This is a genomic window from Cedecea sp. Ae19-4, assembly GCF_059801165.1.
Map to the genome: position 1 here is coordinate 2,285,341 of NZ_JBCHWG010000001.1, position 57,671 is coordinate 2,343,011.

General features: G+C 55.7%; 52 protein-coding genes and 1 riboswitch (2 of these 53 only partly in view). Of the genes, 24 read left to right on the forward strand and 28 right to left on the reverse strand.

Annotated elements, in window-relative coordinates; all coding sequences use genetic code 11:
- Positions 1–65: the 5' portion of a beta-aspartyl-peptidase gene (gene iaaA / locus AAIE02_RS10845; RefSeq protein WP_166991090.1), read on the reverse strand. Its footprint begins 889 nt before the window's first position; only the first 65 of its 954 coding nucleotides appear in the window; its start codon is at positions 63–65; its stop codon lies beyond the left edge, outside the window.
- A 214-nt stretch (positions 66–279) separates the two neighbouring features.
- Positions 280–2,223: an autotransporter outer membrane beta-barrel domain-containing protein gene (locus tag AAIE02_RS10850; protein ID WP_498532689.1), complete on the reverse strand. Its 1,944-nt coding sequence runs from the start codon at positions 2,221–2,223 to the stop codon at positions 280–282.
- Between the two features lie 243 nt (positions 2,224–2,466).
- On the opposite strand from AAIE02_RS10850, the gene moeA reads away from it, so the two are divergent.
- Both moeA and moeB read left to right on the forward strand, forming a co-directional pair.
- Positions 2,467–3,699 carry a molybdopterin molybdotransferase MoeA gene (moeA, locus tag AAIE02_RS10855; protein WP_498532521.1) on the forward strand — a complete coding sequence of 411 codons (1,233 nt, stop codon included), beginning with the start codon at positions 2,467–2,469 and terminating at the stop codon, positions 3,697–3,699.
- A gap of 1 nt (position 3,700) precedes the next feature.
- The gene (moeB, locus tag AAIE02_RS10860) at positions 3,701–4,447 is read left to right on the forward strand and encodes a molybdopterin-synthase adenylyltransferase MoeB (RefSeq protein ID WP_336981633.1); all 747 of its coding nucleotides are present in this window, start codon (positions 3,701–3,703) and stop codon (positions 4,445–4,447) included.
- 35 nt (positions 4,448–4,482) lie between these two features.
- Here moeB and AAIE02_RS10865 read toward each other — a convergent pair whose 3' ends face one another.
- Both AAIE02_RS10865 and AAIE02_RS10870 read right to left on the reverse strand, forming a co-directional pair.
- The gene (locus AAIE02_RS10865; protein WP_205246625.1) at positions 4,483–5,529 is read right to left on the reverse strand and encodes a magnesium transporter; all 1,047 of its coding nucleotides are present in this window, start codon (positions 5,527–5,529) and stop codon (positions 4,483–4,485) included.
- A 72-nt stretch (positions 5,530–5,601) separates the two neighbouring features.
- Positions 5,602–5,774, reverse strand: a riboswitch (M-box (ykoK) riboswitch).
- Between the two features lie 91 nt (positions 5,775–5,865).
- Positions 5,866–6,936: a substrate-binding domain-containing protein gene (locus AAIE02_RS10870; protein WP_166991081.1), complete on the reverse strand. Its 1,071-nt coding sequence runs from the start codon at positions 6,934–6,936 to the stop codon at positions 5,866–5,868.
- Between the two features lie 295 nt (positions 6,937–7,231).
- Here AAIE02_RS10870 and AAIE02_RS10875 point away from each other — a divergent pair, with 295 nt between their 5' ends.
- Together AAIE02_RS10875 and AAIE02_RS10880 are read left to right on the forward strand one after the other, a co-directional pair.
- Positions 7,232–8,533: an MFS transporter gene (locus AAIE02_RS10875; protein ID WP_008455232.1), complete on the forward strand. Its 1,302-nt coding sequence runs from the start codon at positions 7,232–7,234 to the stop codon at positions 8,531–8,533.
- Positions 8,534–8,547: 14 nt separating this feature from the next.
- Complete coding sequence (locus AAIE02_RS10880; protein ID WP_498532522.1) at positions 8,548–10,911, forward strand: glycoside hydrolase family 31 protein; 2,364 nt, start codon at positions 8,548–8,550, stop codon at positions 10,909–10,911.
- Between the two features lie 114 nt (positions 10,912–11,025).
- Here the strand turns inward: AAIE02_RS10880 and AAIE02_RS10885 are convergent, their stop codons facing one another.
- Positions 11,026–12,621 carry an ABC-F family ATPase gene (locus AAIE02_RS10885; RefSeq protein WP_498532523.1) on the reverse strand — a complete coding sequence of 532 codons (1,596 nt, stop codon included), beginning with the start codon at positions 12,619–12,621 and terminating at the stop codon, positions 11,026–11,028.
- Positions 12,622–12,859: 238 nt separating this feature from the next.
- Here AAIE02_RS10885 and ldtB point away from each other — a divergent pair, with 238 nt between their 5' ends.
- From ldtB to AAIE02_RS10915, 6 genes are all read left to right on the forward strand, one after another.
- Positions 12,860–13,774, forward strand: a complete 915-nt coding sequence (ldtB, locus tag AAIE02_RS10890) for a L,D-transpeptidase (RefSeq protein WP_008455237.1) — start codon at positions 12,860–12,862, stop codon at positions 13,772–13,774.
- A 170-nt stretch (positions 13,775–13,944) separates the two neighbouring features.
- The gene (locus AAIE02_RS10895) at positions 13,945–14,346 is read left to right on the forward strand and encodes a CidA/LrgA family protein (RefSeq protein ID WP_039295384.1); all 402 of its coding nucleotides are present in this window, start codon (positions 13,945–13,947) and stop codon (positions 14,344–14,346) included.
- Positions 14,343–15,038 (forward strand): CidB/LrgB family autolysis modulator, encoded by a 696-nt coding sequence (locus AAIE02_RS10900; protein WP_008455241.1) that lies wholly within the window; start codon positions 14,343–14,345, stop codon positions 15,036–15,038. Before AAIE02_RS10895 ends, AAIE02_RS10900 begins: the two co-directional genes overlap by 4 nt.
- A gap of 128 nt (positions 15,039–15,166) precedes the next feature.
- The gene (gene cdd, locus AAIE02_RS10905; protein ID WP_498532524.1) at positions 15,167–16,054 is read left to right on the forward strand and encodes a cytidine deaminase; all 888 of its coding nucleotides are present in this window, start codon (positions 15,167–15,169) and stop codon (positions 16,052–16,054) included.
- Positions 16,055–16,185: 131 nt separating this feature from the next.
- Positions 16,186–16,905 (forward strand): outer membrane permeability protein SanA, encoded by a 720-nt coding sequence (sanA, locus tag AAIE02_RS10910; protein WP_008455244.1) that lies wholly within the window; start codon positions 16,186–16,188, stop codon positions 16,903–16,905.
- A gap of 282 nt (positions 16,906–17,187) precedes the next feature.
- On the forward strand, positions 17,188–17,811 hold the full coding sequence (locus AAIE02_RS10915; protein WP_034807793.1) for a hypothetical protein: 624 nt from the start codon (positions 17,188–17,190) through the stop codon (positions 17,809–17,811).
- 144 nt (positions 17,812–17,955) lie between these two features.
- Here AAIE02_RS10915 and mglC read toward each other — a convergent pair whose 3' ends face one another.
- The 6 genes from mglC to folE form a co-directional block, all read right to left on the reverse strand.
- Positions 17,956–18,966 (reverse strand): galactose/methyl galactoside ABC transporter permease MglC, encoded by a 1,011-nt coding sequence (mglC, locus tag AAIE02_RS10920; protein ID WP_039295392.1) that lies wholly within the window; start codon positions 18,964–18,966, stop codon positions 17,956–17,958.
- Positions 18,967–18,986: 20 nt separating this feature from the next.
- Positions 18,987–20,507: a galactose/methyl galactoside ABC transporter ATP-binding protein MglA gene (mglA, locus tag AAIE02_RS10925; RefSeq protein ID WP_498532525.1), complete on the reverse strand. Its 1,521-nt coding sequence runs from the start codon at positions 20,505–20,507 to the stop codon at positions 18,987–18,989.
- Between the two features lie 201 nt (positions 20,508–20,708).
- Positions 20,709–21,704 (reverse strand): galactose/glucose ABC transporter substrate-binding protein MglB, encoded by a 996-nt coding sequence (gene mglB / locus AAIE02_RS10930; protein WP_008455250.1) that lies wholly within the window; start codon positions 21,702–21,704, stop codon positions 20,709–20,711.
- A gap of 283 nt (positions 21,705–21,987) precedes the next feature.
- Entirely contained in the window at positions 21,988–23,043 is a 1,056-nt protein-coding gene (galS, locus tag AAIE02_RS10935; protein WP_008455251.1) for an HTH-type transcriptional regulator GalS, read from the reverse strand.
- 122 nt (positions 23,044–23,165) lie between these two features.
- Positions 23,166–24,323, reverse strand: coding sequence for a DUF418 domain-containing protein YeiB (yeiB, locus tag AAIE02_RS10940; RefSeq protein WP_166991072.1), 1,158 nt, complete (start codon positions 24,321–24,323; stop codon positions 23,166–23,168).
- 20 nt (positions 24,324–24,343) lie between these two features.
- The gene (gene folE, locus AAIE02_RS10945; RefSeq protein WP_008455254.1) at positions 24,344–25,009 is read right to left on the reverse strand and encodes a GTP cyclohydrolase I FolE; all 666 of its coding nucleotides are present in this window, start codon (positions 25,007–25,009) and stop codon (positions 24,344–24,346) included.
- Positions 25,010–25,247: 238 nt separating this feature from the next.
- Between folE and fghA the strand changes: the two genes are divergently transcribed.
- Positions 25,248–26,084, forward strand: coding sequence for an S-formylglutathione hydrolase (gene fghA, locus AAIE02_RS10950; RefSeq protein ID WP_008455256.1), 837 nt, complete (start codon positions 25,248–25,250; stop codon positions 26,082–26,084).
- A gap of 757 nt (positions 26,085–26,841) precedes the next feature.
- On the opposite strand, the gene cirA is transcribed toward fghA, so the two are convergent.
- The 10 genes from cirA to yieE all read right to left on the reverse strand — a co-directional run bounded on the left by cirA (position 26,842) and on the right by yieE (position 37,657).
- Positions 26,842–28,812, reverse strand: coding sequence for a catecholate siderophore receptor CirA (cirA, locus tag AAIE02_RS10955; protein WP_498532526.1), 1,971 nt, complete (start codon positions 28,810–28,812; stop codon positions 26,842–26,844).
- Between the two features lie 126 nt (positions 28,813–28,938).
- A complete protein-coding gene (locus AAIE02_RS10960; protein ID WP_085938913.1) occupies positions 28,939–29,727 on the reverse strand; it encodes an ABC transporter ATP-binding protein in 789 nt (262 codons plus the stop codon).
- Complete coding sequence (locus AAIE02_RS10965; RefSeq protein ID WP_008459946.1) at positions 29,724–30,800, reverse strand: FecCD family ABC transporter permease; 1,077 nt, start codon at positions 30,798–30,800, stop codon at positions 29,724–29,726. Before AAIE02_RS10965 ends, AAIE02_RS10960 begins: the two co-directional genes overlap by 4 nt.
- 15 nt (positions 30,801–30,815) lie before the next feature.
- A complete protein-coding gene (locus tag AAIE02_RS10970; RefSeq protein ID WP_336981729.1) occupies positions 30,816–31,931 on the reverse strand; it encodes an ABC transporter substrate-binding protein in 1,116 nt (371 codons plus the stop codon).
- Positions 31,932–32,111: 180 nt separating this feature from the next.
- Positions 32,112–33,581, reverse strand: a complete 1,470-nt coding sequence (locus AAIE02_RS10975; protein ID WP_008459942.1) for an amino acid permease — start codon at positions 33,579–33,581, stop codon at positions 32,112–32,114.
- Positions 33,582–33,770: 189 nt separating this feature from the next.
- On the reverse strand, positions 33,771–34,508 hold the full coding sequence (locus AAIE02_RS10980) for an amino acid ABC transporter ATP-binding protein (RefSeq protein WP_039295413.1): 738 nt from the start codon (positions 34,506–34,508) through the stop codon (positions 33,771–33,773).
- Positions 34,489–35,145 carry an amino acid ABC transporter permease gene (locus AAIE02_RS10985; RefSeq protein WP_039304915.1) on the reverse strand — a complete coding sequence of 219 codons (657 nt, stop codon included), beginning with the start codon at positions 35,143–35,145 and terminating at the stop codon, positions 34,489–34,491. Before AAIE02_RS10985 ends, AAIE02_RS10980 begins: the two co-directional genes overlap by 20 nt.
- On the reverse strand, positions 35,142–35,810 hold the full coding sequence (locus tag AAIE02_RS10990; RefSeq protein WP_008459934.1) for an amino acid ABC transporter permease: 669 nt from the start codon (positions 35,808–35,810) through the stop codon (positions 35,142–35,144). The genes AAIE02_RS10985 and AAIE02_RS10990 overlap by 4 nt, the downstream gene beginning before the upstream one ends.
- A 10-nt stretch (positions 35,811–35,820) precedes the next feature.
- Entirely contained in the window at positions 35,821–36,606 is a 786-nt protein-coding gene (locus tag AAIE02_RS10995) for a transporter substrate-binding domain-containing protein (protein WP_498532690.1), read from the reverse strand.
- Between the two features lie 184 nt (positions 36,607–36,790).
- A complete protein-coding gene (yieE, locus tag AAIE02_RS11000) occupies positions 36,791–37,657 on the reverse strand; it encodes a DNA-binding transcriptional regulator YeiE (protein ID WP_008459931.1) in 867 nt (288 codons plus the stop codon).
- A gap of 124 nt (positions 37,658–37,781) precedes the next feature.
- Here yieE and AAIE02_RS11005 point away from each other — a divergent pair, with 124 nt between their 5' ends.
- Complete coding sequence (locus AAIE02_RS11005; RefSeq protein WP_008459930.1) at positions 37,782–38,831, forward strand: YeiH family protein; 1,050 nt, start codon at positions 37,782–37,784, stop codon at positions 38,829–38,831.
- Positions 38,832–38,917: 86 nt separating this feature from the next.
- Positions 38,918–39,775, forward strand: a complete 858-nt coding sequence (gene nfo, locus AAIE02_RS11010) for a deoxyribonuclease IV (RefSeq protein WP_213712702.1) — start codon at positions 38,918–38,920, stop codon at positions 39,773–39,775.
- 41 nt (positions 39,776–39,816) lie between these two features.
- Here nfo and nadS read toward each other — a convergent pair whose 3' ends face one another.
- The 5 genes from nadS to fruB all read right to left on the reverse strand — a co-directional run bounded on the left by nadS (position 39,817) and on the right by fruB (position 44,497).
- Positions 39,817–40,101, reverse strand: a complete 285-nt coding sequence (gene nadS / locus AAIE02_RS11015) for a NadS family protein (protein ID WP_008459926.1) — start codon at positions 40,099–40,101, stop codon at positions 39,817–39,819.
- A complete protein-coding gene (locus AAIE02_RS11020) occupies positions 40,088–40,435 on the reverse strand; it encodes a type II toxin-antitoxin system RelE/ParE family toxin (RefSeq protein ID WP_336981656.1) in 348 nt (115 codons plus the stop codon). The genes nadS and AAIE02_RS11020 overlap by 14 nt, the downstream gene beginning before the upstream one ends.
- 288 nt (positions 40,436–40,723) lie before the next feature.
- Positions 40,724–42,412: a PTS fructose transporter subunit IIBC gene (fruA, locus tag AAIE02_RS11025; protein WP_498532527.1), complete on the reverse strand. Its 1,689-nt coding sequence runs from the start codon at positions 42,410–42,412 to the stop codon at positions 40,724–40,726.
- A gap of 16 nt (positions 42,413–42,428) precedes the next feature.
- Positions 42,429–43,367 carry a 1-phosphofructokinase gene (fruK, locus tag AAIE02_RS11030; RefSeq protein ID WP_008459923.1) on the reverse strand — a complete coding sequence of 313 codons (939 nt, stop codon included), beginning with the start codon at positions 43,365–43,367 and terminating at the stop codon, positions 42,429–42,431.
- Positions 43,367–44,497 (reverse strand): fused PTS fructose transporter subunit IIA/HPr protein, encoded by a 1,131-nt coding sequence (gene fruB / locus AAIE02_RS11035; RefSeq protein WP_008459922.1) that lies wholly within the window; start codon positions 44,495–44,497, stop codon positions 43,367–43,369. The genes fruK and fruB overlap by 1 nt, the downstream gene beginning before the upstream one ends.
- Before the next feature lie 386 nt (positions 44,498–44,883).
- Here fruB and setB point away from each other — a divergent pair, with 386 nt between their 5' ends.
- Positions 44,884–46,068, forward strand: coding sequence for a sugar efflux transporter SetB (setB, locus tag AAIE02_RS11040; protein ID WP_498532528.1), 1,185 nt, complete (start codon positions 44,884–44,886; stop codon positions 46,066–46,068).
- Here setB and AAIE02_RS11045 read toward each other — a convergent pair.
- Together AAIE02_RS11045 and AAIE02_RS11050 are read right to left on the reverse strand one after the other, a co-directional pair.
- The gene (locus AAIE02_RS11045; protein WP_008459920.1) at positions 46,065–46,319 is read right to left on the reverse strand and encodes a zinc/iron-chelating domain-containing protein; all 255 of its coding nucleotides are present in this window, start codon (positions 46,317–46,319) and stop codon (positions 46,065–46,067) included. The genes setB and AAIE02_RS11045 overlap by 4 nt on opposite strands.
- A gap of 153 nt (positions 46,320–46,472) precedes the next feature.
- Positions 46,473–46,607 carry a hypothetical protein gene (locus tag AAIE02_RS11050; RefSeq protein WP_286130864.1) on the reverse strand — a complete coding sequence of 45 codons (135 nt, stop codon included), beginning with the start codon at positions 46,605–46,607 and terminating at the stop codon, positions 46,473–46,475.
- Here AAIE02_RS11050 and AAIE02_RS11055 point away from each other — a divergent pair.
- From AAIE02_RS11055 to AAIE02_RS11100, 10 genes are all read left to right on the forward strand, one after another.
- Entirely contained in the window at positions 46,546–46,893 is a 348-nt protein-coding gene (locus tag AAIE02_RS11055) for a DUF2946 domain-containing protein (RefSeq protein ID WP_498532691.1), read from the forward strand. The two genes, AAIE02_RS11050 and AAIE02_RS11055, sit on opposite strands and share 62 nt — an antisense overlap.
- A 109-nt stretch (positions 46,894–47,002) precedes the next feature.
- On the forward strand, positions 47,003–49,069 hold the full coding sequence (locus AAIE02_RS11060; RefSeq protein WP_498532692.1) for a TonB-dependent copper receptor: 2,067 nt from the start codon (positions 47,003–47,005) through the stop codon (positions 49,067–49,069).
- A gap of 60 nt (positions 49,070–49,129) precedes the next feature.
- The gene (locus AAIE02_RS11065) at positions 49,130–49,390 is read left to right on the forward strand and encodes a DUF2534 family protein (protein WP_008459914.1); all 261 of its coding nucleotides are present in this window, start codon (positions 49,130–49,132) and stop codon (positions 49,388–49,390) included.
- Between the two features lie 164 nt (positions 49,391–49,554).
- Positions 49,555–50,127 carry an elongation factor P-like protein YeiP gene (gene yeiP, locus AAIE02_RS11070; protein WP_008459912.1) on the forward strand — a complete coding sequence of 191 codons (573 nt, stop codon included), beginning with the start codon at positions 49,555–49,557 and terminating at the stop codon, positions 50,125–50,127.
- A gap of 192 nt (positions 50,128–50,319) precedes the next feature.
- Positions 50,320–51,786 carry a mannitol dehydrogenase family protein gene (locus AAIE02_RS11075; protein WP_498532529.1) on the forward strand — a complete coding sequence of 489 codons (1,467 nt, stop codon included), beginning with the start codon at positions 50,320–50,322 and terminating at the stop codon, positions 51,784–51,786.
- A 150-nt stretch (positions 51,787–51,936) separates the two neighbouring features.
- A complete protein-coding gene (locus AAIE02_RS11080) occupies positions 51,937–52,914 on the forward strand; it encodes a CobW family GTP-binding protein (RefSeq protein ID WP_336706960.1) in 978 nt (325 codons plus the stop codon).
- 45 nt (positions 52,915–52,959) lie between these two features.
- Entirely contained in the window at positions 52,960–53,664 is a 705-nt protein-coding gene (locus AAIE02_RS11085; protein WP_498532530.1) for a hypothetical protein, read from the forward strand.
- Between the two features lie 420 nt (positions 53,665–54,084).
- Positions 54,085–54,651 (forward strand): bifunctional murein DD-endopeptidase/murein LD-carboxypeptidase, encoded by a 567-nt coding sequence (mepS, locus tag AAIE02_RS11090; RefSeq protein ID WP_039295455.1) that lies wholly within the window; start codon positions 54,085–54,087, stop codon positions 54,649–54,651.
- A 251-nt stretch (positions 54,652–54,902) separates the two neighbouring features.
- The gene (pdeN, locus tag AAIE02_RS11095; RefSeq protein ID WP_336819224.1) at positions 54,903–56,483 is read left to right on the forward strand and encodes a cyclic di-3',5'-guanosine monophosphate phosphodiesterase PdeN; all 1,581 of its coding nucleotides are present in this window, start codon (positions 54,903–54,905) and stop codon (positions 56,481–56,483) included.
- Positions 56,484–56,615: 132 nt separating this feature from the next.
- A protein-coding gene (locus AAIE02_RS11100; protein ID WP_498532693.1) for an extracellular solute-binding protein crosses the window boundary here: on the forward strand, positions 56,616–57,671 show its 5' portion. It continues 744 nt past the right edge of the window; the window shows 1,056 of its 1,800 coding nt (coding positions 1–1,056); it begins with the start codon at positions 56,616–56,618; the stop codon falls past the right edge of the window.

Below are 57,671 nucleotides of genomic sequence, written 5' to 3' on the forward strand. Positions count from 1 at the left end.
GGCGTCAGGTGGGCGCGGGTCAGGGCTCCGGCCCCGCCATGAATAGCGATAACGGCTTTGGTCATTCGGCATTGCCTGTAGAAAGTGATATCCGGCAGCGTTTTTTCTATAAATATCAGAATCGTTGCCAAACATTGATACGATTTTTGAATATAGAAAGACGTAAAAGTGTTGTAAAGAAAATTGACTTTACTCTATGAGCCTTTTGCCGCCCTGGCGGGAAGGAGAAATAGCGGCCAATTAAACCAAAGCCGCTATTTCTGTGGTAATAACAAAATCTTAGAACTTCGCGCTGATCCCCACGTTGTAGCTGGTCTGGTTCCCGTCGCTTAAGCCTGCCGTTTGTGCCACCGCCGCGAATGCGGACACGGTATTCGAAAGCGGCATATCTGCCCCGACGGCGATATCGGCCCAGTTTTTATCCAGCTGTTCACCGCTGCGGCTGAAGGTCAGCGCCGTGGATTTTAGGCCGCCGTTCGCCCGATAACTGTCATCGCCGAACTGATGGCGATAGCTTGCCTGCGCCCAGGGATTGATGACGCCCAGCTTCGTGTCCACGCGCCAGCCCGCGCTGCCGATTTGCGAATGGCCGTTCTGGTCGCCAAAGCGCATAGCCGTGCTGCTGCTGCCGTTTTCGCTGTAGCCGTTTACGTGGCTGTAATCCCAGGCGTACTGCAGCACCGGCCCGGTGGTTAGCCAGGCCGTGACGGGGATATCGTAGCCAGCCGTCAATCGCGCGCCATACAGCCTGCCGTCGGTGTCGCCTTTTTCCGTGCGGGTAAGCTGCCCCAGGGTGATATCGCGCTGAATATTGGTGAAGTCGGCAGAGAGATAATGCACGTCCCCGTTCAGCCAGGCCTGGCCCGCGCGAAGCTGGCCAAAGAGCGCCGCCTGAAAACCTCGGGTATCGTAGCGGTAGCCGTCGTCCGGGCGCTGATTGTCCAGCGAACCGGCGATCAGCCCGCCCAGCAGCACGTTTTCGTTCAGCTGATAGTCGAGACCGACCGTCAGGTTATTGGTGTTACCTTTGCCGTCGCCGGTTTCGCTATTGCCGCTGTACCGCTGATACCCGCCGCTGTAGCCGCCAAACACGCCCAGTGAACCTGCGGCGTTATCGCCCTGCCGCAACTGCTGATAGCGGCTGTCGAGCGTTGCCCGGCTGCCGCGCACCATCGCCTGCGTGCCCTGGTTCAGGCGAGTGACCTGGACGGGCGCGACGATAATCGACTCAATGTACTGGGCAATGATGCTGTGAACCTGCGGGCTCGGGTGGAAATGATCGGCAAACAGATAATCCTGCGCGGCGTTAAATCCCGGCGTGGAGCTGGTGCAGTCGGTCGCCGCCACGCCCGGCGGGCAGGCCATCCCGGCGCTGTTTGTCAGACCGAAGGCCTCAGGATTAGCCAGAATCTCCTGGAAGACACCGTTGATATCCGCCCGGGCGATATTCCCCCCATGCTGCAGCAGGGCCTGATCTTCGGCGCTGTTGTAGAACGTGGTAAGCAAAGCGGCCTGCTGCACGGCCCGATCGTAGGCGGCTATCAGCTGCGCGGCTACCCCTTGCTGAACGAGCGGATTGGCACTGACAACGGAAGCCGCCGCCTGCAGTGCCTGATGAATCGCCTGCTGACGACTCGCCAGGTCAGGCGTTTGTGCCGCATCCAAAGACGCATAGGCAGCCTGAATCGCAGGCGTGGCCGCCGCCCCAAGCCCGGCGCTGAGTACCAGTTCCATTAGCGTTGGCGTGGCGCCGATATTCGGAACGTTCGGCACCACCACCAGCCCGGCGCCCGCATCAAGCAAAGCCCCCACCTGAGCGGCGGCGTTGGCCGCGCTATTGGCCGCTATCCCCTGCGCCAGCGCAGGCTGAGTGGCGGCCGCGGCAAGATCGTTGCCACCGATCCAGTGAATATATAAGCCGTTGCCATCCGCCCGCCCACCGGTCTGGCTCAGGTAGCGCTGAACCTGGCTTTGCGTATTATCGGCCGGATTAAGCGCGGGCACAGCGGTGCCCCCGCCTGCGGCATAGTTGCTCCCACCTTCGCGGGAAGGCGTCAGCGTCAGGCCATAATGTGCGGCGAGCTGCTCGTCATAGAGCTTGTTCTGGCTGCTGTTCCAGGTCCAGCGCCCGTTGTTGCCGGTATCGCTGAGGCTGTCGCCAAAAACGGTGAGGGAATCAAAGGCAAATGCAGATGAGGTGAAGCCCACAGCGGCGGCCAGCATACTGAATTTGAATGCTTTTTGTTTGCTTATCATCAGTTCTTCCTTGCAAGGTTTTTTATTAGCCACAATGACTATAGCCAATGGCGATTGACACGCAGGCCGAGCGTAAAGAAGAAACGTGACAACGTGATGTAACGCATGTCCGACCACTGACGAAAGGTTTTTGCTGATCCCAGACATGCCGTCAGGCGGCGTTTTCTGCCATACTAAGGCCTTATTTTGCCCCTGCCCCAGGAGTCATGAATGGAATTTACCGCCGGGCTGATCCCGCTTGAAACCGCACTTGAACAGATGCTGTCCCGTATTCATCCGTTGTCTGAAACAGAAACCCTGCCGCTGCTGCTGGCCACGGGCCGCGTCACGGCGTCCCCGGTGGTCTCGCCGCTGGATGTCCCCGGTTTCGATAACTCAGCGATGGACGGCTACGCGGTGCGGCTGGCGGATATCAAAGCCGGGGGCGCACTGCCCGTCGCCGGGAAAGCCTTCGCCGGACAACCGTTTAGCGGTGAATGGCCTGCAGGCACCTGCGTGCGCATCATGACCGGCGCGCCGATCCCTGTCGGAGCTGAAGCCGTTGTGATGCAGGAAGAGACGGAAGTCACCGAAAGCGGCGTGCGTTTTAACGCTCCGGTGAAGAACGGCCAGAATATTCGCCGTCGCGGTGAGGATATCCATCAGGGCGCCAGCGTGCTGGCCGCAGGCGTGAAATTAACCGCCGCCGAACTGCCGCTGATTGCCTCGCTGGGCATCCCGGAAGTGAAGGTCTTTCGCAAAGTGCGTGCGGCGGTGTTCTCCACCGGCGATGAACTCCAACTTCCGGGCCAGCCGCTGGCCGAAGGCCAAATCTACGATACCAACCGCCTGGCGGTGCACGTCATGCTGGAGCAGCTGGGCTGTGAAGTGATCGACCTCGGCATCGTTCGGGATGACCAGGCGGCCCTTCGCGCGGTGTTTAACGAAGCGGACAGCCGGGCAGATGTGGTCATCAGCAGCGGCGGTGTTTCCGTGGGCGAAGCCGATTACACCAAACAAATCCTCGAAGAACTGGGCGAAGTCGGCTTCTGGAAGCTGGCGATTAAACCGGGCAAACCGTTTGCCTTTGGACGCCTGAAAAACAGCTGGTTCTGCGGTCTGCCGGGCAACCCGGTTTCCGCCGCTCTGACGTTCTACCAGCTAGTGCAGCCGCTGCTGGCGAAGCTGAGCGGGCAAATCGCCAGCCCTCTGCCGCCGCGCATGCGCGTTCGCACCGTCGGCAAGCTGAAGAAATCCCCTGGCCGCCTCGACTTCCAGCGCGGCATTCTTCGCCGCAATGAGCAAGGCGACCTGGAAGTGTTAAGCACCGGGCATCAGGGATCGCATATTTTCAGCTCCTTCAGCCAGGCCAACTGTTTTGTGGTGCTGGAGCGCGAACGCGGCAACGTAGAGGCCGGGGAATGGGTTGAGGTCGAACCGTTTAATCCGCTGTTCGGAGGCTGAAATGGTCGAGCTTAGCGATGAGGAGATGCTGCGCTACAACCGCCAGATTGTGCTGCGCGGCTTTGACTTTGACGGCCAGGAAAAGCTTAAGGCTTCGCGAGTGCTCATCGTCGGGCTGGGCGGGCTGGGCTGCGCGGCGGCACAGTATCTGGCGGCCGCGGGCGTGGGCCAGCTCACGCTGCTCGATTTCGACACCGTTTCGCTCTCAAACCTCCAGCGGCAAACGCTGCACAGCGATGCCACAATTGGCAAACCGAAGGTGGATTCCGCGCGGGATTCACTGGCGGCGATTAATCCGCATATCCAACTCGACACCGTCAATGCGATGCTCGAATACCCTCAGCTTTCCGGGTTAATCGCCCGCCACGATGTGGTGCTGGACTGCACGGATAACGTGGCTATACGCAACCAGCTCAATCGCGGCTGCCATCAGCATAAGATCCCGCTGGTGTCCGGGGCGGCCATTCGCATGGAGGGCCAGATTAGCGTCTTCACGTATCAGGATAACGAGCCCTGCTACCGCTGCCTGAGCCGTCTGTTTGGCGAAAGTACGCTGAGCTGCGTTGAGGCTGGCGTTATGGCCCCGCTGGTCGGGATTATCGGCTCGCTGGAAGCCATGGAGGCCATCAAGCTGCTGGCAAACTACGGCACCCCAGCGCGCGGGAAAATCGTGCTTTACGATGCGATGACCTGTCAGTTCAGAGAGATGAAGCTGACACGTAACCCGCAGTGTGAAGTGTGCGGGTAGAAACGAAAACGGGGATATCATTATCCCCGTTATTTTTAGACCGCCAGATCGGTGAGCATCACCTTGGCAATTTCGAAGTAAATCAGCAGCCCGGTTCCGTCGATTAAGGTGGTGATAAACGGCGCCGACACCACGGCCGGATCGATATTCACCTTACGAAGCAGCATCGGAATAATCGAAGAAACAATCGCGCTCCAGACGGTGATGGCGATGAGCGTCAGGCTGACCACCATCATCACTTCCATACCCACGCCCAGCATCCAGGCCCGAATAAACCCGGCGGTGCCAATGGTTAAGGCAATGAGCACCGAGGCCGAGATCTCCTTGCGCAAAATAGCGCCCAAATCCTTTAGCCCCACTTCGCCGAGCGCCATCGCCCTGACCAGCGTCGAGGTAATTTGTGTGCCGGTATTGCCGCCGGTGCCAATCAGCAACGGGATAAAGAACGCCAGCGCAATCGCCGCCTCAAGCTGATCTTCAAACGATTTAATCACCGAGCTGGTGTAAGCCTCGGCCACAAACAGCAGCAGCAGCCAGACCGATCTTTTGCGCCACAGCGTAAAGACGCTGCTTTGCAGATAGGGCGTTTCCAGCGGCGACGACGCGCCCTGCAGCTGGCTGTCCAGCGTGTTTTCGTCCTCAAGCAGCTGAGCGATTTCCTGCGGGCCCAGCACGCCTTTCAGCTTGCCGTAGCTCAAAACAGGGATGTAGTTAGCGCCCGCCTTTTTAATATCCACGCAGGCTTCATGCCGCGTTTTTTCCGGCGTTAATGAGAACGCCACGGGCCGCATCAGATCACTGAGTAGCGCCTCTTTGTCGGCCTGCAGCAGTGATTTTACCGGCACGAGGCCAAACAGATGAGCATCGTCGTCCACCACAAATATCTGCGACGGGATCTGCTCATTTTTAATGCCCGAACAGAACAACGCCTGCGCATCCTGCACCGAAGTGCCCGGCGGTAAAGCGATGTAATCCTGGCTCAGGTAAGCCAGCACGGTGTTTTGTGAGTCTGAGGATGGCAGCTTGACGGACACGGCCAGAGAAGCGCGGGAGTGCGCTGAGGTATTAGTTGAAAAGGTCATGATTTTTCCCCGGTTACTGTTTTAAAAATAAACAGTCCTCATCCTGGGGCGAAGCAAGATATGAGAGTGCTGACGCTATCTCCATGTCTCGGTTTTAGCACTGCACAACGTATCCCCTAAAGCGGGGGAAGTTACCTGGGGTTATACCTTCGCTCGATATAACCTGTCCTAATCTTGGGCGTCTCTCGACGTCGTCAGATCAGCAACCTATGTTTGTACAGGAGCCTCGCCTAACGAGATACTGCAAGTCTTCCGCGGCCTATAGTAGGGATTTAAACTTCGGGCGCAAGGCAAAGAACCTGCGCTGTTTAGGGTTTATTTATGCTTTTTTTCTGCTCAGTCGTAGAGTTTATCGCTGGTCACCGCCGGTCGACCCTTCCCCGCTCCCACGCGCCGCACTGAAGCCTGCACCTTTAGCGTACCGCCCAACAGAATATTCACCACCGGCGCTTCCGGGCGCATCAGGCGCTGCTGCAGCAGTTGAACCGCCTCCTCACCCAGCTCGTCCCTGGGAACATGAACCGAGGTTAAAGGCACGTCATGGATTTCGGCCAGGTTAAAGCCATCGATGCTCATTACTGACATATCCTGCGGCACGCGCAACCCTGCTTTTTGCAGAGCACTAACGGCACCTGCCGCCATAAAATCGCCGCCGACTAACAGCGCGCTCGGCCAGGCCGGCCGCGGCGTAACGGCCAGATAGTCGCTGATTAAGGCCTCGCTCTCTTTGGCACCGAAGCTTTGGGCGACTAACAAATGCCGGGTCTCATCAAACGACAAATTACGGCTGTCCCACGCATCCCGAATCCCGGCCAGGCGCTGTTCCATGGTGTAGCGACGCAGGCACATTACCGTCAGTACGCCTTTATGCCCCATGTCGAACAGATAATTTGCGGCAAAGCGGCCGGTCATCAGGTGATCCGGCGCCACGCCTGAAAGACGCATTTTGCGATCCTGGCAGTTGATCAGCACGCAAGGCTTGCCCAGATCCGCCGCCAGATCGTGGATGTGCGGATCATCAATCCCCAGCAGAATGGCCGCTTCGGTTTCCGCCTCGTTCATCTTGCTGAGAAACAGTCCGGTATCGCTGTCATTCTCTTCCAGCGCGCAGAAGCGCAGCCTGGCGTCGTGAGGTACCAGCGCCTTGCCGATGCCCTGCATCACCCGGTAGTAGAAGACGTCCAGCCGCTCATCAAACGCCCGACGGGGCGCAAAAACCACCAGGCTGTTGACCAATAATCTGCCCGCGGCAATGCCCTGCAATACCCCCTTAGCTTTGGCGCAGGCCAGTACCCGTTGGCGGGCCGACTCGCTGGTATTCCCCTTACCCGCCAGCACGCGGGAAACGGTGCTTATCGACAGCCCCGTTTGCGCGGCAATTTCGGTGATTTTTAGCGTTTTACTCATTTTGTGATCGACGCCCGTTTGTGAAATGAAAAAATTTTCATGACTGCGAGTACGCCATAGTGCCGGAGATTTAGCGTTATTTCTTCGCGTCGGATCGAGGTAGTGAAAATATTTGCAAAAATTGCGCTATTGGTTGGCTGATAACTCAATTACGCTCCATTTTGTTAACCAATAAGGTTCTCACTGAAAGTGAAAATAAAATTAAAAATATAAAAATCAAATAATTAAATTACATCCATCGCCAAAAATAGTGGCATACCAATTCTACTAATTACCCTACAAGGTGGAGTGAACTATGAGTCATGGCATCGACCAACCGATAACCGCCGTTAAGGCAGGACGCGTTTTCCGACATTTGCGCTGGTGGGTTCTGGTTCTGTTCTTACTTGGCGTCACCGTGAATTACATCACGCGTAATGCGCTGGGGATCCTGGCGCCTGAACTGAAAACCTCCCTCGGCATTACCACCGAACAATATTCCTGGATAGTCGGTGCTTTTCAGCTGGCCTATACCCTGTTCCAGCCTCTCTGCGGCTGGCTGATCGACGTGATTGGCCTGAAGATCGGCTTTCTGATCTGCGCCAGCATCTGGGCGGTGATGTGCATGCTGCATGCCGGCGCCGGGAGCTGGCTACAGCTGGCTATTTTGCGCTTCATGATGGGCGGCGCGGAGGCCGCAGCCACGCCCGCCAACGCCAAAACGCTGGGTGAATGGTTCCCGAAAAAAGAGCGACCGATTGCCGCAGGCTGGGCCGGGGTGGGCTTTTCCATCGGCGCAATGCTGGCTCCGCCGATTATCTATTTTGCCCACAGTTTTTTTGGCTGGCAGGGTGCCTTTATGTTCAGCGGCGCGCTGGCGCTAGGGTGGGTTGTGCTGTGGTGGCTGTTTTACCACAACCCGGAACAGCACCCGAACCTGAGCAAGGAAGAACTGGCGTTCATCAAGCAGGACAACGAGCCGCCCGCCGTGAAACTGCCGTTTTTCACCGCCCTGAAAACCGTCTCCAAAAATAAACGCTTTTACGGCATCGCCATTCCAGCTTTTATGGCGGAACCCGCCTGGGCGGTCCTGAGCTTTTGGGTTCCGCTTTACCTGGCCAACGAACGCGGAATGGATCTCAAACAGATTGCTATGTTCGCCTGGCTGCCGTTCCTCGCTGCCGATATCGGCAGCATTGCCAGCGGCTATCTGACCAAAGTTTACGTCCGTATTTTTGGCTGCTCGCGCACCAATTCCGTGGTGGCGAGTTCGGTAACCGGCGCGTTCCTGATGCTTTCTCTGGCGCTGGTCGCCGTCACCAAAGATCCCTGGATTGCCATCCTGCTTATCTCCATCGGCGGCTTCGGGCACCAGATTATCTCCTGCATGCTCAGCGCGCTGGTGGTGGACTCTTTTGATAAAGGCCAGATGGCCACCGTCAACGGCATGCGCGGTTCGGCGGCCTGGATTGCCAGCTTTATCTTCTCTCTGATCATCGGCGTGACCGCCGACAAGATTGGCTTCAACCCGCTGTTTATCGCCATGGGCTTTTTTGATCTGATCGGCGCGGTGTTCCTGGTGGCATTTATCGCCGAACGCCGCGCAAAACGCACCTGAATGGATGGTCTCTCATGAAAACACTTAAGAACTGGACGCTCGCAAAACAAGATGACAGCCAGGTTATCCTGACCCTCGACGGCAAGCATTCGCTGCACCTGTATGTGCTGGAAGATAAGCTGTTTCGCGTGCTGATTAAACGTCAACAGGGCCTGGCGCTGGACCGCACCTGGAGCATCGCCCCGCAGCAGGATGTCCCGTGGGAGGGGCGCGACCGCGAAAGTCACGCCGGGTTTACCCTGCCCGGCTTCACGCTGGAACAGCAATCGGATAGGCTCATTATCAGTAGCGAAAGCCTGCGCGTGACCGTGCGTCAGCCGCTTTATCTGGAGTGGGAATACAAATCCGCCCAGGGCGAATGGCTGCCCCTCGCCTGCGATCGCCCCACCAGCGCCTACCAGCTTAACGCTCACGGCGATGGCGTGGCACACTATCAGCGGCGCTTTGCCGGGGAGCGCTTTTACGGGCTGGGTGAAAAAGCCGGGCCGCTTAACCGCACCGGCAGGCGCTATGAGATGCGTAATCTGGACGCAATGGGCTATAACGCGGTGTCGACCGACCCGCTTTACAAGCATATTCCCTTCACCATTACGCGCCGGGACGACGTCAGCTTTGGCCTGTTCTATGACAACCTGAGCAGCTGCTGGCTGGATCTGGGCAACGAGATAGACAACTATCATCTGGCCTATCGCCGCTGGCAGGCAGAAGCCGGCGATCTGGACTATTACCTGTTTCTCGGCCCGCGCGTGCTGGACGTCACCAAGGCCTTCGTGCGCCTGACCGGGAAAACCTTCTTCGGGCCAAAATGGAGCCTCGGCTACAGCGGCTCAACGATGCATTACACCGACGCACCCGACGCCCAAAATCAGCTGATGAACTTTATTCGGCTGAGCCAGCAGCACGCGATTCCGTGCGACTCATTCCAGCTTTCGTCGGGCTACACCTCCATCAATAACAAACGCTACGTGTTTAACTGGAATTATGAAAAGGTGCCGCAGCCGAAGGTGATGAGCCAGGCGTTTATGGCGGCCGGGATCCGGCTTGCGGCCAACATCAAGCCTTGTCTGCTGCAGGATCATCCGCGTTATGAGGAGGTTGCCAAAGACGGGCTGTTTATCAAAGATTCGGAATCCGATGCGCCGGAACACTCCAGCTTCTGGGACGATGAAGGCTCTCATCTGGACTTCACCAACCCGGCCACGGTGAAGTGGTGGCAGGCTGGCGTCACCACACAGCTGCTGGAAATGGGCATTGGCTCCACCTGGAACGACAACAACGAATACGAAGTGTGGGACGGGGAAGCGCGCTGTCACGGCTTTGGCCAGCCGATAGCCATCAAACATATTCGCCCGGTCATGCCGCTGCTGATGATGCGCGCTTCGATGGAGGCTCAGCAGAAATTTTCCCCGGAAAAACGCCCATATCTGATTTCCCGTTCCGGTTGCGCCGGGATGCAGCGCTACGTCCAGACGTGGAGCGGCGACAACCGCACCAGCTGGGATACGCTGCGTTACAACACGCGGATGGGCGTCGGCATGAGCCTGTCCGGCCTGTTTAACGTCGGGCATGACGTTGGCGGTTTTTCGGGCGACAAACCTGACGCCGAGCTTTTCGTGCGCTGGGTTCAGAACGGCGTGATGCACCCGCGCTTCACCATCCATTCGTGGAATGATGACCACACAGTGAACGAACCCTGGATGTATCCGGCGGTGACTCCGGCCATCCGCAGCGCCATTGAGCTGCGTTATCGCCTGCTGCCCTATTTCTACACGCTGCTGTGGCAGGCACACGCGGATGATGAACCCATGCTGAGGCCGACGTTCCTCGACCATGAACATGACGTGAAGACGTTTGATGAATGCGATGAGTTCCTGCTGGGCCGGGATCTTCTGGTGGCAAGCGTGGTGGAACCAGGACAACGCGAACGTACTTTATGGCTGCCGGCCAATGAGCACGGCTGGTACGACTATTATTCCGGCCAGTGGTTTAGCGGCGGCCAGACCATCACCCTGCCCGCCCCGCTTGAGCGTTTGCCATTGCTGGTTCGCGCCGGTGCGGCTCTGCCTCACAGCGAACGCATCAGCTACGTTTCCCCGCAGGACGATACCGTTCGTGAGATAAAAATTTACCCGCTGCAGGGCACCGGGACGTCCCACGGCGTGTTGTTTGAGGATGACGGAGAATCCTGGGGCTATAAAGAAGGCAACGCGCTCTGGCTTAGCTGGGAAATAACCTGCTCAGCCAACGAGATTAACGTGGCCTTTAGCCGCAAGGGGGATTATTTGCCCGCGTGGCGCGAGATTAAGCTGTCTTTGCCTGAGGGAGAAAGGCGTCGATTGCTGGTGAACGGCGTGGAATGCGAGGTATGGGGGCTGTAATTGCCCCTCACCCCGGCCCTCTCCCCAAAGGGGCGAGGGGGAAAACAACAGGGCAGAACAGTACATAATCTATTCCCTCTCCCTTTTAGGGAGAGGGTTAGGGTGAGGGTAAAATTACCCGTCGATTCCTTTGCTACGCAGGTAATCTTCGTAGCCGCCGGTGAAGTCAATCACGCGCTCTGGGGTAATTTCCAGCACGCGGGTTGCCAGCGAGCTAACAAACTCACGGTCGTGGGAAACGAAGATCAGCGTCCCCTGGTACATTTCCAGCGCCATGTTCAGCGACTCGATGGATTCCATATCCAGGTGGTTCGTTGGTTCATCCATGATCAGGATGTTTGGTTTTTCCATCATCAGCTTGCCGAACAGCATACGGCCCTTCTCGCCCCCGGAAAGGACTTTGGCCGGCTTCTTGATGTCGTCCTGGCTGAACAGTAGACGACCCAGGATGCTGCGCACCGCCTGTTCGTCGTCGCCTTCCTGCTTCCACTGGCTCATCCAGTCAAAGACGGTCAGATCGTTTTCGAACTCGTATTCATGATCCTGGGCGTAGTAGCCAATCTGAGCATTTTCAGACCACTTCACGCTGCCGTTTTCCGGGGTCAGCTCGCCGACCAGGGTTTTCAGCATGGTAGATTTACCCACGCCGTTGGCACCCAAAATGGCAATCTTCTCGCCCACTTCCAGCAGCAGGTTGAAGTTTTTAAACAGCGGGCCGTTCTCGAACCCTTTGGTCACAGCTTCAACTTCAAGGGCGTTACGGAACAGTTTCTTATCCTGCTCGAAGCGGATGAACGGGTTCTGACGGCTGGACGCCTTCACTTCATCCAGCTTGATTTTATCAATCTGACGGGCACGGGAGGTGGCCTGGCGAGATTTGGAGGCGTTGGCGCTAAAGCGGCTAACGAAGGATTGCAGGTCTGCAATCTGCGCTTTCTTCTTCGCGTTGTCCGCCAGCAGGCGCTCGCGAGCCTGAGTTGCCGCCGTCATGTACTCGTCGTAGTTGCCAGGGTAAACGCGCAGCTCGCCGTAGTCCAAGTCAGCCATATGGGTGCAGACCATATTCAGGAAGTGACGGTCGTGCGAGATAATGATCATGGTGCTGTCGCGTTCGTTCAGCGTCTGCTCCAGCCAACGGATGGTGTCGATGTCCAGGTTGTTCGTTGGTTCGTCGAGCAGCAGGAGGTCCGGGTTAGAGAACAGCGCCTGCGCCAGCAGCACGCGCAGCTTCCAGCCTGGAGCAACTTCGCTCATCGGGCCGTAGTGCTGCTCCAGCGGAATGCCCACGCCAAGCAGCAATTCACCGGCACGTGCTTCTGCGGTGTAGCCGTCCATCTCGCCGTATTTCACTTCGAGGTCGGCAACTTTGTAACCGTCTTCTTCGCTCATCTCAGGCAGGGCATAAATGCGGTCGCGTTCCTGCTTCACTTCCCACAGTTCGCCGTGGCCCATGATAACGGTGTCGAGTACGGTGAATTTTTCGAAGGCGAACTGATCCTGACGCAGCTTACCGATACGCTCGTTTGGGTCGAGAGAAACGTTGCCAAGCGTTGGCTCTAAGTCCCCGCCGAGGATTTTCATGAACGTGGATTTGCCGCTTCCGTTCGCGCCAATCAGGCCGTAACGGTTGCCGCCGCCAAATTTAACGGAGATATTTTCGAACAGCGGTTTGCTGCCAAACTGCATGGTAACGTTGCTGGATACAAGCACTGGTATGTCCTGGAGAAATAAGTTGTCGAGATTTTGGAATGTGATTTCGGCCACATTATGCCATAACTATGATAAAGGGTCGCCCCGCATCTTCACCGTACAATAGTTAATCAGTGTGAAAAAATTGTGATTTCATCCACATCTGATTTCCCAGATGAATGTAATGCACATATAATGCGCGGCTGAATCGTCCATGAACACTCACTAGCTGGCCCGTCTGGCATAACACTCGCATAACATGAATATGAAATTACGCTCGCTTTTACTGGCTTTTGTGGCTGTCGCGTCTTTCTCTGCTTCCGCCGTGACTTATCCGTTACCGACTAACGGCAGCCGCCTGGTTGGTGAAAACCAGGTTATCACTATTCCTGAAGGCAGCACCGCGCCGCTGGAAGAGTATGCCGCACAGTACCAGATGGGTCTGTCTAACATGCTGGAAGCTAACCCAGGCATTGACCCGTACCTGCCAAAAGCCGGCACCATTCTGAACATCCCTCAGCAGTTGATCCTGCCGGACACCGTGCATGAAGGGATTGTGATCAACAGTGCCGAAATGCGCCTCTACTATTACCCGAAAGGCACCAACACGGTGATCGTGCTGCCAATCGGTATCGGCCAGCTGGGGAAAGATACCCCGATCAACTGGACCACCAAGGTAGAGCGTAAGAAAAATGGCCCAACCTGGACCCCGACGGCGAAAATGCATGCGGAATACGCCGCAGCCGGTACGCCGCTGCCAGCCGTTGTTCCCGCTGGCCCGGACAACCCAATGGGCCTGTACGCGCTGTACATCGGTAACCTGTATGCGATTCACGGCACCAACGCCAACTTCGGTATCGGTCTGCGCGTAAGCCACGGCTGCGTGCGTCTGCGTAACGAAGACATCAAGTTCCTGTTCGACAACGTGCCGGTTGGCACCCGCGTTCAATTCATTGATGAGCCGGTAAAAGCCACCACCGAGCCAGACGGCAGCCGCTACATCGAAGTTCACAACCCGCTTTCCACCACTGAAGCGCAGTTCAACTCCGATGAAATCGTGCCGATTAAACTGACCAGCAGCGTTCAGCAGGTGACCGCTCAGTCCGACGTTGACACCACCGTTGTTGACCAGGCGATTCAGAACCGTTCCGGGATGCCGGTTCGTCTGAACTAAGTCCAGCAGTTTGCAAAATAGCGGCCTCCGGGCCGCTTTTTTATTGCCCGAAATCCGCCCGACAACCTTCACGCAGGGAATGTTTGTTATGCTGATAATTCATGATGTGATGGATAGCACAATTTTGAGTTTAATTGTATGATGAATGCGTTTCTTAAAGGGTAACCTCCATGCGCAACTCGTTCACGATAATCTGGCAGTATCTTCGCGCTTTTGTCTTAATTTACCTGTGTTTATACGCCGGTATTTTTGTCGCCTCTTTACTGCCTATCGTCATTCCCGGCAGCATTATCGGCATGCTGATTTTGTTTGTGCTGCTGTCGCTGCAGATCCTGCCGGCGAAGTGGGTAAAACCCAGCTGCCATTTGCTGATTCGCTATATGGCCCTTCTGTTCGTCCCTATTGGCGTGGGCGTGATGCAGTATTACGACGTGCTGAAAGCCCAGTTTGGCCCGGTGGTGGTATCCTGTTTGATCAGCACGCTGGTGGTGCTGGTTATCGTGAGCTGGAGCTCACATCTGGTACACGGTGAAAGAAAAGTGATTGGTGAAGGCGAGGCAGAGAAAAAATGATGCACTTTATATGGTGGTCTTTACCGTTAACGCTGGTGGTGTTTTTTGCCGCCCGCAAGCTGGCCGCCCGGTTGAAATCCCCGCTGCTGAACCCGCTGCTGGTTTGCATGGTGGTGATCATTCCTTTTTTGCTGCTGACCGGCATTCCTTACGACCACTATTTTAAAGGCAGCGAAGTGCTCAACGACCTGCTGCAGCCCGCCGTTGTAGCCCTGGCCTTCCCGCTCTATGAGCAAATACACCAGATTCGCGCCCGCTGGAAATCCATTATTACCATCTGCTTTATTGGCAGCATGGTGGCGATGTCCACCGGCACCTCTATTGCATTATTGATGGGGGCGTCCCCGGAAATTGCCGCTTCGGTCTTGCCAAAATCCGTCACCACGCCAATTGCAATGGCGGTTGGCGGCGGCATTGGTGGTATCCCGGCTATCAGCGCCGTCTGCGTTATCTTCGTCGGTATTCTTGGCGCGGTATTTGGCCACACGCTGCTGAACATGATGCGCATCAATACCAAAGCCTCACGCGGGCTGGCAATGGGTACCGCTTCCCACGCGCTCGGCACCGCTCGCTGTGCGGAACTGGACTTCCAGGAAGGGGCTTTTAGCTCGCTGGCGCTGGTGATTTGCGGGGTCATGACGTCGCTTATCGCTCCGTTTTTATTCCCGGTACTGCTGAAGCTTTTCGGCTAAAGCTTGCGAGAGATCGCGCACTTTCAGATTTGTTTTCATAAGTTGCATAAACAATTAGAACTAGATCACATATTTGGCCGGTACAGATCCGTAAACTACGTTTCCGTTACCTTTGATGAGGCTTTAACATGCGTTCACGTTTTGATGCCGCCGTTGTGCAACTCCCCGCCGCGCTGCAAACCGCTTTGCAACCCCTGCTTGCCGACGACCACTTCCCGGCTATGTTTACCGCAGCCGAAGTTGAAGCGCTAAAACATCAAACCGGGCTGGGTGGCCAAGACCTGGCTTTCGCTCTGTTGCCGCTGGCCGCAGCCTGTGCCCGCGCAGACCTCTCTCATTTTAACGTCGGCGCCGTCGCGCGAGGCGTCAGCGGGAATCTCTATTTTGGCGGCAACATGGAGTTTCTGGGTGCCACCATGCAGCAAACCGTGCACGCCGAACAAAGCGCCATTACCCACGCGTGGATGCGCGGCGAAAAAGGCCTGGTTGATATCACCGTCAACTACACGCCCTGCGGTCACTGCCGTCAGTTTATGAATGAACTGAACAGCGGCACCGCGCTGGGTATTCATCTGCCTGGCCGCATGCCTTCCACTCTGGGTGAATATCTGCCGGATGCCTTTGGCCCGCGCGACCTGGACATCAAAACGCTGCTGCTGGATGAAGAAAACCACGGTTTTGCGCTGAAAGGGGATGCCCTGACCCAGGCGGCAATAACCGCGGCTAACCGCAGTCATGCGCCTTACAGTCAAGCCCCGGCAGGCGTTGCGCTGGAAATGGTCGACGGGAAAATCTTCACCGGATGCTATGCGGAAAACGCTGCGTTTAACCCTTCCCTTCCGCCGCTGCAGGCCGCGCTGAACCTGCTTTCTCTGAATGGTTACGACTACCCACAAATTAAGCGCGCCGTGCTGGCAGAAAAAATCGATGCGCCGCTGCTGCAGTGGGATGCCACCTCCGCCACGCTGAAAGCGCTGGGCTGTGAAGCCGTTGAGCGTGTTAATATTGCTCAATAATTCTCCGTTGCGGGTGTACCCACACTCGCATTGTTGAAATTTGCCCCAACTGAACCCGCGTTTCTTGCTCTTGAGGGCCGGGTAAAGTAGCCTTGGATGAAATTTCACCCCGCGAATGAGTCTGCAAGTCCATGTTGAAGCGCGTGTTTTACAGCCTGCTTATTGTTATCGGCTTAATGCTGGCGGCTGCGCTCGGGCTCGACCGCTGGATCAGCTGGAAAACCGCCCCCTACGTCTACGATGAACTGCAGGACTTGCCCTATCGCCAGGTGGGTGTAGTGCTCGGCACCGCCAAGTATTACCGCACCGGCGTCATCAATCAGTATTACCTGTACCGTATTCAGGGCGCGCTGAACGCCTACAACAGCGGCAAGGTGAACTACCTGCTGCTCAGCGGCGATAACGCGCAGCAAAGCTACAACGAGCCGATGACCATGCGCAAAGACCTGATCGCAGGCGGCGTTGATCCGGCGGATATCGTGCTGGATTACGCAGGCTTCCGCACGCTGGACTCGATTGTCCGCACCCGTAAAGTCTTTGATACCAACGATTTCATCATTATCACCCAGCGCTTCCACTGCGAGCGTGCGCTGTTTATCGCGCTGCATATGGGGATTCAGGCGCAGTGCTACGCGGTACCTTCCCCAAAAAACATGCTGACCGTGCGTACCCGCGAATTTGCCGCTCGCCTGGGGGCATTAGCGGATCTCTATCTCTTCAAGCGTGAGCCGCGTTTTCTCGGCCCGTTAGTGCCTATTCCGTCGCAGCAGGAAGTCCCGGAAGACGCGCAGGCCTATCCGGCCGTTACGCCGGAGCAACTGCTGGAAATCCAGAAAAAAGAGAAGAAGTGAGATAAACTATTGCGGTCATTTTGATAGCGCCTCTTCCGTCGTCGCCTTTCCTAATTCCTCAACTGCTGCATTCTTATTCCCTTGAATCCGACATCTGAGTTCGCCCTTATGCCTTTCACCCCATATTATTTTGGCGGAGCGCAATATCTCCATCTCAATAAGTGAGAAACTTTAATTCTCAACCTTTAACTCATAAACAAAATGAATTAAGACCAAAAACCTTTCTTTCGTAGGCCATTTAGGTGAATGTTGAATAATATGCATTCCCGCGGAGTGTATTACATGGAATTCACTTCCCCTACCTTAGTCCTCATAAAAATAGAGAAAATGAAATTTACAAACAGCTTATTTAGAACCGCAGGCAAAATACCTTTATTAAGATCGCATGACTGGCCCTTTGGAAAAATAGAGGTCGTGCTTGCCTATAACTTTAAAAAACGCCGACCTCATGAATATGCTTACCTGAAGTCAAAATATAAAGACATGCTTGAGCTGGTAGGTCGAGAGTCTGAGAGCGAAGAAAAAAAGTATATTTATAACAACTTCCACTATCTTCAGTCCGTGACGGAAAATGACCGCATAGATATTTTTGCTCACGCCAGTGAACATATGCTGGGTCACTACAGCCCCGAGGCGCTGGCGGATGATTTGAAAAAAATGTCTCTACGCCGCGTGGGCGTGATCAAATTTCAGGCTTGCTATATTGGAAAGGGTAACTGGCTGGAAAGAGCGCGAGATATCTTCATCAGTAAGGGAATCAGTTTTGCTTACATGGCAGCCCCCACCAACCGTATAGTATGGAATAATCCGTTCACTAAATATGTAAAAGGTGATCGAGAATTAGCCTATAAAGTGGTTAAAGGTAATATTAATAAACAGTTTCCTGGTACAAGATATACAGGATAAATTATTTACCTTCATTTGTGCCACCTGTGGGTAAGATGAACGGCAGTATCAGGGTGTTAAAGCCATTAACACTGAGATATCAGGGGCGCAGCTTATGCCAGAAAATCGAAGCCGCGCCCGGTCAAAATACGGTTACCGCAGAAATTACTTCTTACGCGCGTACTTCAGGGAGTCCAGCGCCACGGCGAAGATGATAATGCCGCCCTTGATGATGTACTGCCAGTAAGGGTTCACGCCGATATAGGTCAGGCCGTAGTTAATAACCGTAAAGATAATTACCCCTGTCACCACGCCCAGCACCGTCCCTACCCCGCCGCTGAACGACACGCCGCCCACCACGCACGCCGCAATCGCATCCAGCTCGTACATAAAGCCGAGGTTGTTGGTGGCCGAGCCGATACGGCCCGCTTCCAGCATCCCGCCAAAGGCATAGAACACGCCGGACAGGGCATAAATCATGATCAGGTTCAGCGCCACGTTAACGCCGGAGACTTTCGCCGCTTCCGGGTTGCCGCCGATAGCGAAGATGTTTTTCCCAAAGCGGGTTTTGTTCCACAGCACCCACACAAACAGCACCGCAAACAAGGCGTAGAACGTAATGTACGACAGGCGGAAGCTACCCAGCGCGATAAAGCCCTGCGTGAAGGTAGAGAAGTGGGAGTCAAACCCGGAAATCGGCGACGCGCCCACGAAGTCGTAATACAGGGAGTTGATCCCGTACACGATGATCATGGTGCCCAGGGTAGTGATAAACGGCGTCACGTTCAGGTAAGCGATAATGATCCCGTTCACCAGGCCAATCACCGCGCCCACGGCGCAGACAATCAACAGCACCAGCGGAATCGGCATGGTGTGCATGTCCGGGAACACCTTGTTGACGTTATCCATTGATTGCAAAAGCGTAGCCGCCACAACCGCCGCCAGCCCCACCTGGCGCCCTGCGGACAGGTCAGTCCCCTGGGTGACAATCAGCCCAGCCACACCGAGCGCGATGATAATACGCACCGAAGACTGGGTCAGAATGTTACTCAGGTTAAGCAGGCTTAAGAACGTCGGATCCTGGAAAATAATGATCGCCAGCAACACCAGCAGCACCACGTAGATGCCGCCCTCTTTTAGATAAGTTAGAAAACTCTTCTTATTTAACGCACTCATTTTTAATAGCCCCTAAATCATCACAGGTGCACAGACGCAAGACGTAAAATTTCGTTCTGCGTTGTTGTTTTGGTGTCTACAATTCCGGCCACGAGCCCGTTGCTCATCACCAGAATACGGTCTGTAATCCCTAACAATTCCGGCATCTCGGACGAAATGATAATGATCCCTTTCCCTTTTTTGGCAAGCTCAGCAATCAGCTGATAAATCTCAAACTTGGCGCCCACATCAATGCCGCGCGTCGGTTCATCCAGCATCAGGATTTCCGGCTGGGTCAGCAGCCAGCGGCCAATGATCACCTTCTGCTGGTTACCGCCGGACAGCGAGCCGATAGAAGTGCGGTGCCCCGGGGTTTTCACGCGCATGGAGTCGATAACCCACTGGGTATCGCTTTTCATGCGGGAGTTATCCAGCAGGCCGACCTTATTTTTGTAGTTACGAATATTGGAAATGAGTGAGTTAAAACCGATATCCAGGTAGGCGTAAATCCCGGTTGAGCGACGCTCTTCGGTCACCAGCGCAAAACCGTGATTAATCGCTTCGTTCGCGCTGCTGTTGTTGATTTTTTTTCCGTGAAGCTTGATGGTACCGCCAGATTTCTCGCGGATACCAAACAGCGTTTCTACAATGTCGGTACGCTTCGCGCCGACGAGGCCCGCAATGCCGAGGATTTCACCTTTATGCAGATCAAAGGAGATATCACGAATCGACGGCTGGCGCAGCGAGGTCAGGTTGCGGACTTCAAGGATCACTTCGCCCGGCACGTTGGATTTGTCCGGGAAGCGCTGGTTCAGGGAGCGGCCGACCATCATGGCGATGATTTTGTCCATATCCAGCCCTTCCAGCGGCTGGGTGGCAATCCACTGCCCGTCGCGCAAAATCGTAATTTCATCGCACAGCTGGAATATTTCTTCCATTTTATGGGAGATATAAACAATCCCGCAGCCGCGATCTTTTAATTTGCGAATAATTTTAAAGAGATGATTAACTTCTTTTTCCGTCAGCGAGGACGTTGGCTCATCCATAATAACGATTTTGGCGTTATAGGAAAAAGCCTTGGCGATTTCAATCATCTGCATTTGAGAAACGGACAGCGTACCGACGCGGGCTCGCGGGTCGATATCAATATCCAGCTCATCAAATATCTCTTTGGTGTCGCGGTACATTTTATCCTGATCGACAAACACGCCTTTGGTCGGGTAGCGTCCAAGCCACATGTTGTCCATCACGGTGCGCTGCAGAACCAGGTTAAGCTCCTGATGCACCATAGAAATACCGTTTTCCAGCGCATCTTTCGTGCTGCTGAAATTCACCTCTTTTCCCTGGAAAAGGATACTGCCGGAATCTTTGCTGTAGATCCCAAAAAGGCATTTCAATAATGTCGATTTGCCCGCACCGTTTTCACCCATCAGGGCGTGAATAGAGTGTGGCCGTACTTTTAAATTAACATTATCCAGTGCCTTAACGCCGGGGAAGGATTTATTAATGCCGGTCATTTCCAGCAAAAATTCCGTCGGCGTAGCTGAGTTATTGTCGACCATAATTATACCTGTGTCGCTGAGTAACCTGCCTAAAGCCGGGCGCAGGTATCTGCGCCCGTGTACAACTAAAAAACGTTACCCTAAATAATTCGAGTTGCAGGCAGGCAACAAGCTCGATAATCCCCAGGCGCTTACATCAAGTAAGCAACTGGGGTGAGCGAGTGCAGTTCACGCCCCTGCGGCTCGAAGGATGACGGGTATTTATTTGCCGATGAACTGTGCGAGATTATCTTTATCCACGCCTACGTAAGGTACGCGTACGATTTTGTTCTCGATCTTCCAGTTGGTGCCTTCAGCGGCTGGCTTACCGTCGGCCAGGTTTTTCGCCAGGTCGAAGGTCGCTTTAGCCTGGTTGTTGGCATCGTTCAGCACGGTCCCGGCCATCGCACCGGATTTCACCAGTGCCAGCGCTTCCGGCAGGGCATCTACGCCAAACACTGGAATAGACGATTTGTTGTGGGCTTTCAGCGCTTCTACTGCACCCATTGCCATTGCGTCGTTGTTAGCAATAACCACTTCGATTTTGTTAGCGTTCGGGCCAGAGAGCCACGCGTCCATTTTGTCTTTAGCCTGAGCGGTATCCCACATCGCGGTATCCAGCTGCAGCTGCTGAGTTTTCAGGCCTTTGTCGTTCAGCTCTTTGATAACGTAGGTGGTACGTGCTTCGGCATCCGGGTGACCTGGTTCGCCTTTCAGCAGCACGAACTGGATCTGGCCGTCTTTGTTCAGGTCCCAGGCCGGGTTAGCCGCCCAGTGTTTAGCAATCAGGTCGCCCTGGATGATACCGGACTCTTTAGAGTCGGTGCCGACGTAGTAAGCTTTGTCGTAGCTATCCAACGCTTTGCGGGAAGGTTCTTTGTTGAAGAACACCACCGGCACGTTTTGCGCGCGCGCTTTTTCGATAACGGTGCCCGCGGCGGCCGGGTCAACCAGGTTGATGGCCAGCGCTTTCACGCCTTTTGCCAGCAGAACGTCAATCTGGTCGTTCTGTTTGGACTGGTCGTTCTGGGAGTCGTTCATCAGCAGCTGTACGTCAGGTGACGCTTTCGCATCTTTCTCGATAGCTTTACGAACCACTGACATGAAGTTGTCGTCATATTTATAAATCGTCACGCCAATACGGTCAGCGGCGTTCGCTGCGGCACCAAACAACATGCAGGACATCACGGCGGACAGAGTCAAAACCTTCTTATTCATGGTATCTCCGGTTTTTATTTTGCAGGGTAGTTCGCGTTCGAAACCAGGCAGGACAGTAATGTTATAAAAAAGTTACTGAATGCCGAAGTTATCCTAAAAAATGTGCACTTCCGTGTTCGGTAACAATCCAATACTGCGTTTTTATGAGCGTTAATGGCCTTATCACGACGCTAAAAATGAGCAGTCACCGTTACATCGTGTTTCAGCTGATAAAACGCTGACATAATAGTCAGCGCAATGTTAATTAACTGTGAATTTACTCACAGATTGAAACCGGTTACATCTAACTCTTTGACAGCGGAGTGATCGACGCCACATTTTGCTTTATCGCCACCGAATGACGACGGACTAAAGTCGGCATAAAACAGTGCGTTACATCACGATCCAGCTGGCCTGCTGCGCCCTGTAACGCCAGTTCGGTAGCTAAACGCGCCATCGAAACCACCGGATAGCGCACGGTTGTCAGCTGCGGGTCGGTGTAACGGGCAATGGGAATATCGTCGAAGCCGATGATAGATACATGCTGCGGCACGGCAATGCCGTTGTCTTTCAGCGCCGTTAGCGCGCCAGCGGCCATGCTGTCGTTATAGGAAAAGACCGCGCTAAGCTGCAGATTGCGCCCAAGCAGCTCAACCATCGCCGCTTCCCCGCCCTGCATATCCGGCGTGCCCATGCCGACCCAGCCCTCCGGCGGCACGATCCCCTGCTCCGCCAGCGCCTGCAGCCAGCCCTGATGCCGCTGGTCGTTATCCTCAATTTGATGGCTGGAGGCCAGGTACCCGATGCGCGAATGCCCCTGGTTCAGCAGCATCCGCGTAGCCATCACCGCGCCGCTGACGTTGTCCAGACAAACACAGCGGTGAGCGTAGCCGGGCACCAGGCGATTGATCAGCACCATGCCGGGAACCTGCTCCAGAAAAGTAGCCAGTTCCTCGTCGCTCAGCGCCTTGGCGTGCACAATCAGGGCGCTGCAGCGCTGGCGGATCAGCACTTCAATGGCATGACGCTCTTTGTCTTCCTGGTGGTAGCTGTTGCCGATCAGCAAATATTTATTGTGCTGCTGGGCAACCACATCCACGGCTTTGACCAGCGCCCCGAAGAAGGGATCGGAGACGTCCATCACCACCACGCCGATGGTGTCGCTCACTTGAGTAGCCAGCGCTTGCGCGTTGGCGTTTGGACGGTAGCCCAGCTCAGCAACCGCCTGCATGACGTTTTCGCGCGTTTCCGGGCTGACCAGCGCGCTGTTATTTAATACTCGGGATACTGTCGCTACTGAAACCCCGGCGATACGGGCAACGTCACGAATGGTAATCGGCGTTGGGGGAGTCGGTCTCATAGGTGCACCCTGTTTTAGGCAAGGTGGCTATTTTGCGGCGAGTGGGGGGCGGTTCGGCGTGAAGTCGATCACAGTGATGAAAGCGGTTACATACAATTCGTTAACCTTTGTGACGAATATCATTATCTCTGTGCTTTGTGTAAGGCGGTCCCTGAAGCACGGGCGGTTAGCTGCCGCCACAGCCATTCCACCGGTCCCTGGCGGAAATAGCGCAGCCATAACACCGACAGCAGAATGTTCGCCGCCCACACCGCAGGCACAAAAGCCAGCAGCGATAAACGGTCAAATTTCATATAGAAACCAAAGCGATAGAACAAGGTTGTGCAGAGAATGGTTTGCAGCAGGTAGTTGGTCAGCGCCATCCGACCGACGCAGGCAATCCAGCCCACCAGCCGGAAACGGGACAGCTGCGGCCAGAAGCCCCAGGCCAACGCAGCATAGCCAATCGCCTGAAAAGGAGCGCTCAGCTCACGTGGGGCCTGTAACAGCAACGCACACCAGCGGAAATCCCACTTCAGGTGCCACTGGGCTAAAATTGCCGGCAGGTTAATCGCCATGCCGATGACGATCAAAATGGCACCGGTTCGCCGGTAATGCTTCAGGCTAAACTCCCCTTTCAGCCAGCCGCTGCGCATCAGTGCCGCGCCAATCAGCATCATGCCCGCCAGTTGCCAGCCGTATTGCGCCCCCAGCGCCACCAGGTTCGAAGAGAGCAAATCGGCGCGGTTGCTGATAGCTTCCACGCCGCCACCGAGCTTCCACCACTGCTCATATTGCAGGTTGGCCGCATCCGGCACCCAGGAGCGATTAATGCCGTCACCTGAAATGACGCCCAGCAGCAACAGGACGCCAATACCGATGAGGTACAGCACGACGCCGGTATTAAACAGCTGCTTTTGCCCCGTCGCGTCACGAATCAGCCGCCAGCACACCAGCCCGGTCAGGCCGTATGCCAGCAGAATGTCGCCATCCCACAGCAGCAGCGCATGCATAAACCCCAGCAGCACTAACAGCGTCAGCCGCGACTGGATCCAGCGTGAGCCGCGAGCCAGCAGCATTTGCAGGCCAGCCCCAAAGAGCAGCGCAAAAAGCGTGAGGAATTTAACTTCGGCAAACAGGTCCATCACCGCCCAGGTCCAGGCGTCGCGGGAGGTTATCTCGCCATACCAGGCCGGGTTGAGATAAGCCGCCTTCGGCAGGCCAAAGGCGACAATATTGAGCAGCAGAATGCCCAGAATGGCGGTACCGCGGACGAAGTCCAGGGTGACATTTCTCTCCACGGATACCTGCCTGGGGGGGATTAATTGTGGCGTACTGCGCGCAGGAACTCCTGACGCGTATTCTGGCTCGACTTAAACAAGCCGCCGAGCGAGGTGGTGGTGGTCGCGCTGGTGGCGTCTTTTACCCCACGCGCTTTCACGCAGTAATGCACCGCATCAATGGACACCGCCACGTTGTTGGTGCCCAGCAGCGTTTGCAGCGCAATCAGGATCTGCTGGGTCAGGCGTTCCTGAACCTGCGGGCGCTGAGCAAAGAACTGCACGATGCGGTTAATTTTAGACAAGCCGATGACGGTATCTTTCGGGATATACGCCACGGTGGCTTTCCCGTCGATGGTCACGAAGTGGTGCTCGCAGGTGCTGGTCAGGGTGATATCACGCACGGTGACCATTTCATCCACCTTCATTTTGTTTTCAATGACGGTGATTTTCGGGAAATTGGCGTAGTCCAGGCCGGAGAAAATCTCATCGACATACATTTTGGCGATGCGATGCGGAGTTTCCATCAGGCTGTCGTCACTCAAATCGAGATTAAGCAGCTGCATGATTTCCGTCATATGGGCGGCAATCTGGCTTTTACGGGTTTCATTATCCAGTTCACGCAACGGCGGACGCAGCGGCGTTTCCAGACCGCGCGCAACCAGCGCCTCATGAACCAGGGCGGCTTCTTTCGAGAGTGATGACATGCTGTTTTCTCCTGCAGGTGTGGCTGACCTCTGCCCTTCATGGGGCAAAGTGTCCGCTTATTGTGCGGCAGCACGTGCTTAGAATCCAGTAGTGCCGGGCATAATTATTGAAATCGAAAATACCGTTCATTGCCTGAGCGGGCGAGAACAATACCGTTGCGGCCATAATGCGGGATGGCTAGACTCAGGTGAAGTGAAAGTTGTTCATAAGTCTTGAAAATAGATAAGGATCCTCTGGATGGAATTACTGGAAGAGCACCGATGTTTCGAAGGCTGGCAGCAGCGCTGGCGCCACGCGTCCACCCTACTTAACTGCCCAATGACGTTCAGTATTTTTCTCCCACCGCCGGCAAGCGCCTCCCCGCCGCCGGTGGTTTACTGGCTTTCCGGGCTAACCTGCAACGACGAAAACTTCACGACCAAAGCGGGCGCGCAGCGCGTAGCGGCCGAGCTTGGTATTGTTCTGGTGATGCCGGACACCAGCCCCCGTGGCGAAGAAGTCCCTAACGACGCAGGCTATGACCTGGGCCAGGGCGCGGGCTTTTACCTCAACGCGACTCAGCAGCCGTGGGCCACGCACTTCCGCATGTACGATTATCTGCGTGACGAACTGCCGCAGCTGATTGCAGAGAACTTTAGCGTCAGCGAAAAAGCGTCGATCTTTGGCCATTCCATGGGCGGACACGGTGCGCTGATCATGGCGCTGAAAAACCCTGGCCGCTTCCGCTCAGTTTCTGCCTTTGCGCCTATCGTTAACCCGACCCGAGTGCCGTGGGGGCAAAAAGCCTTTAGAGCTTATTTGGGTGAAGATGAATCCTTGTGGCAAGAGTGGGACAGCTGCTGCCTGCTGGGTAAAGCCTCGCCGTCGGCACAGCTGCCAATGCTTATCGATCAAGGGGATGACGATCAATTCCTCGCCGACCAGCTAAGGCCGGAAGAATTTGAGAAAGTCGCGCAGGAGAAAGGCTGGCCGCTGACACTGCGCATACAGCCGGGCTGCGACCACAGCTACTACTTCATCGCGACATTTGTAGAGGATCATCTTCGTTTTCATGCGGAGTATTTGCGGGGATAGGGCGTTGCCTGTCACCTGGCCGCTGTCTCTTAGTCACAAAGTCGCGCTATAAAGGAGCGGCTATAGTTCCGTTCACTTCCAGTCCTGCTTTATCTGTACCGCCATCACCAGTGAACGTCTTAGGGGAGTCACCGTCACTCCCCTAAGAACCCGGACTCCCGGCCAAATAAATCGACCGCTGAAGCGGCAAACCTCCGTTTTATCTCCCAGTCCTGGGTCGGCTGAGATGCGTTCCCGACGCTCTCAGCCTCCGGCCGTTCCCGACGGCCGGACCCTGGCCAGTCGGAGAGAAAACGGAGGCGATTTAAGCCGGAACCGTGCCTCGCTTTAAACCCGCAGCCACTCTGAACGTTTGGATAGCTGTAAGTCTCACAGCCACGCCCTTGTTCCCGGCTCTCAGCGCCCCCGGCTATGACCCAACTCAGGCGGGGTTGAGCTGCCGGGAACAGCGAAAGAGCGCGATCGTCGGGAACGAATCGCGAACGACCCCGAATGTTTGGGTGATAGCCGGTGGGTTTACCGCTTCAGCGGCGATGAACTCGCCGGGCACCGGGGGTTGTCAGGGGGCATGGCGTAATGCCCCCTGACACGTTCACCGTACTCTGAGCGTAGAGGGAAAACAAATCTACAGGTGAACGGAACAACGACAGGGCAAAAGATCTCTCCCTGAAGATTTAGAAAGAAAAATATAGTCACCGCCCTGGACAGCGAAATTTAAAGAAACATTGCCGCCGTTCCAGGGACGGGTATCCACAACTTAGAAACTATAATCCAGCGCCATAAAGTAGCGGCGACCGTCTTCGTTATAGCTGTAGATATCACGATTCAGATCTTTGTCGCCGAGGTTCAGAACCCCTGCCCGCACCTTCACGTTCTTGGTCGCTTTCCAGGCTCCGCCGGTGTCCCACACGATGTAGCCGCCGGGCGTTTTATCCGTTGCAGAAACCGCACGCTGCTTGCCGGTGTAGTTCGCCGACACATAGAACGACCAGTCCTCCAGCGGCGCCCAGTCAACGGTGCCGTTGGCGGTGTGGAACGACTGCTGCTGCAGCGGCTTATTGCCGCCGTTGCTCAGGTCACGCCCGTCGTTATAGGTGTAGTTCAGCGACAGCTTCCACTGGTCGTTAAACGGTATTTTTAGCTCGGTTTCTACGCCGCGGATGCGAGCTTTGTTCACGTTGTAATAGCGGAAGATTGGGTTACCGCTCTTATCAAAGCCCACAAAGTTTGAGTAAGACGGTGCCACGCTACGGTTCGCGGTACGCTGAATATCAATCATATCCTCAACGTTGTTCTGGAAAGCGGTCACGCTACCGCTCACGCCGTCCAGAATGCCTTCGTCCCCGGCGTAATACAGCCCCAGCTCAAAGCTTTCGCTGGTTTCCGGCTTCAGATCAGGGCTGCCGACAATCTGGCAGGCACCACGGCAGGATTTACTGGTCCAGTCCGGGCTAAGCTGCAGCAGAGACGGCGCTTTGAAGGCCGTAGCCCAGCCGCCTTTGACGGTGACGGTATCCGTCGCGTTATAAACGAGATAGGCCCGCGGGCTCCAGTGGTCACCGTAGGTTTCATGGTCATCCATACGAATGCCGGTGGTCAGCGCCAGCGGCTCAAAGATGCGCCATTCGTCTTCAATAAACAGGGCGTACTGGCTGGCCGAGGTTTGCGAGCTATTACCGCCGGTAATATTCACCGGATCGCTCAGCTTGTCATGCCGCCACTCCCCGCCGAAGGTCAGGAACTGGTTGATGTCGCTGAGCGGCAGCACCAGTTTGCCGTCCAGGCTGTTGTTGCGTGAAGTAATCGCCCCGCTGTTGCCTGGATTCAGGTTATCGATTTTGTCGCCATAGAAACGCAGTTCGGTATTGCCGAAGCCCCAGCGGCCGTTATGCCCGAGGGAGTAATCCTGACGTTCGATGCGATTCTTATCCAGCGAGTCAGATTCCCTGTCCTGGCGGTCAAAGCCGTAGCCCACGGTGACATCCTGATTTTCAGCCGGCGTCCAGGCAAACTCGGTGCTGGCATTGCGGGAAGTGAAGCCTTCAATCTGCGGCGTCAGGCCGCTGGCGTTGGTCGTTGACGCCTGTTGGCCGTCCTTCTGGCGCTTGCCCAGGCTGCCATAGACTTTTACGCCCAGCACGTCGTCAATCAGCGGGCCGCTGGTGAAAAAGTTGCCGTTATAGGTGTCGCCGCGATCGCGGTGTTCTTGCACCGTGGAATCTACGGTGAAGGTGCCGTGCCAGGCTTTACCAACTTTACGGGTGATGATGTTCACCACGCCGCCGAGGGCGTCGGAACCATACAGGGAGGACATCGGCCCGCGCACCACTTCGATGCGCTCGATGGCATCCGCCGGGATCCAGTTCAGATCGAAGTCGTTATGGCGGAATACCGCATTACGGGAGTTGACTCGTTTACCGTCCACCAGAATCAGGGTGTAGCTGCTGTCCAGGCCTCGCAGACTGACGCCCCGGCGGTTATCCCCTTCGTTGGTCAGCTGGACGCCAGGCACGTTCTGCAGCACATCCTTCAGATTGTTAACCGGTTTTTTTTGCAGTTCGTCCCGGGTGATGACGCTGATACTGGCGGGCGCATCTTTGAGGTTTTGCTCGGTGGCAGACGCGGTGACAACGAGGGTTTCTTCACGATCGTCGGCGATGACGGGAAAAGCCAGACCAAGTAAAGACGCACAAAGTCCTCCCCGGACAATGGGATTCAACCTTAACATTTCTTTCTCTCCATGAGGTGAATTACAAACGAAACAACCGTTTAGCGCTCACATTGCACTATGCGCCAGCGGCTACATTGGCCGCCGGCTGCATACTGTGTTCCTTAGTATTTCTGAAATGCGTTGTTATACGGTGGGCGTTTCCACCAGGCCGTCGATCAGCACCTGGGCAACGCCCTGTGAGCAGCGTTCAATGCGCCCCTTCACGCCGTAAACCTGGGCCAGACTGCGCGGAGTAATCACTTCCTCCGGCTCGCCGCTGGCAACCAGTTTGCCGTCGCGCAGCATGAGAACGTGCTCGCTATGGCGTAAAGCAATATTGATGTCGTGCACCACCACAACGGTGACGATATTACGCTCGCGGGTTTCGCGGGCGACCAGATCCATGACGTGGAACTGGTAATTTAAATCCAGCGCGCTCAGCGGTTCGTCGAGCAGCAGCAGGGACGGACGGCGAATCAAAGACTGCGCGAGGCCCACCAGCTGTTTTTGCCCGCCGGAAAGCTGGTCGAGGTAGCTCAGAGCCAGGTGCGAGATCCCCAGCTGTTTCAGCAATTGCATGACCTGCGCTTCGCTTTCAGCGCTGTGGCGGCCACCGGACGCGCGCTGGGCCACGATAATGGACTCCAGCACGTGGAGATGGACGCCCTGCGGCAGCGACTGCGGCAGATAAACCACTTTTTCGGCGCGTTTGGCGAACGGCAAAGCCATTAAGTCTTCACCATCAAGATACAGCTGCCCTTCCGCGCGATTCAGCCCCGCCAGCGAACGCAGCAGCGTCGATTTCCCGCAGCCGTTCGGCCCCAGCAGCACGGTGATTTTGCCCCGCGGCAGCGTTGGCACGCTCAGGTTTTCGATGATTTGACGCTTCGGGTAACCGGCGTTGAATGCATCAATCTTTAAGCCCTGCATCACACGTTCCCCTTATGGCGCAGAATAATACTCAGGAAGAACGGCACGCCCACCAGAGAGGTGACAATCCCCACCGGAATAATGACGCCAGGGATAATGTTTTTAGAGGCAACCGACGCCAGCGACAGCACCAGAGCACCGACCAGCACGCTGCCCGGGAGATAGAAACGATGATCTTCGCCAAACAGCATACGGGCGATGTGCGGTGCCACCAGGCCGATAAAACCAATGGGGCCGACAAACGCCACGGACAGCGCGGACAAAATACTGATGCGCAGCAACGTGCCTAAACGCAGACGCTTTACGTCGATGCCAAAACTGACAGCACGATCTTCGCCTAAGCGCAGCGCGGTCAGCTTCCAGGAACTCAGCATAGAAATCGGCATGATGATGGCGAAGGCCAGCAGCAGCACGCCGAGCTTGTCCCAGGAGGCTCGCGCCAGGCTGCCCATCGTCCAGAACACCAGCCCCTGCAGCGTGTCTTCGCTGGCGATAAACTGCAGCATCGACACCAGGGCGTTAAAGGTGAACACCAGCGCGATACCAAACAGCACCACGCCGGAACTTGCCACGCGGGTCCAGCGGGTAATGGCGTCCAGCATCAGCGCGGCAAACAGTGCAAAGACGAAGGCGTTGGCGGAGATAAACCACTGATCGGGCACCCCAGGAATGCCGATGCCGAGGATAATCGCCAACGCGGCACCAAAGGCCGCGGCGGAGGAAACGCCGAGGGTAAACGGGCTGGCCAGCGGGTTATTGAGGATGGTTTGCATCTCCGCCCCCGCCAGGCCCAGCGCCATACCGACCAGCAGCGCCATCAGCGCATAAGGCAGACGAATGTCCCACACGATCACCCGCGTACCGGCGTTAGCGCTGGCCGGGTCAATCAGAGTCTGCCACAGCGTATCAAGCGGCAGCCCGGACGGACCAAGGGTAAAGTCCAGCAGCAGCGAGGCGAAAATCGCAATAACCAACGCCCCCATCAGCAAATAGCGGTGACGTAGCACCTGCTGGTATCGCCCCATGATGGTGGCAGGCTGCGCCTCGTTTGGCATTGGATCGGTGGTGGCACTCATTAAGTCTTACCTTCGTTACTTCTTAAGATCGGTCCAGTACGTTCCCGTTGGCTCGACCGCCAGGAACTGTTTATAAAGTTGCTGCATTGTCTGTTCCGGGTTCACCTCAGCAAACTGCTGTGGATGGAACCAGGTTGCCATCGCCTGAATCGCGAGGATGTTGTACGGCGAATTGTAGAAATTGTGCCATACGCCATAGGCGCGCCCTTCTTTGACCGCCGTTAACTGGTCAATGCCTTTACGCTCCAGCACGCTCTTCAGGCTGGCCTGCGCTTCGGCCTGAGTAGCCTGAGCGCCAAGCACTACGCCCGGAGAGGTTGAGCCAGGGGCTTTACCGCCGCTGGCGATATAAATCTGCGGGTCAGCGGCAAGCACTTTTTCCAGGTTTACGGTGCCCAGCGCGCCCGGCAGCAGATTTTTGGCAATGTTCGTGCCGCCCGCCAGGTCGATGAAGTCGCCCATGTTACCCTTGCCCGCCGAACCACAGCACTCTTCCATGGCCGCCGCACGCAGTTCTATGAACACGGATGGCTTGTCTTTTTCCGCCATCTTGCCGGTGACGTCGGTAATTTTTTTCAGGTTTGCTTCATAAAAGGCGATGTAATCATCGGCCTGTTTCTCGCGATGCAACACTTTGCCCAGCACGCGCATGCTCGGCAAGGTATTTTTCAGCGGCGAGGTACGAAAATCAACGAAGACCACCGGGACGCCCGCTTTTTCAAGCTGAGAGACCAGCTCGCTGTGGCGGCCAGGGCCGTGACCAGACAGGCCAAAAATCGCCACGTCTGGGTGTAAAGTCAGCACTTTTTCCGGGCTGACGCTGTCGGCGGTGGTACTGCCAATCAGCGGAATGTCATCAATTTTCGGGAATTTCGCTTTATATTCCGCGTAAGTCTGCGTATCTAACTTACGGAAATCGCCCTGCCAGCCGACGATACGGTCAATCGGTTTTTGCCCTTCCAGCAGCGCCAGAGCATAAAACAGCCGCCCTTCCCCCAGCAAAATGCGGTCAACCTTCTGCGGGATGGTTACTTCACGCCCGACGATATCGGTCACCGTCGCGGCCAGTGCGGCAGGCAAACCAGCGGCGGTTAATGCCAGGGCCAGACAAATATTCTTGAATTTAATCATACGCTTCACGCTAACACTCCTTCGTTCCTTAAAGAATGGCGTTAACGATAAAGCAAATGATAATGGTTATCAATTTAATTGTTCTCTACTATAACCTGGAGGAATTATTGCTGGCGAGAGCGAAATAAAAAAGGGCGTGATGATCACGCCCTCTAAAGAGTAACTTATTGTTGCTAAGGCTTATTTCTCACGAAATTTCGGGAATTCCATTTCGCTGTAGCGCACAAAGCGGCTGCCCTTCGTTATCTTGTAGCCAAACCAGATAGCCAGGAACAGCGGGATGCCGATATAGGTCGCCGCCACGCCGCCCCAGTCAATGGTATCCGACAGGAACGCTTCGTAGTTCTGGCCCAGCGTGATGATCAGGCACAGCACGAACGCGAAGATCGGCCCAATCGGGAAGAAGCCCGAGCGGTACGGCAGGTCGTTAATGTCGTTGCCCTGCAGCACGTAGCCGCGACGGAAGCGATAGTGGCTGATGGCAATCCCGAGCCAGGCGATAAAGCCGGTCATCCCCGAGGTATTCAGCAGCCAGAGGTAAACGGTCTGGTTGCCAAACATAGAAGTCAGGAAACACAGCGCGGCAATAACGGTGGTCGCATACAGCGCGTTACGCGGCACGCCACCTTTGGACAGCTTCGAGAAAATACGCGGCGCTTTGCCGTCGCAGGCCAGGGTGTAAAGCATGCGCGTGGAAGCGTACATCCCGGAGTTACCCGCAGACAGCACCGCCGTCAGGATAACGGCGTTCATCACCGCCGCCGCAGACAGCAGGCCCGCGTGCTGGAACACCAGAGTGAACGGACTGACGCTGATGTCTTTCACGTCATTGCGCAGCAGGCTTGGATCGGTATAAGGAATGATCAGGCTGACAATCAGAATCGCGAACACGTAGAACAGCAGGATACGCCAGAACACCTGGCGCACGGCGCGAGGAATGTTTTTCTCCGGGTCAGCGGATTCACCGGCGGCAATCCCGATAAGCTCGGTGCCCTGGAAAGAGAAGCCGACGATCATCGCCACGCCGATCATTGCGGCAAAGCCCCCGGCAAACGGCGCGTCGCCGGTTGTCCAGTTGCTCCAGCCTACCGGCTGCGCCCCTTTGAAAATACCCACGATCATCATCACACCCACAATGATGAAGATGATGACGGTGGTCACTTTTATCAGCGAGAACCAGTATTCCGCTTCGCCAAAGCCCTTCACGGAGATCCAGTTCAGCAGGAACATAATGCCCAGGAACAGCGCGCTCCAGATCCAGCCAGGGGTGTCCGGGAACCAGTAATTCATCACCAGCTGTGCGGCCACGAGGTCAACGGCGATGGTCACCGCCCAGTTGTACCAATAGTTCCAGCCGAGCGCGAAGCCGAAGCCGTCTTCGACATATTTCTGGCCGTAGGTCGCGAAAGAACCGGACACCGGCATAAACGCCGCCAGCTCGCCGAGGCTGGTCATCAGGAAGTACACCATCAGGCCAATCAGCATATAAGAGAGCAGCGCCCCACCCGGTCCTGCCTGAGAAATTGTTGCCCCAGAGGCAACGAAAAGCCCCGTGCCGATGGATCCGCCGATGGCGATCATCGTCAGGTGGCGCGCCTTTAATTCGCGGCGTAAGCCAGGCGCTTCTGTCGTTTTATCTTGTGAAACCATAGGAAATTGTTGCCTATCCAAAAAATGAGGCAAGATTGTAACAAAACGTCTTTGTTCAGATAGCAGAAATCCCGGGTTATAAGAGAGCTTCATGATCGCCCGGCGATTATTAGCGAGGCACTTATCAGGCCGATAATTTGAGGGGAATTAAAAAACCGCCGGCGCGCTCAGTTGCCCGGCGGTCAAAGATTAACCCAGCCCGCGCACGGACGAAATAAACTGCTGCAGTTCCTGAGTCCGGGGATTGGCGAAGAACGACTTGCTTTCCCCCTGCTCCCACACTTTGCCCTGGTGCATAAACACCACGCGGTCGCCGACTTCCCGGGCAAAGTTCATTTCGTGAGTGACCAGAATCAGCGTCATGCCTTCTGCCGCCAGCTGCTCCAGTACTTTCAGCACTTCGCCCACCAGTTCCGGATCAAGCGCCGAGGTGATTTCATCGCACAGCAAGACTTTTGGGTTCATTGCCAGCGCGCGGGCAATGGCCACGCGCTGCTGCTGGCCGCCGGACAGGTTAGCCGGGTAGTAATCCACCCGCTCGCCCAGGCCGACTTTATTGAGCATCTCCAGCCCCAACTCGCGGCATTCGGCGGCGCTTTTATTCAGCACCCGGCGCGGCGCCAGCATCACGTTTTCCAGCGCGGTCATGTGCGGGAATAGGTTAAAGTTCTGAAACACCATACCCACGGAACGGCTGATTTCACGCGCCTGTGACTCGCGGTCGGTAATGGTCATGCCGCCCAGCTTGATGCTGCCGTCCTGGTAGCCTTCCAGCCCGTTCATGCAGCGCAGCAGCGTACTTTTGCCGGAGCCGCTGCGGCCGATGATCGACACCACTTCGCCCATGTCGATATCCAGGCTAACGCCCTTCAGGACGTGATTGTCGCCATAATATTTCTGTACATCATTAATGGTGATGAGCGGCATTAAATTTTTTCTCCAGGTAGCGGCTGTAGCGCGACAGCGGATAGCAAAGTAAGAAATAGCCGAGCGCCACCAGGGCAAAGACTTTAAACGGCTCAAACGTGACGTTGTTCAGCATGGTGCCGGCTTTGGTTAGTTCGACAAAACCGATGATCGAGGCCAGGGCCGTGCCCTTAATGACCTGCACCGAAAACCCAACCGTGGGTGCCACGGCGATACGCATCGCCTGTGGGGCAATGACCCGGCACAGCGTCTGCCCGAAGCTCAAACCGAGGCAGCGGCAGGCTTCCCACTGGCCTTTAGGCAAAGCACGAATGCTGCCGTACCAGATATCCAGCAAAAACGCGCTGGTAAACAGCGTCAGAGCAAGCGTGGCCGCCGTCCAGGGGCTGACATCAATGCCAAACAGCGCAATGCCGAAGAAAGCGAGGAACAACTGCATCAGCAGCGGCGTGCCCTGAAACAGCGCGACGTAGGCGCTGATGAAGCGTTTGGGCCATTTCCAGCGGCTCATGCGCAGCAGCAATAAAGGCAGCGTCACCAGAGTGCCGCAGAAAAAAGCAATCAGCGACAGCAGCACCGTCCAGCGGGCCGCCAGCAGCAGGTTGCGCACGATATCCCAGTCGGTAAACGTCATCATCCGACATCACTCCCCAACCATTTCCGCCCTGCCGCCAGCAGCAGTTGACGCATAATTAACGACAGCACCAGGTACATTAAGGTCGTCACCAGATAGACCTCGAAGCTGAGGAAGGTACGCGACTGAATGAGGCTGGCCGCAAAGGTCAGATCTTCGCAGGACACCTGGGACACCACGGAAGAGCCCAGCATCACAATGATGCACTGGCTGACCAGCGACGGATAAATACGCTTCAGCGACGGCGGCAGCACCACGCGTAAAAAGGTCTGGCTACGGCTTAATCCCAGCACGCGAGCCGCTTCCCACTGCCCTTTCGGCGTCACCTGAATACCTGCGCGAATAATCTCGGTGCTGTAAGCCCCTAAATTAATCAGCATCGCGATAAGCGCCGCTTCCCCGGCGTTGAGCTTTAACCCCAGCGCAGGGAGCCCAAAGACAATAAAGAACAGCTGCACAACGAACGGCGTGTTGCGAATCAGTTCCACGTATCCGCCCCACGCCAGGCTTAACAGCCCTGGCTTTCCGCTGCGAATGGCCGCCCCGGTAATGCCGATAGCCACGCCACCGACCGTCGCCATAAAAGTGAGCCCCAGCGTCACCCACAGGCCGGACAATAACTCCGGCCAGTAAGGCAGCAGACCGGCAAAATCAAGTTGCGTGGTCATCCCCGGCACCTCAAGCGCCGAGGTTGGCAGGCAGCGGCGCCTGCATCCATTTCTGCGACAAGGTGTTCAGGGTATGGTCCTTCAGCGCCTCACCAATCAGCTCGTCCACCTTCGCTTTCAGCGCAGGTTCATTCTTTTTCAGCCCGATGTAGCAAGGGGAATCCTTGAGCATAAATTTGCTGACCGGCGCTTTGGCTGGGCTCTGGCGGGCAATCGCCGCCACAACGAGGTTACCGGTGGCGATGTACTGCACCTGGCCTGAAAGATAGGCGGAGATGGTAGTGTTATTGTCTTCGTAGCGCTTCACGTCGGCGTCTTTCGGCGCGAGGTCGGTTAATACCATGTCCTCTACTGCGCCACGGGTCACGCCAATGGTTTTCCCACTAAGCGCTTTAGCATCTGTCACTGCGCCATCTTTCGGCCCGAACACGCCAAGGAAGAACGGGGCGTAAGCGCGGCTAAAATCGATGACTTTTTCACGTTCAGCGTTCTTGCCGAGGCTGGAAATGACCAGGTCAACTTTGTCCGTCTGCAGATATGGCACGCGGTTCGCGCTGGTGACCGGCACCAGCTGTAGCTTGACCTTCAGACCTTTTGCCAGGTAAGCCGCCATATCAATGTCGTAACCCTGAGGTTTCAGGTCAACGTTCACTGAACCAAAAGGCGGGAAATCCTGCGGAACCGCTACGCGCAGCACGCCGCGTTTTTCGATATCCTGCAGCTGATCGGCCATTACCGCCCCGGCCTGAGCCAGCAGCACCGTTGCGCCAACTAAAGAGAACAACCATTTTTTCATCGTCATGTGCAGCCTCGTCGCCTGATTGAAACAAAAGATTCTTTGAATTCAATTCTGCAACTAATGTGCCAACGACGATGAATCGCAAAGATCGCTGCTACATTGCGGTGAAAAAGAAGTTAACGGGCGGGAGGTTGCCTCGCAGCCACACCCCAATCAGGTGCAGCTGCAAGATTTTGGTGCATTATGCTTCGCAGTAGCGCAGAAAACGCAGCAGCGCGTTAGAGATATGCTTCTGGCGATGGTGGATCCGGTACAGCGTCCGCACCAGACGAGGGAGGGGAATAGCCACTTCAACCAATGAGCCGCTCTCCAGCTGCTCGGCAATCACCCGGCGAGACAGGCAGCTGATGCCCAGCCCGTGGCGCACCGCATGTTTGATCGCCTCGGAATTGCCCAGCTCCATACCCAACTGAAACTCTGGCAGATGCGAAAGCAGTAAATAGTCGACGATTTCGCGGGTGCCTGAGCCGCGTTCACGCAGGATCCACGGCTGCTTTGCCAGGCTTTCCAGCGTTACCGCCTGGTGCACCAGCGGGTTGCCCGGCGAAGCAAAGACCACCAGCTCATCGTCGAGCCACGGCTCGGTCACCAGCTCCGCCATATGACAAGGCCCTTCAATCAGGCCAATATCGACGCGAAAATCCGCCACCGCGTTGATCACGTCCTGGCTGTTGCCGACGCTAAGCTCCAGCGGCAGCTTCGGGAAGTCGCGGCGATAGCGGGCAATCATTTCCGGCAGAATATAGTTGCCAATGGTGCTGCTGGCATACACGCGGATCGCGCCGTTATCTTCCCGAAACAGCTGTTCTATTTCACCGGCCTGCTCCAGCAGCCCGACAACTCGCGGGTAGAGCAGCCTGCCGTGTTCATTTACCACGAGGCGCTTCCCCACTCGGTCAAAGAGCTGAACCCCAAGCTGACCTTCAAGATCGGCAAGCGCGGCGCTGACCGCCGACTGAGAGAGGGACAGCATCTGGGAAGCTTGCGTGGTCGAACCGCTTTTAAGCACTTCAGCAAAGACTTCCAGCTGCCGCAGCGTGATATGCATAAGAGAGATTTCCTGTGGTGGCAGCCATCGCTTACCACTTATAAAGATTAATTATAAATATATAATCAATTTTATTTTTATGCCAGCCAGGCGTAGCCTTTTCCCTAAGACAGAGGAGAAGGTTATGACAGTACTCACCGTACAAGCTCGCCGCCACACGCTGTGGCATTTTTTACCGGGGCTGGCGCTTTCCGCCGCCATTACCGGCCTGGCGTTATGGCTTGGCAACATTCCCGCGGTGGCAGGCGTCGGCCTTAGCGCCCTGACGCTCGCCATCCTGTGCGGCATGATAATCGGCAACACCGTGTATCCCAAAATCTGGCAGCAGTGCGACGGCGGCGTGCTGTTCGCCAAGCAGCACCTTCTGCGCCTCGGCATTATTCTGTATGGCTTCCGCCTGACGTTTTCGCAGATTGCCGACGTTGGCGTCAGCGGCCTGGTGATTGACGCCCTGACGCTGTGCAGCACCTTCGCCCTCGCCTGCTGGCTCGGCCAGAAAGTGTTTGGTCTGGACAGACAAACCAGTTGGCTGATTGGTGCGGGCAGCAGTATTTGCGGCGCGGCGGCTGTACTTGCCACCGAACCGGTGGTGAAAGCCGAAGCCAGTAAAGTCACCGTGGCCGTCGCCACCGTGGTTATCTTCGGGACGCTGGCTATCTTTATCTACCCGATGATTTACCCGTTCGTCAGTCACTGGTTTACGCCGGAAGCCTTTGGGATTTACACCGGGTCAACGATGCATGAAGTTGCCCAGGTTGTTGCCGCAGGGCACGCCATTAGCCCGGAAACGGAAAATGCGGCGGTGATTGCCAAAATGCTCCGCGTGATGATGCTCGCCCCGTTCCTGATTTTCCTGGCCGCCCGCGTTAAATCTCTGGCACCGGCTGGCTCGGCGCAAACCGGTAAAATCACCATCCCGTGGTTTGCAATACTCTTTATCGTGGTGGCGATCTTCAACTCCTTCCACTTCCTGCCACAGGCGCTGGTGAATGTGCTGGTCACGCTGGATACCTTCCTGCTGGCAGTGGCGATGGCGGCTCTGGGCCTGACGACCCACGTTAGTGCCCTGAAAAAAGCCGGGGTTCGCCCGCTACTTATGGCGCTGGTGCTGTTCATCTGGCTGATTGTCGGCGGCGCGGCCATTAACCTGGCAATTCATCACCTGTTAGCATAATTCAATACGGAAAAAAGCCTTCTGACCCGCTATCATGACGGACTACCGATAGCGGGTTTTGCCCGTCAAGAAACAGGAGAAGACAGATGAAGTTTATTGGAGCGCACGTTAGCGCCTCGGGTGGCCTGGAAAACGCCGCCATTCGCGCCCACGAACTGGAAGCCACCGCTTTTGCCCTGTTCACCAAGAATCAACGCCAGTGGCGCGCCGCGCCGCTGACCAGCGAAGTGATCGACAACTTTAAGAGCGCCTGCGAAAAATACCATTATGGCCCAGGCCAAATCCTCCCCCACGACAGCTACCTGATAAACCTCGGCCACCCGGTTGAAGATGCGCTGGAAAAATCCCGCGAGGCGTTTATCGACGAAATGGTGCGCTGCCAGCAGCTGGGGCTGACGCTATTGAATTTCCATCCGGGCAGCCACCTGAAGCAGATTCCGGAAGAGGAATGCCTGAAGCGCATTGCGGAGTCGATTAACATTGCGCTGGAGAAGTCCGAAGGCGTGACCGCAGTCATCGAAAACACCGCTGGCCAGGGCAGTAACCTTGGTTTCCGCTTCGAGCATCTCGCGGCGATTATTGACGGCGTGGAAGATAAATCCCGCGTTGGCGTCTGCATCGATACCTGCCACGCCTTTGCCGCCGGGTACGATCTGCGCACGGAAGCTGACTGCGAAAAAACCTTTAGTGAGTTCGAGCGTATCGTCGGGTTCAAATACCTGCGCGGGATGCACCTCAACGATGCCAAAAGCGAGTTTGGCAGCCGCGTTGACCGCCACAACAGCCTCGGCCTCGGGAATATCGGCCACACGCCGTTTAGCTGGATCATGCGTGACGCCCGTTTCGATGGTATTCCGTTAATTCTGGAAACTACCAACCCGGATATCTGGGCCGAAGAGATCGCCTGGCTTAAAGCACAACAGCACGAGGAAGCGACGGCATAACGCTGTCGCTGGATGCGTCAGGGTCATTGCTGGTAGCTGACTCAGTGCGCTGCCAGCTCATAATAAAATGCAGGATTGCTTTGAATGGTAGCCAGTACCTTGGCCGCTAATCCGGTGGGATTGCGACGTTTTGACTCCCAACTTTTGATCGTGTCAACGCTGGTGCCTAAGGCCTGAGCCATTTCACTTTGCGAAACCTTCAGCTGTTCCCTTATCGCCCGAACATCCGCCACGTCATAACGCACGACCTTCGCGGGTAATTTTCCCCCGTTTTTAATTTCCACCGCCTCTTCAAGCGAGGTTTTAAGGTCATTAAAGAAGCTCATTTTCTACGTTACCTTTTAGTAATTTAGTCAGCCTCCTGAGTTCAGCTTTTTCTGCTGCCGTCAGGTTGTCTTTTATGTGCTTCGGCCACGCCATGATCAGCCAAATCATCTCTGCCGTTGCAAAAAAATAGATTACCCGAGCGCCCCCGCTTTTACCCCGAACGCCGGTTGCCATTCTGATTTTCCGTAACCCTCCGGTGCCCTGAATCAGATCACCTTTCTCCGGGGAGCCAATTAAAACCTTTTGCAACGCGCTAAGTTCATCATCTGTCGCAAACTGTTTAATCTGCCGGGTAAATAACGTCGTCTCAATAAAAGTTATAGCGTGCGTCATTGCGCCCTCATCCTTAAGGGTACTACGTACACCAATGGGTACATAGTACACTCTCATTGTGTGCCAGGCCAAAATATTTATTTTTATTCACTCAGAAACAAGCTTGAAAAAGCAGGTGTGTGAAAAGTGAGAATAAATGGGGTGCAACGACAGGCAGGTTTTCAGTCAGGCTCGAGACATGCCTCAGGAACTGACTTAGCGGCCTTTAAGGATTGTTCGGAGAGTAACATTGATCATAGAAAGAAAAACGCCCCGCATTAACGAGGCGTTTTTTAGCTGAGCGGAAGATTAAGCGACCTTCGCCGCCAGCTCCGTTTCAGGACGTTTGAGGAAGGCGTAGGACAGGCCCGCCACCAGCGTACCGGCGACAATCGCCAGCAGGTAACCCAGCACCGGAGTAATCGCGCCAGGGATCAGCAGGACAAACAGGCCGCCGTGCGGGGCCATCAGTTTCGCGCCAACCGCCATGGACAGCGCCCCCGTCAGCGCCCCGCCGATGATGCAGCAAGGCAGCACGCGCATCGGGTCACGGGCGGCAAACGGAATCGCCCCTTCGGTAATAAAGCACAGCCCGAGCACCAGCGCCGCTTTGCCCCCTTCCTGCTGCGCCTTATCAAACTTACGGCGAGCCACCAGCGTAGCCAGGCCCAGCGCCAGCGGTGGTACCATGCCCGCGGCCATGATCGCCGCCATTGGTGCGTAGGTCTGGGTACTGAGCAAGCCGACGCCAAAAGCGTAAGCCGCTTTGTTCACCGGGCCGCCCATATCGGTACACATCATGCCACCCAGAATCGCGCCCAGCAGAACCGCGTTCGCGGTGCCCATGGTTTGCAGCCAGTGGGTCAGGCCCGCCAGGATTTTAGCCACCGGGGTGCCAATCAGGTAGATCATTGCCAGGCCAACAACCAGGCTTGAGAACAGCGGAATGATCAGGATCGGCTTCAGTGCTTCCATGCTTGGTGGCAGCTTCAGCTTCGAGCTAATCAGCTTCGCGATATAACCCGCCAGGAAACCGGCGATGATGCCGCCGATAAAGCCCGAACCGGTGCTAACGGCCAGCATGCCGCCGATAAGACCCGGCGTCAGGCCAGGACGGTCCGCAATCGAGAAGGCAATATACCCCGCCAGAACCGGGACCATCAGCGCAAACGCAGAGCCACCACCAATTTGCATCAGCGCCGCGGCAAGCGTACCAGGTTCCTTAAAGGCAGTGATACCGAAGGCAAAGGAGAGCGCAATACACAGGCCGCCCGCAACCACCATCGGCAGCATGTAAGACACCCCCGTCAGCAGATGGCGATACGCCCCGGCGCTTTCTTTTTTGCCGGATTCCTGAGCCGCGCTGGCTTTACCTGCGGCTTCGTAAGGTTTGGCCTCGACCAGCGCCTTATCCAGCTCCTGAGCCGTTTTCTTCAGCGCAAGGCCTGTAGACGTGCGGTACATCGGCTTCCCGGCAAATTTAGCCAGATCCACTTCAATATCCGCCGCCACAATCACCAGATCCGCCTCGGCCACTTCTTCAGGGGTAATCGCGTTCCCTGCGCCAACGGAACCACGGGTTTCAACCTTCACCCACCAGCCGCGTTTTTTCGCTTCGGTTTCGATGGCTTCCGCCGCCATAAAAGTGTGCGCCACGCCGGTCGGGCAGGCCGTGACGGCGACGATACGCTTCGGCCCTTTTGCTGGGGCGGTTGCAACAGCTGTCGGGGCGGTGTACGTATGAGCCTTACCTTTCGCTTCGTTCAGGAACACTTCCGGGTGCTGCACCGCGCGATCGATATCGCCCAGGAACACCTTTTTGCCGTTCAGTGAAGTATCAGCGGGAATGGCGTTGCCAACGACAATCGCCAGTTCGGCATCGTTCGGGTTATCAATAATGTCGAGGTGCGCTTTTGGCGCTGCGGCACCGAGCAGCGTCTTCGCGAGATACGCGCGCGCCTGCCCAAGTCCCGGTTCAATAATTAACAGCGTTTTCATTGCCTGTCTCCTGCTGTCAGTGGAAAGGTTTCAGGTCGACACGAGCCATCATGGCGGCCAGCTGTGTACGATCGGTAATGCCTACGTTGCTCTGGCTGACGGCCAGGGCCGCAACGGCGGTAGCAAGGCGCAGCGTGTGTTCGCTGGACTCGCGCATCAGCAGGCCATAAATCAGGCCGCCAACCATGGAATCTCCTGCGCCAACGGTACTAACAACTTCACAGGTGGGTGGTTTGGCAATCCATTCCCCTGAAGCGTTAACCCACAGCGCGCCTTCCGCGCCTAGAGAAATCACCACATGCGCAATCCCCTGCTCACGGAGCGCATGCGCCGCCTCAATCACATCCTTCAATTCAGGCAGCTTGCGACCGGCCCAAATTTCCAGCTCGCGACGGTTCGGTTTGACCAGCCACGGTGCCGCCTTCAAACCGGCAACCAGCGCTTCGCGGCTGCTGTCGAAAATGATGCACGGACACTGGCTGCGCAAACGGGTCATCCAGTCCGTGAACGCTTCCGGGGAAACGCCCGCAGGCAGGCTGCCGCTGACGCAAACCATGTCGAACTGGCCCAGCCAGCTCAGGGAGTCCGCCACAAAGCGTTCCCAGTCCGCGCCGGTGACTTCAAACCCGGAAAAGTTCAGGTCGGTGACTTCCCCGTCTTTTTCGGTCAACTTAACGTTGATGCGGGTACGGCCCTGTACGACCTGGAAGCGGTTGGCGATTCCCAACTCGCTAAACAGCTGCTGGAAGCCGTCCTGGTTGTCTTTGCCGAGGAATCCGCCTACGGTCACGTCGATGCCGAGATCTTTCAGTACTTTAGCGACGTTGATGCCCTTGCCAGCCGCATGCAGACCGGTGGTGCGCACCAGGTTTACTTCTCCACGCTCGATTTCCGGGCAAAAGCCCACCAGGTCATAGGCCGGGTTCAGGGTGATCGTTGCTACACGTCTGGTCATTACGCGCCCTCCCCCAGTCCTTCAGAGATGGCTTCGCCAATCGCTTTCAGCGCCTGTTCAGCATCTTCACCCTGCGCGGTAAAGCGCAGCCGGTGGCCTTTTTTCACACCCAGAGCAACAACTTTCATCAGGCTACGTCCATTTGCCGGTTTCCCGGTTCCATCAAGGTTTGTCACGGTAATTTCGCTATTGAATTGTTTTATGGTGTTAACCAGCGCCGTACCCGGCCGGGCGTGCAGGCCGTGTTCATTACGCACGGTAAACTCGGCGCTCAGCGCTTCTTCTGCCGGGGCATCATCGCTGGTCAGCAGCGTCAGCAACGCCGGCGCATCTGCGGTTAAAAGCTTGTCGGCACGGTTGCCAATCAGCATGTCGCTCAGGCGGTTCAGCACCTGCAAGGGCTGGTCGTCGGCCACAGCGACGGTCATCAGGAGAGAAACCGGGTTTCCATCCGCTTCAAAACTGGCCGCCGGACGGCTGACAGCAACCGCGCTGGCCAGGTTGCCTGCCGCGCTGTCATTCAGCCAGATACCCTGACCGAGATACAGTGGATTACCGGCAATCACGTTGCTGACGAAAGCGGCATCAACCGCACCCGCCTGCTTCAGGCGGCCCGCGTTCAGCGCCTGCAGCGTCATCAAATCGCTGGCCTCGACGTTCAGCGCCAGCAGGCTGTTGTCCAGCAGCAGCGCGCTGCTTTGCTTCTCGCCCATCAGCAGCGCCCGGAGTTCTTCCGCGCTGGTGGCGGATTTCAGCTGTGCAGCCACTTCGTCGTCACTCAGCACATGCGTCAACTGGCGCAGCAGGCCAAGGTGTTCGTCGGAACTGGCCGCAATACCGATCGCCACGTAAGCGGTCTGCCCTTCGCCCCACTCCACGCCCTGCGGGAACTGAAAAACCTGAACGCCGGTTTTCAGCACCAGATCGCGCGTGTCGGTGGTGCCGTGCGGGATAGCAATCCCGTTGCCTAAATAAGTGGTGGTTTGCTGCTCACGCGCCAGCATACCGTTGACGTAGCCTTCACCGACGTTGCCTGCCTGCACAAGGGCGGCGGCAACCTGGCGGATAGCGTCTTCTTTGCTCCCGGCAGCTTTGCCCGGGTGAATATCCTGCACAGATAACTGGAACATAGATCGCCTCTCTCGCTGAATTGAAACGATTCAGCTAGCTTGAGAAAAAATGCGCCATCTCGAGCTGCGGGATGCAAAAAGATGACGCTGAAACGTTTCAAGGAGTGTTGCGCTAATGCTGCATGACACGCAACATTTCTCGCATTTCTGTTTGCGAAATTTAGAGCTTCAGCACATTTTCAGTTTAGCAGGCCGAGTGTTCAGCACACTGGCAACAGTTTACAACCCGGCATCAGCAAATTTCAGCTTTGGCAACGTATCGCCAAAGCGGCCTTCGCTTCCTGGATAATTTGTGCGAGTTCCCGCGCAGGACTTAAGGGTAAATCTGTCTATTTAGGGGTAACAAGGGTACACTCCGCGCATTCTTTTTCCTGCCGTCCAAAAGTATGCAAAACGCTCCCGTTACCGCCGCCCGTAAGCCTCTGGACTTCACCTCAACCGCGTTTCTGATTGTGGCTTTTTTGACCGGCATCGCCGGGGCACTACAAACCCCAACGCTAAGCCTGTTTTTAACCGATGAAGTCCACGTTCGCCCTGCGCTGGTCGGCTTTTTCTTCACCGGCAGCGCGGTGATTGGCATTCTGGTGAGCCAGTTTTTAGCCGGGCGCTCCGACCGCAAAGGCGACCGGAAAACGCTGATTTTTGCCTGCTGCCTGCTCGGTGCGCTGGGCTGCATCCTGTTCGCCTGGAACCGTAACTACTTTATTTTGCTGTTCGTCGGGGTGTTTCTAAGCAGCTTCGGCTCCACCACCAACCCGCAGATGTTTGCGCTTGCCCGCGAGCATGCCGACAGCACCGGGCGTGAAGCGGTGATGTTCAGCTCTATCCTCCGCGCACAGGTGTCTCTTGCCTGGGTGATTGGGCCGCCAATTGCCTACGCGCTGGCGATGGGGTTTGGCTTCAAGGTGATGTACCTAAGTGCGGCGTTTGCCTTTGTGATTTGCGGCGCGATGGTGTGGCTCTTTTTGCCGTCCATGCGCAAAGAACCGGTGGCAAAAGCAGAAGCCCGGCTCGAGTCACCGCGTCGCAACCGCCGCGACGCCCTGCTCCTGTTCGCCGCCTGTACCATGATGTGGGGCTGTAACAGCCTCTATATCATCAATATGCCGCTTTACATCATCAATGAGTTACACCTCCCGGAGAAGCTCGCCGGGATCATGATGGGCACCGCAGCCGGGTTGGAAATCCCGACCATGCTGATTGCGGGCTACTACGCCAAACGCTTCGGTAAGCGCTTCCTGATGCGCTTTGCCGTTGCCGCCGGGTTGCTTTTCTATGTCGGAATGGTAACGCTGACCAATGAATATATGCTGCTGGGGCTGCAGCTGCTCAACGCTATCTTTATCGGGATTCTGGCCGGGATCGGCATGATCTATTTTCAGGATCTTATGCCTGGCCAGGCAGGGGCCGCCACCACGCTGTATACCAACACCACGCGCGTAGGGTGGATCATTGCCGGTTCGCTCGCCGGCGTGGTGGCCGAGATCTGGAACTATCACAGCGTCTTTTTCATCGCACTGGGGATGATAGCCGTCAGTATTTATTGCATGGCCCAAATCAAAGATATTTAAGGTGCCGTCGCGGCTTCAAGGTGGATCAGGTAGGCCATTGCCTGCTGGCGTGAGGTACCGCACATCTCTCTGGCAGGCTGGAGGCCGCCGCAGACTTTAGGCCGCAAAGGCGATCCAAACAGCTTGCAGCGCAGGCGTTCGTCCAGCTGAATACAGGGCGTGTTGGCGGGCTTCCCCTCCGGCATACCGGGGATAGGCGTTGATATAGAAGGCGCAGTACAGCAAGCGCCGCAGTCAGGACGACAATCCATTTACGTTTCCACCGGCGTCAAAAGGTGCGTGACAATAGCAGACCCACTGCCTGCGTCAATCTAACAATTCATTTAACATCATTCCTTCTTTCAGGATACACTTGCGCCACAACGACTACGGATCGGTAACGTTTTGTCACGGCGCAATCACTTTCACCGAACAGCCTGCTGGCTGGCGCTGCTTGCCGTTGCCATGCTGTTTATTGCACCGGTAATTTCAAAATCGCTGATGCACCATTCAGCCTGCGAACACAGCAGCATGATGATGACAATGGACATGTCTGACATGGACCATCACATGCCTGTGCCCGAACCGTGCCCTCAGGCGTCAATGCCGCACAATATGCTGATGTCCGGCCCGGGCATGTCGCCGGGAGAAGAAATCGCCTGCGGCTATTGCCAGCTGCTGATCCACCTGCCTTTTATTGAATTCTGCCTCACCGTTTTACTGCTGTTATTGTTGATTTGCGTGCGCCGGACGCCGGTGATCGCACTCTGCTGCGCGGCGATTTCTCGCCCCTGGTCACCTCACCCGGCCCGCGCCCCGCCCTCTGCTGCCTGTTACTTCGCTTAAAACACCAATAATTAACCGCGTAATGCCGCAGGCGACGCTGAAGCGTTGTCTCGAGCTGTTCTTTTTATAAAGAGCGGCAACGTTACGCCTGAAGGACAGTAAGGCAATGATGAAAACACATTTAAAGCCGCTGGTATCCTGGATACTGCTGGCTATCACTTCTCCCGCAGCCATCGCGGCGGGTTCGCATGACACGATGACTATGCCGGACGATGCCGTGATGATCGTCACCTCTCCGGCATCATCACCGCTGGAAGTTGTGACGTCCCCTAAAACGCCGCGTCAGCCTGTGCCAGCCAGCGACGGATCTGACTACCTGAAAACCATCCCCGGTTTCTCGCAAATCCGCAACGGCGGCACCAACGGCGACCCGGTTTTTCGCGGCATGTTCGGTTCTCGCCTGCGTATCCTGACCAATAATGGTGAAATGCCGGGGGCCTGTCCGGCCAGAATGGATGCCCCAAGTTCATATATTTCACCGGAGAGCTTTGATCTGCTGACGCTGATTAAAGGGCCGGAAAGCGTGCTATGGGGGCCGGGTAACTCCGCGGGAACCGTCCGCTTCGACAGGGAACCGCCGCGCTTTGATAAAGCGGGCATCCAGGGCACGGCCAGCCTGCTCACAGCGTCCAACCAGCGCTGGGACAGCAATGCAGACGTCAGTCTGGGGAGTGAGGACGGCTATTTACGCCTGATCGGCAATAAGTCCCACTCCGGCGATTACGAAGACGGCAGCGGCAACCGGGTGGCCTCAAAGTGGGATAAATGGAACGCCGATGTTGCGCTGGGCTGGACGCCCAACAAAGACACATTGCTGGAGCTAACGGCGGGTAAAGGCAACGGTGAAGCCCGCTACGCGGGCCGCAGTATGGACGGCTCCCAGTTCAGGCGCGACAGCCTCGGGGCGCGCTTTGAAATGTCGAACATCGGCGAGGTGTTCAACAAGTTTGAAAGCAGCGTCTACTACAACTACGCCAATCATATTATGGACAACTATTCCCTCCGCTCGCCGGGAACAATGTCCAGCGGCATGTCCGGCGGGCATATGGCCTCCTCGATGGGCATGGATATGGGCAGTTCGATGGACATGGGTTCATCCATGAGCATGAATGTGCCAATGGCGATGCAGCTCGATCGCCGCACGGTTGGCGGGCGCATGATGGGCACGTGGCTGTGGTCTGACTACGAACTGCGCAGCGGTATCGACGGGCAGCAAAGCACCCATCGCAGCAAACAGGGCGCCGGCTGGAAGCAGGATGCCCGTTTCCAGGACGCAGGTATCTTTAGCGAACTGACCTGGAATGCCACCGACAGCAGCAAAGTTATCGGCGGCGCGCGCCTCGATCGAACTCGCGTCAATAATGATACGGACGCAGGTGCCAGCGTGCGGAGCAAAACGCTACCGGCAGGTTTTGTGCGCTACGAACAAACGCTGAGCGATATCCCCGTCATGCTGTACGCTGGCGTGGGCTACACCGAGCGCTTCCCGGATTACTGGGAGCTGTTTTCCCCCACCTACGGGCCGGACGGCACTAAAAATGTCTTCGATAAGCTGAAAACGGAAAAAACGACGCAGCTGGATATTGGCGCCCAGTACAGCGGGGAGCGCTTCAACAGCTGGGTTTCCGCCTACCTTGGCCGGGTGAATGATTTTATTCTCTTCCGCTATGACCCCAGGAACGCCCGCGTCAGTCAGGCAGATAACGTGGACGCCACCATTATGGGAGGCGAAATGGGCATGAGCTACGCGCTGACCGAAGCCTGGAAAGCGGACGCAAGCCTGGCGTATGCCTGGGGGCAAAACACCAGTGACCATCAGCCGCTGCCGCAAATAGCCCCGCTGGAAACACGCTTCGGCCTGACCTGGGAGCGAGGAGACTGGAGCAGCACCGGCCTGCTGCGGCTGGTCAGCGGCCAGCATCGCGTGGCGCTGAATGAGGGTAACGTGGTCGGGAAAGACTTCGATAAAAGCAGCAGCTTTGCGATTTTTTCCGCCAACGCGGCTTACCGTCTAAGCAAAGCCATCAAGCTCAGCGCAGGGGTCGATAATCTGTTGAACAAAACCTACAGCGAACACTTGAACCTGGCGGGCAACAGCAGCTTTGGCTATTCGTCCAATACCCCGGTCAATGAACCAGGCCGGACGGTCTGGGGCAAAGTGAACGTCACGTTTTAATTACCTGGCCCCGGTTGTCGGGGCCATTACGCTTAATCATTTCCCAGCCAGGAGGCTGATATGCTTGCAAAACTTCGTACGCCGGAAGGTAAAAAGTTCCTTATCGCGGTTGCCATCGTTTTCACTATTGTCGTGTCGCTTATTTCGAAGGTGACCTTTGAAGGCGTGGAAGAGCAGTACAACTGGCCAATGGAACAGTGGACGCTGGACATGTTTATCATGCAGGGCGCGTGGGTCACTATCTACACGATCATGTTCACTATTCTATGTTCGCTGCCGTTTGCTTTCTATTTCTTAGCGCCTAAGGATGGCCGCGGCTAAGGCGCGTTAAGCCACCGGCGTGTCGGCAAAGCAGGATGTTGTCGGCACGTTTGCCTTAAGCCCCTTACTTTTGTGCTTCTTTATTAAATCCACTTGCCTGAAACGCGCCTCACGAGTACTTTGACGCAATATTTTCGCATCTCAATTTTTGACAGGAAACACCGATGGCAAGAGCTAACGAAATCAAAAAAGGCATGGTACTCAATTACAACGGCAAGCTGCTGATTGTTAAAGACATTGATATCCAGGCTCCCAGCGCACGCGGCGCAGCAACCCTGTACAAGATGCGTTTCTCCGATGTTCGCACCGGGCAGAAAGTGGAAGAGCGCTTCAAAGGTGATGATATCGTTGACACCATCACCCTGACCCGCCGCTTCGTTGACTTCTCCTATATCGACGGCAACGAATACGTGTTCATGGATAAAGAAGATTACACGCCGTACATCTTCACCAAAGACCAGATCGAAGAAGAGCTGCAGTTCATTCCCGAAGGCGGTATGCCGGACATGCAGGTTCTGACCTGGGACGGCCAGCTGCTGGCGCTGGAGCTGCCGCAGACCGTGGATCTGGAAATCATCGAAACGGCTCCGGGCATCAAAGGCGCTTCCGCCAGCTCCCGTACCAAACCAGCAACGCTGTCCACCGGCCTGGTGATTCAGGTGCCGGAATACATGGTTGCCGGGGAAAAAATCCGCATTCATATCGCAGAAAAACGCTCTATGGGCCGCGCAGACTAATAATAAATGACGCTCCTTCGGGAGCGTTTTTTTTTGTTCTCACAACCAAAGTTATTATACCAATTACATCATCCTGCTTTATTATCAGACCTACATCACACAAAATCGATTAACTAAACAGACCAATTTTATTTCCTGTCATACAGCTTTACACTGCATAGATTCCCACCTCCCTACACAGGATGCGACTCTATGGATACCCTTGCCACTGCTTCACTTCCGGATACCGTTCAACGGCCAAACTACGACCGCCGCGCGCTGAAAACCCGTATCGTGCATTTTGGGTTTGGCGCTTTCCACCGTGCGCATCAGGCCCTGCTCACCGATCGGGTGCTCAACAAACTGGGCGGCGACTGGGGGATCTGTGAGATCAGCCTGTTTAACGGTGATAAGCTGATGCACGATCTCAGGCAACAGGATCATCTTTTCACGGTGCTGGAAAAAGGGGCGGCGGGAAACCAGGCGCGGGTCATCGGTGCCGTGAAAGAATGCCTGAATGCGAGGCTGGATGGCATGGAAGCCATCATAGAGAAGTTTTGTGAACCGCAGGTCGCCATTGTCTCCCTGACCGTGACCGAAAAAGGCTACTGCATCGATCCCGCCAGCGGAAAACTTGATCCCACCAATGAGCGGATTATTCACGATCTGGCGTCGCCGGAGTCTCCGCATTCCGTACCAGGAATACTTGTGGAGGCGCTAAGCCGTCGCCGTGAGCGTGGGCTTAGCCCCTTTACGATCTTATCCTGCGATAACATTCCTGATAACGGGCACCTGGTTCGCCAGGCCGTTCTGGGTATGGCCGCGAGTCGAAGCGCCGGGCTGACAGAATGGATTGCCAAAGAAGTCACCTTCCCCAGCACCATGGTCGACCGCATTGTTCCGGCAGCCACGGAGGAATCGCTGCAGGAAATTGCGGAAATACTGGGCGTACAAGACCCCTGCGCCATTGCCGCCGAGCCGTTTATTCAGTGGGTCGTCGAAGATAATTTCGTCGCCGGACGCCCGGAATGGGAAGCCGTCGGGGTGGAAATGGTTGACGATGTGGTGCCCTACGAGCAGATGAAGCTGCGGATGCTCAACGGCAGCCACTCATTTATGGCTTATCTCGGCTACCTCGCCGGTTACCCGCATATTAATGATTGTATGGCTGACGAACATTTTGCCCGTGCAGCAAAGCACCTGATGCTGCAGGAGCAGGCGGTGACGCTGAACATTCGGGGCATCGACCTGAATCAGTACGCCGCCAGCCTGCTCAAGCGGTTCGCAAATCCGGCGCTGAAGCACCGAACCTGGCAAATCGCCATGGACGGCAGTCAGAAGCTTCCTCAGCGCTGGCTGGAAAGCGTGCGCTGGCATCTGGCAAACGGGAGCAGTTGGCCATGCCTGGCGCTCGGGATCGCAGGCTGGATGCGCTACGTTAGCGGCCTCGACGAACAGGGCCATGCGATTGACGTTCGCGATCCGCTCCAGGGCAAAATCCAGATGCTGGTGAGCGACAGCGGCGAAAACGAACGCGTCAGCGCCCTCCTCAGCCTGAACGAAATTTTTGGTGATGACCTGCCCAAAAACGAAAAATTTGTCGAAAACGTGCGGCAAGCCTGGCAGCAACTCATCCGCCTGGGCGCACGCGGCGCGGTCGAAAACTTGCGCTTAAGTTAACAATCAATGCGCTTAACGTAGTCTTACCGTGCTGTAAGCCGCGTTAAGGCTTCTCTTTTCTCCGGGTTGTCGTCAGGATAGTCAGCGTAAATAATGAATAATCACTGATAGATTGACGTGGTTTGCAGGCAGTAAACCCCCGGAGTCACCGTGACAAAAACGAATTTAATTACCGGCTTTCTGGGCAGCGGTAAAACCACCACCATTTTGCACTTACTGGCCAACAAGCCCGCCGATGAAAAATGGGCGGTGCTGGTCAATGAATTTGGCGAAGTGGGGATTGATGGCGCCCTGCTGGCAGATAGCGGCGCGCTGCTGAAAGAGATCCCTGGCGGCTGTATGTGCTGCGTTAACGGCCTGCCGATGCAGGTCGGCCTCAATACGCTGCTGCGCCAGGGCAAGCCCGACCGCCTGCTGATTGAACCTACCGGCCTTGGCCACCCAAAACAAATCCTGGACATGCTCACCGCCGACGTATATCAGCCGTGGATTGACCTGCGGGCCACGCTTTGCCTGCTCGACTCGCGCCAGCTTCTGGATGAAAAAGCCCTGAATAATGACAACTTCCGCGATCAGCTTGCGGCGGCGGACATCATTGTAGTCAACAAGCAAGATCGCGCCACGCCGGAAAGCCAGGCCGCTTTAGCGCGCTGGTATCAAAACAATGGCGACAGCCGCGAACTTATGCACGTAGAAAAAGGGGCCGTCAGCATTGCGCTCCTCGACAAACCAAGACAGAACCAACGCGAGCTGCCGCAAAGCCCTGAGCACCAGCATGCCCAATCGGTTCCTCATGGTCTTGCTGCGCTGAGCCTGCCGGGGCATCAGCGCTGGCGCCGGAGCGTGAACAGTGGGCAGGGTTATTACGCCTGTGGCTGGATTTTCGATGAAGAAACCGTGTTCGACACCATTGGCCTGTTGGAGTGGGCACGTCTTGCCCCGGTTGAGCGAGTCAAAGGCGTGTTGCGTATTCCCGAAGGCCTGGTACGTATCAACCGCCAGGGCAACGACCTGCATATTGAAACGCAACCCTCGCCGCCGCTGGACAGCCGCATCGAATTGATTCACCCGGCTCAGCCCGACTGGAACGTCCTGCAAGCCAGCCTGTTGAGCTTACGTTTAAGTTAGCGCCTCTACCTTCGCGCCCCCAGAATGAGATTTAGAAGCTGTATCATGATTAATCGCCTCCCTCTTATCCTGCTGCTGAACCTCCTGGGCATTGCCCTGTTCTTTAGCTGGTACCTGCCAGAGAACCATGGATTTTGGTTCAACATTGACGCCACGCTGTTCCATTTCTTTAATAATGAATTGGTTAAAAGCCATACCTTTTTAACGCTGATTGCCATCACCAATAACCGGGCCTTCGACGGCATTTCGCTGCTGGCGATGGGCGCGCTGTTTTCCTGGTTCTGGCTGCATGAAGACGCCGCTGGCCGCCGCCGCCTGGTGCTGATGGGCGTGGTGATGCTGCTGTGCGCCGTGGTCATCAACCAGCTCGGCCACCTTATCCCGGTGGTGCACGCCAGCCCTACGCTGTACTTTAAAGACATTCATCGCGTCAGCGAACTGCTGCACTTCCCGACGAAAGACGCCTCGAGCGATAGCTTCCCTGGCGATCACGGCCTGATGCTGCTTATCTTCACCGGGTTTATGCTGCGTTATTTCGGCCCACGAGCGTTTCTTATTGCCCTCGCGATCTTCTTTATCTTCTCTTCGCCAAGAATAATGATAGGCGCACACTGGTTTACCGATGTCTACGTCGGGTCAGTCTCTATTACTCTGGTTGGCCTGCCCTGGGTGCTATTAACCCCAGTCAGCGACCGGTTAATTTCTATACTGAACCGCACTGTTCCGGGAAAATATAAAGCGTCCCGCTGACGGTTAATAAGTGATGAAGATAGTCACCGAACAGAGGCCCACCCGGGCCTCTGTTTATTTTTTCAGCATCATGACAGCCAGATGAATATTTACTCATACAAAATCCGCTTCAATTTGAATGACCTGACGATAAAATCAGCAGCATTGCCGATCATTTGTTCGAAATAACCTTTCGCGACGAATCATCACAATTTCTTATAAAAATAAGAATAAAAACGCTCGCATAGCCTGGTTTTATCGGGTAGTCTCGGGAAAGTTTGCTCTACGGCTGATCTATTTGTGCTGTGAATAAAAGTGTGCGATGTTCCACATTTTTGTGCATGAATAATTGTCTCGTGGCTTTTAGGTAATTAGTCTCGTCACGTTGGTATTTTTGTATAACGAATTATTCGTTAAGGACATCAAGGGAAAACAAACAAAATGGTCAAATCTCAGCCTATTTTGAGATACATCTTGCGGGCGATACCCGCGATTGCGGTGGCAGTTATGCTTTCCGCCTGTAGTTCGACTAACACAGCAAATATGCATTCTGAGACGCATGCAGTCGGTGAAAAAGATGGTTTTTTACTGCAAGCCTCTCAGGATGAATTCGAAGAGATGGTTCGTAATGTTGACGTGAAGTCACGCATTATGGAGCAATACGCGAGCTGGAAAGGTGTACGCTACCGTCTTGGCGGCAGCAGCAGAGCTGGTATTGATTGTTCTGCCTTCGTGCAGCGCACTTTCCAGGAACAGTTTGGTTTAACCCTGCCTCGCTCAACGTCTGAGCAGCAGGAGTCCGGTAAATCTGTCTCGCGTAACAAGTTACGCACCGGTGATTTAGTGCTGTTCCGTGCAGGCTCAACTGGCCGTCACGTAGGCATCTACATTGGCAATAACCAATTTGTACATGCTTCCACCAGCAGCGGCGTTGTGATCTCCAGCATGGACGAGCCTTACTGGAAGAAGCGTTACAACGAAGCGCGCCGGGTGCTAAGCCGCAGCTAACGCCGCCACAAGATATGTTTTGTTGAGAGTTATTCCCTTGGCTACTCAGCAAAGCCACCAACGTTAAAAACGCTGCCAATGCAGCGTTTTTTTATGCCTAAAATTCAGACGGTTACTCTTTCCTCTTAAAATTGAAAGATGAAATAGTTACCCTGTGAAACAAGTTAAACAATTTCCTGGTTATGGGTTATAGTCAGAAAAAAGCACAAAACAAACGATGATTCGCTTGCCCCTGCGGGACTCATAATTCCATGTCTTATAGAAACATTTTTTCACGCTACTTTAGCACCCCAAAGCAGATAGTCGCGTTTAGCCTGCTAATGGGATTATTTGCCGCATTATTTATCGGTGGGCTAACCAGCCTGGCGCTCCATTCAAAGCGTGAGTCCGCCTATAACCTCCTCTCTCGCGACATCAGTAACTACCTGGATACCTTTTTTAAAGAACTTCACGCCACCGCCGAGGGTATCCAGCCTTTAACCATGAACGAGTGTGAAAGGGTCAGCGGCGAACTGACTTCTCGTGCGGCTTTTAATCCTAACGTACGAGCCTTTTTGCTGGTGCGTAACGGCATTGCCTACTGTTCTTCCGCCACCGGCAACATGGAAATGTCGATGGATGCGCTGGAACCCGAGATCAATATCAATAAAACCGTCGACCTGGCGATTATGAACGGCACGCCAATGATGCCGGGCAAGCCGGTGATTGCCGCCTGGTTTCTTAACCCGCTGGCCTCGGGGCGCGGCGTTTTTACCACCCTAAACGTCAATCTTACGCCCTACCTGGTTTTCACCTCCCGTCAGCAGGACATCAGCTCCATGGCCCTGGTGGTGGGCAACAAGGCGCTCACATCCTATTCACCGGACGTGATAAATACCGATGAGCTTCCCCCCTCGCCCACCAGAATCTCAGTCCTTAATGGTTACCCGATTAAACTCTACATTTATGGTACACCGTGGCCGCTGGAGGATATTCAACTGGCCATTCTGGCCGGGCTATTATCCGGCCTGCTGAGCGTCGCGCTGTGCGGTTACTTTCTGTCGGTCAAGGTACGGGCGGGGAAAGAAATTCTTACCGGCATCAAGCGGGGGCAGTTTTTTGTTGTTTACCAGCCCGTGGTCGACTCACAGGCTCTGCAGATGCGTGGCATAGAGGTGCTGATGCGCTGGGAGCACCCAACGGCGGGTATGATCCCCCCGGATGCGTTTATCGGCTTTGCCGAAGCTCAGCAGTTGATTGTGCCCCTCACGCGCCATTTGTTTGAATTGATTGCCCGGGACGCGCCAACGCTGCAAAAAGTTCTGCCCGCCGGGGCCAAGCTCGGCGTGAACCTCGCCCCAAGCCACCTTCACTCCCCGACGTTTAAGCAGGACATTCAGGCCTTCGCCGCGTCACTGCCGCCGCACCATTTCCAGTTAGTGTTTGAGATAACCGAACGCGACATGCTGAAAGAAAAAGAGGCGATGGGCATTTTCGCCTGGCTGCACGAGCAGGGATTTGAAATTGCGGTGGATGACTTCGGCACCGGCCACAGCGCCCTGATTTACCTCGAGCGTTTTACTCTGGATTATCTGAAAATTGACCGCGGCTTCGTCAACTCTATCGGTATGGAAACGGTGACCGCGCCGGTGCTGGACGCCGTGCTGACGCTGGCTCAGCGCCTGAATATGAACACGGTAGCGGAAGGGGTAGAAACGCCGGAGCAGGCGAAATGGCTTATCGAACGCGGCTGTAACTTCCTGCAGGGGTATTACTTCAGCCGCCCTCTGACCTTAAGCCAGCTTGTCAGTTGGAATCCTTCCCACACGCTTTATGACGAATTGAAAGACTGACAGGCATTGCGCAATCTTCACTGGCTAACTTATGATTAACCATCATGGGTTTACCGGGCGCGGCAGCGTGACGCCTGCGCTTTCCCACCCACCGGGCAAGGAATGAAGATGACAAAAGCTGTACGTGCACTGATGCTGCTTTGCCTGAGCACCTTTTCCCTTACGCCACGCGCCGCAGAGATAAACGAAAGCTACTCTTTTGCCGTCCTGGGCGAACCTAAATATGCCGTCAACTTCACGCAGTTCGATTACGTCAATCCCGCAGCCCCCAAGGGCGGCAATATCACGCTCTCGGCCATTGGCACTTTTGATAACTTCAACCGCTTTGCCATGCGGGGTAATCCGGGCGTTCGCACCGACACGCTGTATGACACCCTGTTCACCACTTCCGATGACGAACCCGGCAGCTATTATCCTTTGATTGCCGAGATGGCCCGCTACCCGTCCAACTTTGCCTGGGCGGAAGTGTCCATTAACCCGCGCGCCCGCTTTCAGGACGGCAGTCCGATTACCGCCGAGGATGTCGCCTTCACCTTCAATAAATTCATGACGGAAGGCGTGCCGCAGTTCCGCCTGATTTACAAAGGGGCAACGGTACGCGCCATTGCGCCGCTCACCGTGCGTATTGAGCTTGCCACACCAAGCAAAGACCGGATGCTGGGCCTGTTTTCGCTCCCGGTGTTCCCGGAGAAGTTCTGGAAGGATCATAAGCTGAGCGACCCGCTCTCTACCCCACCGCTTTCCAGCGGGCCCTATAAAATCACCGACTGGAAAATGGGGCAATACATTACCTATTCGCGGGTGCGGGATTACTGGGCGGCAAATCTGCCGGTAAACCGCGGGCGCTGGAACTTTAATACCATCCGCTACGACTATTATCTCGATGATGACGTGGCTTTTGAGGCGTTCAAGGCCGGGGCATTTGATTATCGCACTGAAGTCTCTGCCAAAAACTGGGCCACGCGCTACATCGGGAAAAACTTCAGCAACCATTACATCGTCAAGGATGAGCAGAAAAACGAATCCGCCCAGGACACCCGCTGGCTGGCGTTTAACATCCAGCGCCCCCTTTTCAGCGACCGCCGGGTAAGGGAAGCCATCGGCCTGGCCTTTGATTTCGAATGGATGAACAAGGCGCTGTTTTATGGCGCATACAGCCGGGCCAACAGCTATTTCCAGAATACGGAA

What these genes read in the sequence shown, in the direction of transcription:
- AAIE02_RS10850 (WP_498532689.1), bottom strand. Translation starts at nt 2,223, where the DNA reads ATGCTGGCCGCCGCTGTGGGCTTCACCTCATCTGCATTTGCCTTTGAT.
- moeA (WP_498532521.1), top strand. Translation starts at nt 2,467, where the DNA reads ATGGAATTTACCGCCGGGCTGATCCCGCTTGAAACCGCACTTGAACAG.
- moeB (WP_336981633.1), top strand. Translation starts at nt 3,701, where the DNA reads ATGGTCGAGCTTAGCGATGAGGAGATGCTGCGCTACAACCGCCAGATT.
- AAIE02_RS10865 (WP_205246625.1), bottom strand. Translation starts at nt 5,529, where the DNA reads ATGACCTTTTCAACTAATACCTCAGCGCACTCCCGCGCTTCTCTGGCC.
- AAIE02_RS10870 (WP_166991081.1), bottom strand. Translation starts at nt 6,936, where the DNA reads ATGAGTAAAACGCTAAAAATCACCGAAATTGCCGCGCAAACGGGGCTG.
- AAIE02_RS10875 (WP_008455232.1), top strand. Translation starts at nt 7,232, where the DNA reads ATGAGTCATGGCATCGACCAACCGATAACCGCCGTTAAGGCAGGACGC.
- AAIE02_RS10880 (WP_498532522.1), top strand. Translation starts at nt 8,548, where the DNA reads ATGAAAACACTTAAGAACTGGACGCTCGCAAAACAAGATGACAGCCAG.
- ldtB (WP_008455237.1), top strand. Translation starts at nt 12,860, where the DNA reads ATGAATATGAAATTACGCTCGCTTTTACTGGCTTTTGTGGCTGTCGCG.
- AAIE02_RS10895 (WP_039295384.1), top strand. Translation starts at nt 13,945, where the DNA reads ATGCGCAACTCGTTCACGATAATCTGGCAGTATCTTCGCGCTTTTGTC.
- AAIE02_RS10900 (WP_008455241.1), top strand. Translation starts at nt 14,343, where the DNA reads ATGATGCACTTTATATGGTGGTCTTTACCGTTAACGCTGGTGGTGTTT.
- cdd (WP_498532524.1), top strand. Translation starts at nt 15,167, where the DNA reads ATGCGTTCACGTTTTGATGCCGCCGTTGTGCAACTCCCCGCCGCGCTG.
- sanA (WP_008455244.1), top strand. Translation starts at nt 16,186, where the DNA reads ATGTTGAAGCGCGTGTTTTACAGCCTGCTTATTGTTATCGGCTTAATG.
- AAIE02_RS10915 (WP_034807793.1), top strand. Translation starts at nt 17,188, where the DNA reads ATGGAATTCACTTCCCCTACCTTAGTCCTCATAAAAATAGAGAAAATG.
- mglC (WP_039295392.1), bottom strand. Translation starts at nt 18,966, where the DNA reads ATGAGTGCGTTAAATAAGAAGAGTTTTCTAACTTATCTAAAAGAGGGC.
- mglA (WP_498532525.1), bottom strand. Translation starts at nt 20,507, where the DNA reads ATGGTCGACAATAACTCAGCTACGCCGACGGAATTTTTGCTGGAAATG.
- mglB (WP_008455250.1), bottom strand. Translation starts at nt 21,704, where the DNA reads ATGAATAAGAAGGTTTTGACTCTGTCCGCCGTGATGTCCTGCATGTTG.
- galS (WP_008455251.1), bottom strand. Translation starts at nt 23,043, where the DNA reads ATGAGACCGACTCCCCCAACGCCGATTACCATTCGTGACGTTGCCCGT.
- folE (WP_008455254.1), bottom strand. Translation starts at nt 25,009, where the DNA reads ATGTCATCACTCTCGAAAGAAGCCGCCCTGGTTCATGAGGCGCTGGTT.
- fghA (WP_008455256.1), top strand. Translation starts at nt 25,248, where the DNA reads ATGGAATTACTGGAAGAGCACCGATGTTTCGAAGGCTGGCAGCAGCGC.
- cirA (WP_498532526.1), bottom strand. Translation starts at nt 28,812, where the DNA reads ATGTTAAGGTTGAATCCCATTGTCCGGGGAGGACTTTGTGCGTCTTTA.
- AAIE02_RS10965 (WP_008459946.1), bottom strand. Translation starts at nt 30,800, where the DNA reads ATGAGTGCCACCACCGATCCAATGCCAAACGAGGCGCAGCCTGCCACC.
- AAIE02_RS10970 (WP_336981729.1), bottom strand. Translation starts at nt 31,931, where the DNA reads ATGATTAAATTCAAGAATATTTGTCTGGCCCTGGCATTAACCGCCGCT.
- AAIE02_RS10975 (WP_008459942.1), bottom strand. Translation starts at nt 33,581, where the DNA reads ATGGTTTCACAAGATAAAACGACAGAAGCGCCTGGCTTACGCCGCGAA.
- AAIE02_RS10980 (WP_039295413.1), bottom strand. Translation starts at nt 34,508, where the DNA reads ATGCCGCTCATCACCATTAATGATGTACAGAAATATTATGGCGACAAT.
- AAIE02_RS10985 (WP_039304915.1), bottom strand. Translation starts at nt 35,145, where the DNA reads ATGATGACGTTTACCGACTGGGATATCGTGCGCAACCTGCTGCTGGCG.
- AAIE02_RS10990 (WP_008459934.1), bottom strand. Translation starts at nt 35,810, where the DNA reads ATGACCACGCAACTTGATTTTGCCGGTCTGCTGCCTTACTGGCCGGAG.
- AAIE02_RS10995 (WP_498532690.1), bottom strand. Translation starts at nt 36,606, where the DNA reads ATGAAAAAATGGTTGTTCTCTTTAGTTGGCGCAACGGTGCTGCTGGCT.
- yieE (WP_008459931.1), bottom strand. Translation starts at nt 37,657, where the DNA reads ATGCATATCACGCTGCGGCAGCTGGAAGTCTTTGCTGAAGTGCTTAAA.
- AAIE02_RS11005 (WP_008459930.1), top strand. Translation starts at nt 37,782, where the DNA reads ATGACAGTACTCACCGTACAAGCTCGCCGCCACACGCTGTGGCATTTT.
- nfo (WP_213712702.1), top strand. Translation starts at nt 38,918, where the DNA reads ATGAAGTTTATTGGAGCGCACGTTAGCGCCTCGGGTGGCCTGGAAAAC.
- nadS (WP_008459926.1), bottom strand. Translation starts at nt 40,101, where the DNA reads ATGAGCTTCTTTAATGACCTTAAAACCTCGCTTGAAGAGGCGGTGGAA.
- AAIE02_RS11020 (WP_336981656.1), bottom strand. Translation starts at nt 40,435, where the DNA reads ATGACGCACGCTATAACTTTTATTGAGACGACGTTATTTACCCGGCAG.
- fruA (WP_498532527.1), bottom strand. Translation starts at nt 42,412, where the DNA reads ATGAAAACGCTGTTAATTATTGAACCGGGACTTGGGCAGGCGCGCGCG.
- fruK (WP_008459923.1), bottom strand. Translation starts at nt 43,367, where the DNA reads ATGACCAGACGTGTAGCAACGATCACCCTGAACCCGGCCTATGACCTG.
- fruB (WP_008459922.1), bottom strand. Translation starts at nt 44,497, where the DNA reads ATGTTCCAGTTATCTGTGCAGGATATTCACCCGGGCAAAGCTGCCGGG.
- setB (WP_498532528.1), top strand. Translation starts at nt 44,884, where the DNA reads ATGCAAAACGCTCCCGTTACCGCCGCCCGTAAGCCTCTGGACTTCACC.
- AAIE02_RS11045 (WP_008459920.1), bottom strand. Translation starts at nt 46,319, where the DNA reads ATGGATTGTCGTCCTGACTGCGGCGCTTGCTGTACTGCGCCTTCTATA.
- AAIE02_RS11050 (WP_286130864.1), bottom strand. Translation starts at nt 46,607, where the DNA reads ATGTCAGACATGTCCATTGTCATCATCATGCTGCTGTGTTCGCAGGCT.
- AAIE02_RS11060 (WP_498532692.1), top strand. Translation starts at nt 47,003, where the DNA reads ATGAAAACACATTTAAAGCCGCTGGTATCCTGGATACTGCTGGCTATC.
- AAIE02_RS11065 (WP_008459914.1), top strand. Translation starts at nt 49,130, where the DNA reads ATGCTTGCAAAACTTCGTACGCCGGAAGGTAAAAAGTTCCTTATCGCG.
- yeiP (WP_008459912.1), top strand. Translation starts at nt 49,555, where the DNA reads ATGGCAAGAGCTAACGAAATCAAAAAAGGCATGGTACTCAATTACAAC.
- AAIE02_RS11075 (WP_498532529.1), top strand. Translation starts at nt 50,320, where the DNA reads ATGGATACCCTTGCCACTGCTTCACTTCCGGATACCGTTCAACGGCCA.
- AAIE02_RS11085 (WP_498532530.1), top strand. Translation starts at nt 52,960, where the DNA reads ATGATTAATCGCCTCCCTCTTATCCTGCTGCTGAACCTCCTGGGCATT.
- mepS (WP_039295455.1), top strand. Translation starts at nt 54,085, where the DNA reads ATGGTCAAATCTCAGCCTATTTTGAGATACATCTTGCGGGCGATACCC.
- pdeN (WP_336819224.1), top strand. Translation starts at nt 54,903, where the DNA reads ATGTCTTATAGAAACATTTTTTCACGCTACTTTAGCACCCCAAAGCAG.